General features: G+C 58.4%; 43 protein-coding genes (1 of these 43 running past the window's edge). 33 read left to right on the top strand and 10 right to left on the bottom strand.

Features of this window, described 5'->3' with window-relative positions; all coding sequences use genetic code 11:
- The 4 genes from EDC30_RS10605 to EDC30_RS10620 all read left to right on the top strand — a co-directional run.
- The coding region (locus EDC30_RS10605; protein ID WP_207907258.1) for an electron transfer flavoprotein subunit alpha/FixB family protein at positions 1-207 on the top strand (207 nt) is incomplete at its 5' end.
- Positions 208-285: 78 nt separating this feature from the next.
- Positions 286-2,076 (top strand): acyl-CoA dehydrogenase, encoded by a 1,791-nt coding sequence (locus tag EDC30_RS10610; protein WP_132258818.1) that lies wholly within the window; start codon positions 286-288, stop codon positions 2,074-2,076.
- Between the two features lie 216 nt (positions 2,077-2,292).
- On the top strand, positions 2,293-2,739 hold the full coding sequence (locus EDC30_RS10615) for a DUF4864 domain-containing protein (RefSeq protein ID WP_132258819.1): 447 nt from the start codon (positions 2,293-2,295) through the stop codon (positions 2,737-2,739).
- Positions 2,740-2,807: 68 nt separating this feature from the next.
- A complete protein-coding gene (locus EDC30_RS10620; RefSeq protein ID WP_132258820.1) occupies positions 2,808-3,062 on the top strand; it encodes a DUF1059 domain-containing protein in 255 nt (84 codons plus the stop codon).
- On the opposite strand, the gene EDC30_RS10625 is transcribed toward EDC30_RS10620, so the two are convergent.
- The 3 genes from EDC30_RS10625 to EDC30_RS10635 form a co-directional block, all read right to left on the bottom strand.
- Positions 3,041-3,496: a hypothetical protein gene (locus EDC30_RS10625; RefSeq protein WP_132258821.1), complete on the bottom strand. Its 456-nt coding sequence runs from the start codon at positions 3,494-3,496 to the stop codon at positions 3,041-3,043. The two genes, EDC30_RS10620 and EDC30_RS10625, sit on opposite strands and share 22 nt — an antisense overlap.
- Entirely contained in the window at positions 3,493-4,833 is a 1,341-nt protein-coding gene (locus EDC30_RS10630; protein WP_132258822.1) for an ammonium transporter, read from the bottom strand. The genes EDC30_RS10625 and EDC30_RS10630 overlap by 4 nt, the downstream gene beginning before the upstream one ends.
- A 167-nt stretch (positions 4,834-5,000) precedes the next feature.
- Complete coding sequence (locus EDC30_RS10635) at positions 5,001-5,417, bottom strand: TM2 domain-containing protein (protein WP_132258823.1); 417 nt, start codon at positions 5,415-5,417, stop codon at positions 5,001-5,003.
- A gap of 273 nt (positions 5,418-5,690) precedes the next feature.
- Here EDC30_RS10635 and rpsP point away from each other — a divergent pair, with 273 nt between their 5' ends.
- The 20 genes from rpsP (at position 5,691) to prsT (ending at position 30,347) form a co-directional block, all read left to right on the top strand.
- Positions 5,691-5,945, top strand: a complete 255-nt coding sequence (gene rpsP, locus EDC30_RS10640) for a 30S ribosomal protein S16 (RefSeq protein WP_132258824.1) — start codon at positions 5,691-5,693, stop codon at positions 5,943-5,945.
- Between the two features lie 39 nt (positions 5,946-5,984).
- Positions 5,985-6,512 carry a ribosome maturation factor RimM gene (rimM, locus tag EDC30_RS10645; protein WP_132258825.1) on the top strand — a complete coding sequence of 176 codons (528 nt, stop codon included), beginning with the start codon at positions 5,985-5,987 and terminating at the stop codon, positions 6,510-6,512.
- A gap of 36 nt (positions 6,513-6,548) precedes the next feature.
- Positions 6,549-7,310: a tRNA (guanosine(37)-N1)-methyltransferase TrmD gene (trmD, locus tag EDC30_RS10650; protein ID WP_132258826.1), complete on the top strand. Its 762-nt coding sequence runs from the start codon at positions 6,549-6,551 to the stop codon at positions 7,308-7,310.
- Between the two features lie 161 nt (positions 7,311-7,471).
- Entirely contained in the window at positions 7,472-7,858 is a 387-nt protein-coding gene (gene rplS, locus EDC30_RS10655) for a 50S ribosomal protein L19 (protein ID WP_132258827.1), read from the top strand.
- A gap of 261 nt (positions 7,859-8,119) precedes the next feature.
- Entirely contained in the window at positions 8,120-8,755 is a 636-nt protein-coding gene (locus tag EDC30_RS10660; RefSeq protein WP_132259016.1) for a CoA pyrophosphatase, read from the top strand.
- Positions 8,756-8,818: 63 nt separating this feature from the next.
- Entirely contained in the window at positions 8,819-9,775 is a 957-nt protein-coding gene (locus tag EDC30_RS10665) for a CobD/CbiB family protein (protein ID WP_132258828.1), read from the top strand.
- Positions 9,776-9,928: 153 nt separating this feature from the next.
- The gene (locus tag EDC30_RS10670; protein ID WP_132258829.1) at positions 9,929-10,267 is read left to right on the top strand and encodes a DUF3579 domain-containing protein; all 339 of its coding nucleotides are present in this window, start codon (positions 9,929-9,931) and stop codon (positions 10,265-10,267) included.
- Positions 10,268-10,437: 170 nt separating this feature from the next.
- Positions 10,438-13,314: a bifunctional diguanylate cyclase/phosphodiesterase gene (locus EDC30_RS10675; RefSeq protein WP_132258830.1), complete on the top strand. Its 2,877-nt coding sequence runs from the start codon at positions 10,438-10,440 to the stop codon at positions 13,312-13,314.
- A 156-nt stretch (positions 13,315-13,470) separates the two neighbouring features.
- Entirely contained in the window at positions 13,471-13,938 is a 468-nt protein-coding gene (locus EDC30_RS19910) for a type IV pilin protein (RefSeq protein ID WP_132258831.1), read from the top strand.
- 15 nt (positions 13,939-13,953) lie between these two features.
- A complete protein-coding gene (locus EDC30_RS10685) occupies positions 13,954-14,562 on the top strand; it encodes a GspH/FimT family pseudopilin (protein ID WP_132259017.1) in 609 nt (202 codons plus the stop codon).
- Position 14,563: 1 nt separating this feature from the next.
- Positions 14,564-14,989, top strand: a complete 426-nt coding sequence (locus EDC30_RS10690) for a type IV pilus modification PilV family protein (RefSeq protein WP_132258832.1) — start codon at positions 14,564-14,566, stop codon at positions 14,987-14,989.
- A 14-nt stretch (positions 14,990-15,003) separates the two neighbouring features.
- The gene (locus EDC30_RS10695; protein WP_132258833.1) at positions 15,004-16,125 is read left to right on the top strand and encodes a PilW family protein; all 1,122 of its coding nucleotides are present in this window, start codon (positions 15,004-15,006) and stop codon (positions 16,123-16,125) included.
- Positions 16,126-16,131: 6 nt separating this feature from the next.
- Positions 16,132-16,878, top strand: a complete 747-nt coding sequence (locus tag EDC30_RS19480) for a pilus assembly PilX family protein (protein ID WP_165973789.1) — start codon at positions 16,132-16,134, stop codon at positions 16,876-16,878.
- A 13-nt stretch (positions 16,879-16,891) separates the two neighbouring features.
- Positions 16,892-21,298 carry a pilus assembly protein gene (locus EDC30_RS10700; RefSeq protein WP_165973790.1) on the top strand — a complete coding sequence of 1,469 codons (4,407 nt, stop codon included), beginning with the start codon at positions 16,892-16,894 and terminating at the stop codon, positions 21,296-21,298.
- A 64-nt stretch (positions 21,299-21,362) separates the two neighbouring features.
- Entirely contained in the window at positions 21,363-22,073 is a 711-nt protein-coding gene (locus tag EDC30_RS10705) for an energy transducer TonB (protein WP_165973791.1), read from the top strand.
- A gap of 61 nt (positions 22,074-22,134) precedes the next feature.
- Entirely contained in the window at positions 22,135-23,526 is a 1,392-nt protein-coding gene (fumC, locus tag EDC30_RS10710) for a class II fumarate hydratase (RefSeq protein ID WP_132258836.1), read from the top strand.
- 198 nt (positions 23,527-23,724) lie between these two features.
- The gene (locus EDC30_RS10715; protein WP_132258837.1) at positions 23,725-25,155 is read left to right on the top strand and encodes a 3'-5' exonuclease family protein; all 1,431 of its coding nucleotides are present in this window, start codon (positions 23,725-23,727) and stop codon (positions 25,153-25,155) included.
- A gap of 156 nt (positions 25,156-25,311) precedes the next feature.
- Positions 25,312-26,277 (top strand): magnesium and cobalt transport protein CorA, encoded by a 966-nt coding sequence (locus tag EDC30_RS10720; RefSeq protein ID WP_132258838.1) that lies wholly within the window; start codon positions 25,312-25,314, stop codon positions 26,275-26,277.
- Between the two features lie 2 nt (positions 26,278-26,279).
- Positions 26,280-27,398: a GNAT family N-acetyltransferase gene (locus EDC30_RS10725; RefSeq protein WP_132258839.1), complete on the top strand. Its 1,119-nt coding sequence runs from the start codon at positions 26,280-26,282 to the stop codon at positions 27,396-27,398.
- A 186-nt stretch (positions 27,399-27,584) separates the two neighbouring features.
- Positions 27,585-30,347, top strand: a complete 2,763-nt coding sequence (gene prsT, locus EDC30_RS10730) for an XrtA/PEP-CTERM system TPR-repeat protein PrsT (RefSeq protein ID WP_207907259.1) — start codon at positions 27,585-27,587, stop codon at positions 30,345-30,347.
- A gap of 43 nt (positions 30,348-30,390) precedes the next feature.
- Here the strand turns inward: prsT and EDC30_RS10735 are convergent, their stop codons facing one another.
- From EDC30_RS10735 to EDC30_RS10745, 3 genes are all read right to left on the bottom strand, one after another.
- Complete coding sequence (locus EDC30_RS10735) at positions 30,391-30,609, bottom strand: hypothetical protein (RefSeq protein WP_132258841.1); 219 nt, start codon at positions 30,607-30,609, stop codon at positions 30,391-30,393.
- A gap of 283 nt (positions 30,610-30,892) precedes the next feature.
- Positions 30,893-32,515: an acyl-CoA synthetase gene (locus EDC30_RS10740; protein WP_132258842.1), complete on the bottom strand. Its 1,623-nt coding sequence runs from the start codon at positions 32,513-32,515 to the stop codon at positions 30,893-30,895.
- 44 nt (positions 32,516-32,559) lie between these two features.
- Positions 32,560-33,270: a TetR/AcrR family transcriptional regulator gene (locus tag EDC30_RS10745; RefSeq protein ID WP_132258843.1), complete on the bottom strand. Its 711-nt coding sequence runs from the start codon at positions 33,268-33,270 to the stop codon at positions 32,560-32,562.
- Between the two features lie 158 nt (positions 33,271-33,428).
- On the opposite strand from EDC30_RS10745, the gene EDC30_RS10750 reads away from it, so the two are divergent.
- From EDC30_RS10750 to EDC30_RS10765, 4 genes are read left to right on the top strand one after another with little or no spacing between them, the layout of a single operon-like run.
- Positions 33,429-35,036, top strand: coding sequence for a carboxyl transferase domain-containing protein (locus EDC30_RS10750; protein WP_132258844.1), 1,608 nt, complete (start codon positions 33,429-33,431; stop codon positions 35,034-35,036).
- 7 nt (positions 35,037-35,043) lie between these two features.
- Positions 35,044-35,847, top strand: coding sequence for an enoyl-CoA hydratase/isomerase family protein (locus EDC30_RS10755; protein ID WP_132258845.1), 804 nt, complete (start codon positions 35,044-35,046; stop codon positions 35,845-35,847).
- 11 nt (positions 35,848-35,858) lie between these two features.
- Positions 35,859-37,847 carry an acetyl/propionyl/methylcrotonyl-CoA carboxylase subunit alpha gene (locus tag EDC30_RS10760; protein WP_132258846.1) on the top strand — a complete coding sequence of 663 codons (1,989 nt, stop codon included), beginning with the start codon at positions 35,859-35,861 and terminating at the stop codon, positions 37,845-37,847.
- Positions 37,844-38,770 (top strand): hydroxymethylglutaryl-CoA lyase, encoded by a 927-nt coding sequence (locus tag EDC30_RS10765; RefSeq protein ID WP_132258847.1) that lies wholly within the window; start codon positions 37,844-37,846, stop codon positions 38,768-38,770. Before EDC30_RS10760 ends, EDC30_RS10765 begins: the two co-directional genes overlap by 4 nt.
- Before the next feature lie 26 nt (positions 38,771-38,796).
- Here EDC30_RS10765 and EDC30_RS10770 read toward each other — a convergent pair whose 3' ends face one another.
- From EDC30_RS10770 to putA, 3 genes are all read right to left on the bottom strand, one after another.
- A complete protein-coding gene (locus EDC30_RS10770; RefSeq protein WP_132258848.1) occupies positions 38,797-39,897 on the bottom strand; it encodes an NAD(P)-dependent alcohol dehydrogenase in 1,101 nt (366 codons plus the stop codon).
- A gap of 183 nt (positions 39,898-40,080) precedes the next feature.
- The gene (locus EDC30_RS10775; protein ID WP_132258849.1) at positions 40,081-41,109 is read right to left on the bottom strand and encodes an Ldh family oxidoreductase; all 1,029 of its coding nucleotides are present in this window, start codon (positions 41,107-41,109) and stop codon (positions 40,081-40,083) included.
- Between the two features lie 79 nt (positions 41,110-41,188).
- The gene (gene putA / locus EDC30_RS10780) at positions 41,189-45,172 is read right to left on the bottom strand and encodes a trifunctional transcriptional regulator/proline dehydrogenase/L-glutamate gamma-semialdehyde dehydrogenase (RefSeq protein WP_132258850.1); all 3,984 of its coding nucleotides are present in this window, start codon (positions 45,170-45,172) and stop codon (positions 41,189-41,191) included.
- A gap of 55 nt (positions 45,173-45,227) precedes the next feature.
- Here putA and EDC30_RS10785 point away from each other — a divergent pair, with 55 nt between their 5' ends.
- From EDC30_RS10785 to cynS, 4 genes are all read left to right on the top strand, one after another.
- Positions 45,228-45,524 carry a hypothetical protein gene (locus EDC30_RS10785; protein ID WP_132258851.1) on the top strand — a complete coding sequence of 99 codons (297 nt, stop codon included), beginning with the start codon at positions 45,228-45,230 and terminating at the stop codon, positions 45,522-45,524.
- A gap of 25 nt (positions 45,525-45,549) precedes the next feature.
- Entirely contained in the window at positions 45,550-46,194 is a 645-nt protein-coding gene (locus EDC30_RS10790) for a phosphatase PAP2 family protein (RefSeq protein WP_132258852.1), read from the top strand.
- A complete protein-coding gene (locus tag EDC30_RS10795; protein ID WP_132258853.1) occupies positions 46,191-46,547 on the top strand; it encodes a diacylglycerol kinase in 357 nt (118 codons plus the stop codon). Before EDC30_RS10790 ends, EDC30_RS10795 begins: the two co-directional genes overlap by 4 nt.
- 146 nt (positions 46,548-46,693) lie before the next feature.
- The gene (cynS, locus tag EDC30_RS10800; protein WP_132258854.1) at positions 46,694-47,137 is read left to right on the top strand and encodes a cyanase; all 444 of its coding nucleotides are present in this window, start codon (positions 46,694-46,696) and stop codon (positions 47,135-47,137) included.
- 58 nt (positions 47,138-47,195) lie between these two features.
- Here cynS and EDC30_RS10805 read toward each other — a convergent pair whose 3' ends face one another.
- Positions 47,196-48,530, bottom strand: coding sequence for a short-chain fatty acid transporter (locus EDC30_RS10805; protein ID WP_132258855.1), 1,335 nt, complete (start codon positions 48,528-48,530; stop codon positions 47,196-47,198).
- Positions 48,531-49,541: 1,011 nt separating this feature from the next.
- On the opposite strand from EDC30_RS10805, the gene EDC30_RS10815 reads away from it, so the two are divergent.
- Positions 49,542-57,671 carry the 5' portion of an SdrD B-like domain-containing protein gene (locus EDC30_RS10815; RefSeq protein ID WP_132258857.1) on the top strand. Its footprint extends 129 nt past the window's final position, so 8,130 of the gene's 8,259 nt are visible here — the first part of the coding sequence; it begins with the start codon at positions 49,542-49,544; its stop codon lies off the right edge, out of view.

Below are 57,671 nucleotides of genomic sequence, written 5' to 3' on the forward strand. Positions count from 1 at the left end.
GGGCAGACCGGCAAGATCGTGGCGCCGCAGTTGTATATCGCGGTGGGTATTTCCGGCGCCATCCAGCATCTGGCCGGCATGAAGGATTCGAAGACTATCGTGGCGATTAACAAGGATCCGGAAGCGCCGATCTTCTCGGTGGCCGATTACGGCATCGTCGGTGACCTGTTCGAGATCGTGCCGCAGCTGGTCAAGGAACTGGGCTAAGCCCGCATTCACCATAAAAAGAAAAGTGATCGGCCAGGGGAAGATGCCCCTGGCATACTCACCATCACGGAGGCAGGCATGAGCTATACCGCACCATTGAAGGACATGCAGTTTGTCCTGAACGAATTGGCAGGACTGGAAACGATCAGCTCCTTGCCGGGATGTGAGGACGCGACACCGGAGACGGTGGATGCGGTTCTCGAAGAAAACGCCAGGTTTTGCAGCGAAGTCATTGCGCCGCTGAACGTCGCCGGCGACCGCGAGCCGAGCAGCTGGCAGGATGGCAAGGTCACGACGACCAAGGGATTCAAGGAAGCCTTCCGTGCCTACGCCGAAGCCGGCTGGCAAGGCGTGCAGCATCCGGTCGAATTCGGCGGACAAGGCTTGCCGAAAGTCGTGGCGACACCCTGCATGGAAATGCTGAATGCGGCCAACCTGTCGTTTGCCCTGTGCCCGCTGCTGACCGATGGCGCTATCGAAGCGCTGATGACCGCCGGCTCCCGCGAGCAGCAGGAAACCTACCTGGCCAACTTCATCTCGGGCAAGTGGACCGGCACCATGAACCTGACCGAACCGCAAGCCGGTTCGGACCTGGCGCTGGTGCGCACCCGCGCCGAGCCTCAGGGAGATGGCACCTACAAGCTGTTCGGCACCAAGATCTTCATTACCTATGGCGAGCATGACATGGCCGAGAATATCGTCCATCTGGTGCTGGCCCGCACGCCCGATGCCCCGTCGGGCGTGAAGGGGATTTCCCTGTTCATCGTGCCGAAATTCCTGGTCAACGCCGACGGCTCCCTCGGTGCGCGCAACGACGTGCATTGCGTCTCGATCGAGCATAAGCTCGGCATCAAGGCCAGTCCGACCGCCGTGCTGCAGTTCGGCGACCATGGCGGCGCCCTCGGTTATCTGATCGGCGAGGAAAACCGTGGCCTGGAATACATGTTCATCATGATGAATGCCGCGCGATTTGCTGTCGGCATGCAGGGCATCTCGGTGGCTGAGCGCGCCTATCAGAAGGCGGTGCAATACGCCAAGGATCGTATCCAGTCGCGCGACCTGGCCGGCTCGCCGGAACCTGTCGCCATCATCCACCAGCCCGACGTCAAGCGCATGCTGATGTCGATGCGTGCCCAGACCGAAGCGGCGCGCGCGCTGGCTTATGTCGGCGCAGCGGCGCACGATATCGCGCTGGCGCATCCGGATGAGAAGGTACGTCAAGAACAGGAAGCCTTTTACGAATTCCTGGTGCCGATCATCAAGGGTTGGTCGACTGAATTGTCGGTCGATGTCGCCTCGACCGGCGTGCAAGTGCATGGCGGCATGGGCTTCATCGAGGAAACCGGCGCGGCACAGTATTACCGCGATGCTCGCATCCTGCCGATCTATGAAGGCACGACGGCGATCCAGGCCAACGACCTGATCGGCCGCAAGACCGTGCGCGATGGCGGCGCGACTGCCAAGGCCATCCTGGCGCAGGTGCGCGGTACGGCAGCACAATTGAGCGCAGCCGACAATGCCAGTCTGCAGGCAATCGGCCGGCAACTCGCGCAAGGAGCCGATGCGCTGGAAGATGTCGTCAACTATGTGACGGGCAACATCAAGGCTGATATCAAGGCGGTGTTTGCCGGCAGCGTGCCGTACCTGAAACAAGCCGGTATCGTGCTGGGCGGTTGGCAGATGGGCCGCGCGGCGCTGGCGGCAGCGCAAAGGCTGCAGCAAGGGCAGGGCGATGCGCGCTTCTATGAGGCCAAGATTGTGACCGCCCGATTCTTCGCCGAGCATATCTTGCCGCAGGCACTGGCTTACAGGACTGAGATCGTGGAAGGCGCCGGCAGCGTGCTGGGCTTGCAGGAAGATCAGTTCTGACCGGACATTCGAATTCAACCAGCGCTTAATAAGCACGTCATGCAAGAAAAGGTAGCCTCCGGGCTGCCTTTTGTTTTTCGCAGTAGGTGATAGCTGACAGCGGCATTTGGTTTGCATCGCATTTCTGCGCCATATCAATCATCGCATGGCTATCGCGCCCTGCCGTTCTGCCCCGCCTGATCTACACTGAATACGGTGCCTATTACGTGGGGGCGAATGATGAAACGTCTGACACTCATCGTGGCAATGCTGGCAGCGCTGATTGGCTGGTTGCCGGCGGCAAGCGCGGAGGAAATGCGGCAAGCGCTTGGTGAAAGCGAGATTGCCGAAATCCGCAGCGCAGTAGAGAAGCAAATCGATGCGCTGACCAACGATGATGCAGCAAGGGCGTTCGACCTCACCACCGAAGACACCCGCAACCGCCTGGGATCCCCCGATAACTTCCTTCGCATCATCAAGGAAAAGTATGAGCCCGTTTACCGGCACCGCATGGCTTTATATTCTTCCCCTCAAGTCGTATTGGGTAAGGTCTATCAGGCTGTCCGCCTGACTGACCTGGAAAGCCATGTCTGGGTAGCGATTTACCTCATGCACAAGGACGAACAAGGCACGTGGAAAATTGATGGATGCCAATTGGTCCAGACGCCAGCGGTAGCGATATAAGGCTTCCGCATCCACACTGGCAAGCCGGGCCAGGCATCTTCGCTGCGTTGGCAGCAAAGGAGATTGACATGACCCGCAAATACATAGACTGTCGCGAATATCCGAGCGAGATGCATTGCACCGTCTCTATCAGTGCGGACAATGACGATGAATTGCTGGAAGCCGCCGTGCAGCATGCCGTGTCGGTGCACCAGCATCAGGATACGCCGGAACTGCGCCAGCAGCTTCGCCAGCTCTTCAAGGAGGAGTCGACGTCGATGGAGATGCCCATGGGAGGGCGCTCCGCTGCCGACATGGAAGCTCAGCGCAACCGGCCGACGTAGTGCTGGTCGTCCCCGGGTGGCGCCGCGCTTTCCGGCATGGTGTTTTCCGGATTGGCCGACAACGCTCCATGAAATGACCGGCTGGCGGCATGCCCGGTCGAAGCTGAAGGCGCGACGGAAGCAGCCGGCGCGGTTGATGCGGTAACCGCATTGCCCAGGCGTTCCAGCAGCGGCGGCTTGGGCGGTTGGGCTACGAACAAGCCGTTTTCGCCGAAGTAGATATCATGCAGGCGCTCGGCAATCTTTATCAGATCGATATGCCCCGATTGCGCCGCCAGTTGAATCAGATGGCGGCAGTAGGCCGGGTCGATGCGCATGTATTCGACATCGGTGATGCGGCCGGTTTCCCGGCGCAGCACCACATGCAGGCGGCCCATGAGGGAGAATGCCTGGTTTTCCAGTTCCGCCAGTCTTGCCATCTGATTTGCGCTCATGCTATCTGCTCCCCATGCTCGGAAATGTCGAGGCCGGCGCGTTCCGCTTCCGGCGTGACGCGCAAGCCGATTGTGAGTTTGATGACCCACAGGATCAACGAAGTCGCCACGGCGGAATACAGGACAGTGACGAATACGCCGACCAGTTGCACATCCACGGCGCCGTCCACGCCGCCGATGGTCCTGTCGGCGAAGACGCCGGTCAGCAGGGCGCCGACAATGCCGCCTACGGCATGCACGCCGAATACGTCGAGCGAGTCGTCGTAGCGCAGGATGGATTTCAGGCTGGTGGCGCCCCAGTAGCAGGCCACTCCCGACACCAGGCCGATCACCAGCGCGCCGGTGACGCCGACGAAACCCGATGCCGGCGTGATGGCAACGAGGCCGGCAACCGCGCCCGACACCATGCCGAGCACGGAGGGCTTGCCGCGGGTAACCCATTCGGCCACCATCCAGGCGAGCGCGGCGACGGCGGCGGCCAAGTGCGTTACCAGCATGGCAAGACCGGCGCGGCCATCGGCGGCGACTGCGGAGCCGGCATTGAAGCCGAACCAGCCTACCCACAGGAGCGAGGCGCCGATGACGGTGAAGGTAAGGTTATGCGGCGGCATGGGCTCGCGGCCAAAACCCTGGCGCTGGCCGAGCATGACCGCAGCGACGAGACCGGAGACGCCGGCATTGATATGCACCACGGTGCCGCCGGCAAAGTCGAGCACGCCGCGTGCGGCCAGCCAGCCACCCGGTTCCCATACCCAGTGCGCCACCGGCGCATACACCAGCAGCGACCACAGGCCGGTGAAGATCAGCAGCGCGGAAAACTTCATGCGCTCGGCAAAGGCGCCGGTGATCAATGCTGGCGTAATGATGGCAAATGCCATCTGGAACATCAAAAATACGCTTTCCGGCACGGTCGGCGCGATCGGATGGATGGAGACCTTGCCTGCTTCCTTCAGGTAAGCCACACCATCCAGCATGACACGGTCAAACCCGCCGATGAAGAGCGAGCCCGGCGTGAAGGCAATGCTGTACCCGACCACGACCCACAGCACGCTGGCGATGCAGCAGGCGGCAAAACTGTGCGCCATGGTGCCCAAGACATTTTTCTTACGTACCATGCCGGCGTAAAACAATGCCAGTCCCGGTATCGTCATGAGGATGACCAGCGCCGTGGACATCAGCATCCAGGCGGTGTCGCCGGCACTGAGGCTGGCTTGGTCAACCAGGCCGGGCTTGGTCAGGACTTGGGAAGTTTGTTGCGCCGCCGCCGGCAAGCTTGCCGCAAGATTCGCAAGCGAGGCGAGCAGCATGAGAAAGGTGCAGGTGTAGCGTCGTGCCATGATTCCCCCATGAGCAGTTTCTGGTGCATGAAAATGTGTTATTTGCTAAAGAGCATTTTTTATGCCAAGCAACTACACCTGCCAGAAGACGGGGGAATCCTGAAAAAGAAGCGGTTTGCGGGTAGTCCGCACCAAGCCGGGGATTGTTAATGGGCAAAAGTGAGTGGTCAGCCGTAAGCCCCGCCGGTGAACAATAAATCGAGCGTGCGGGCAATCACGGCAATCAGCGCCACCGCGCCCATGCCGGTCGTGAGCACGAGAAGTAGGGCCAGTACGCCGCCCGAACGGGATTGTTTGCCGGATTGCGGATTATGGAGCTGATCCCATTTCTCATCTGGAGTCAGCCCCAGCACCAGGGCTTCGATCAATCCGGCCAGAACCGAAACAACCAGCGGAAAGGCAGTAAACAATAGCGGTTGATCGAACCATATTCCGATCAGTATCCCGGAAAGAGCCAGTGAAGACAGGTGCAGCCAGCCCCAGCGGTCGCCCTGGCCGCATAAATAAAAGCGATGCAATCCGATGCCGCCGAAGAGCATCGCCAGAAATGTCGTAAAGGTTTTGTTCTTGTGGCGTGTAGTCATGAAATTTGTCGGGAGCGGCCGCTTGAAAGGGGGTATTAACAGGCAAACATTTGCCAATCGGCATTGTAACGGGTGGAGGGAACTTCGTTGCGTTCGCAGATGTGTAGTGGGCCGCAGCGCTTGTATTTTTGCTCGCAATACCGTAACCGTGCACGCTCTGACTGGCTGTCCGGCAGCTGACAAATCATGTTGTCAGCCTGCTAGTTGTTAGTGCGGGCATAGTCCGCTATAATCTAGGGCTTTTTCCGTCTCCGTACAATTTTTGGAATTATTATGGTCGTTATTCGTTTAGCTCGCAGTGGCGCCAAGAAGCGCCCGTTCTTCAACATCGTTGCGACCGATTCGCGCAATCGTCGTGATGGCCGCTTTATCGAGCGTATCGGTTTCTACAATCCGACCGCTTCGGAAAAGGCTGAAGGCTTCCGCGTTGCCGAAGATCGCCTGACCTACTGGCAAGGCGTTGGCGCTCAACTGTCGCCGACCGTTGCTCGCCTGGTCAAGGAAGCCGGCAAGAAAGCCGCTGCTTAATAAGCCAGATAAGTCTTGTCTCGCAAGACTGCATCGGGGGTGACTATCCCCGAAGATCTGGTGCTGGTGGGGCATGTCACCGGCGCCTATGGCATCCATGGCTGGGTAAGGATACGCCCTTATTCGGCAGATGCGGATGCGCTGCTGCATGCCAAGACCTGGTGGCTCGACAAGCCGGAATTTCGCGATGTCGAAGTCATGCAGGCCAAGACGCATGGCGGCGATACGGTTGCCCGCCTGATGGGCGTGGCTGACCGCAATGCTGCAGAGGCATTGAAAGGTGCGACTGTCCAGATTTCGCGCCGGCACTTTCCGGTGCTGGATAACGACGAGTATTACTGGGTCGATCTGATCGGTCTGTCCGTCGATAACCTGCAGGGTGAAGCGCTCGGGCAGGTGATTGACCTGATGGATAATGGCGCGCATCCGATTCTGCGCGTGGCGCCGCCGACCGGACCGGAAGAAAAACCCGTGCCGGAAATGCTGATCCCGTTCGTCGACCAGTTCGTCAAGACGGTGGATTTGGCAGACAAGAAAATTACAGTGGACTGGGGCCGCGATTATTAAAGCTTCGGTAGTGATGGAAGGGTGAGGAGAAGCGGGATGCAATTCGATGTCGTCACGCTATTCCCTGAAATGTTCACCGCCATTACGCAGTCGGGCATTACGCGGCGCGCTTTCGAGCAGGGCAAATACGGCTTGTCGCTGTGGAATCCGCGCGATTTCACCAGCGATAATTACCGCACGGTGGATGACCGGCCTTATGGCGGCGGCCCCGGCATGGTAATGCTGGCCAAGCCGCTGGAAGCGGCAATCGACGCCGCCAGGGAGCGCCAGCAGCAACTAGGCTTGGCCAGACCGAGAGTGATTTACATGTCGCCGCAGGGACGCCAGTTGACGCATGAACGCGTCATGCAACTGACCGCGGAGCCGGGCCTGGTGGTTCTGTGCGGAAGATACGAAGCAGTGGATCAGCGCTTGCTGGACCGTTGCGTAGATGAAGAAATCAGCCTGGGCGACTTTGTGCTGTCGGGCGGCGAACTGCCGGCGATGGCGCTGATGGATGCGGTGATCCGCCAGTTGCCTGGTGTCTTGCACGACGATGCTTCGGCAGTGGAAGACAGTTTCGTCAACGGCTTGCTGGATTACCCGCATTACACGCGCCCGGAAGTGTACGAGGGCGTGGCAGTGCCGGCGGTGCTGATGGGCGGGCACCATGCCGAGATCGTCAAGTGGCGCCGCGAGCGGGCATTGGCGGCTACGGCTGCCAAGCGGCCGGATCTGATCGCCAGGGCACGTGCAGCGGGCCTGTTGACGAAAGCTGATGAAAAGTATTTGGCAAGTATCGAGAAACAGGTGAAGTAAGCCTGTTTTCAAGGAATCAAGCAGGAGCGGCTCGCCGTTCCCGATTGATGAAGCAGTAAAGCGCGGAAGCAGTCGATCCGCTTATTTAATCCCATCCTCTACCGGGTTTGGATGGTGGCCAAGGCCACCCGGCGCCGGCAAGATGGTTTCAGGAGCTAAAAATGGACTTGATCCAGCAACTCGAACAAGAAGAGATCCAGCGTCTCGGCAAGAACATCCCCGACTTCGCCCCTGGCGACACCGTCGTGGTCAGCGTCAACGTGGTTGAAGGCACCCGCAAGCGCGCCCAAGCTTACGAAGGCGTCGTGATTGCCCGTCGCAACCGTGGTCTGAACTCGAACTTCATCGTCCGTAAGATTTCTTCGGGCGAAGGCGTTGAGCGTACTTTCCAGCTGTACTCCCCGCTGATCGCTTCGATCGAAGTCAAGCGTCGCGGTGATGTGCGTCGCGCCAAGCTGTACTACCTCCGCGAGCGTTCCGGCAAGTCGGCACGTATCAAGGAAAAGCTGCCGAACCGCCGTACCGCTGCAGCGCAAGCCGCAGAATAATCCGGTTTTGCTTGAAGAAGGGCGCCTTGGGGCGTCCTTTTTTATTTGTGCTTCGCCTTCTCCAGTTGTACAACCTTGCAACTGGACTTTGACGGCTATCGGTTTAAGGCCGGCATGAATGTCCCGCTTCCTCTACAATCGAATCTGGACTGCATGCAATGATGCGCTGTGGGCATATTTCACGCCGCTTCTACTAAAACATGCAGAGATTTGACCGCACAGGGAACCGCTTTGCCAAAATTTGTTTTTGAGCCGCACGACATGGCGATCGAATCGGTTGCCGGCGAAGCTGCGCTCGCCGCTGAACGATTGCATCCCGAATGGCTGCGAGAACGATTCGCCACTCCGATCAAGTGGAATCCCGAGATTACCGACGAATACCGCATGCGTACCGCTGAGGCGCCGTTCATTCCCGCTGCCGTGCTGATGCCCATCATATTGCGCGAAAGCGGTCCGACGCTGCTCCTGACTCAGCGCACTGCCCACCTGCACGATCACGCCGGTCAGGTCAGCCTGCCGGGCGGCCGTGTCGAGACGATCGATGCCTCGCCCATCGACACAGCCTTGCGCGAAACCGAGGAAGAGGTCGGTTTGCATCGCCGCCATGTGGAAGTCGTGGGCACCTTGCCGGACTATCTGACCGGCACCGGCTATCGCGTGACGCCCGTGGTCTCGCTGGTGCAGTCACCGTTTGATTTGCGCGCCGACCCATTCGAAGTGGCGGAAATCTTCGAAGTGCCCATGAGCTTTCTGATGGATGGCCGCAATCACCAGATTCGCAGCGTGGAGATGCCCTCAGGTCGACGGAATTTCTATGCGATGCCATACGAGCGCTTCTTTATCTGGGGCGCCACGGCGGCCATGCTGCGCAACCTTTATCATTTCCTGCGTGCCTGAGTTTGATTAAGATGGCACGCTGCGTTATCGTATCGGCTTAATAAGTTACGAGAAAGCTGCCTGATGACTTTTTTTGCCATCCTACTTGTCCTGCTCATCGAACAAGTCCAGCCGCTGCGCGCGGATAATCCGGTGCATGCCGCCTTGCGCACATTGGCAAGCCGCATGGAGGCACGCTTCAACGCCGGCCTGGAGCAGCATGGCAGGGTGGCATGGTTAGCCACCATGGCGATCGTGGTGCTGCCTACCGCCCTGGTGTACTGGCTATGCACCTATCTTGGCTTTCTGGCGGTGTTTGCCTGGACTGCGCTGGTCGCCTATCTGACCCTGGGCTTTCGCCATTACAGCCATTACTTTACCTCTATCCAGATCGCCCTCAGTTCAGGCGATGAGGAAAGCGCCCGCCGCCTGCTGGCGGAATGGACCGGCGCGGATACCTCGATGCTGGACAGCAGCGAATTGTCGCGCATCGCCGTGGAAACGGCATTGGTCACCGCGCACCGCAATGTCTTTGGCGTGTTTTTCTGGCTGTTGCTGCCGGTCGGTCCCGCCTTTGCGGTCATGTATCGCGTCGCCGAATATCTCGCACGCGCATGGAATGAGCCGGATCATTTGAAAAATGAGGCATTCGGCCGCTTTGCTTCGCGCGCGTTTTACTGGATCGACTGGATTCCGGCGCGCCTGACGGCAATCGCGTTTGCCGTGGTCGGCAATTTTGAAGATGCCATTTATTCGTGGCGCAATTTCGCGCAGCGCTGGCCTGACGAGGCAATCGGCGTGCTCCTGTCCGCCGGTGGCGGCGCACTGGGCGTGCGCCTGGGTACTCCTAGCGTCGCGGCTGCCAGTGTTGTGACGGCCGATGCTTCGCTGGTCGATACGGCTAGCGTGGAAACCGAAACTTTGCCAGGCGATGCCCCTCAGCCCCGTACTTTGCAAAGTGCCGTCGGGCTGGTATGGCGCGCACTATTGCTGTGGATGCTGATGCTGTTGCTGATTTCGATCGCGCTGTGGGTGGGGTAGATTTGCCAATTTCATATTGTGGTATGTCATATCATTGAGCGCAAGCATACGGTATAATCATCAGTTGCGTATGGCTGGTGTTGGCTGGGTCTCGGAGCAGCCGCCAACAAAGGCCAGTCTCCATCTGAATCCGCTAACCGACGAGTCGCCCGCATGGCTGACAATGCCGACAAACCCACAGTAGCACAAGAGTTTATTATCCAGGGCGTGACCAGCGACGGCAGAACCTTTCGTCCCAGCGACTGGGCCGAGCGACTGTGCGGTGTGATGTCCTGCTTTGGCGGGGAAGGAAGGCGCGCTCAGGATGCTCATCTGCGTTATTCCCCTTATGTTCGGCCGACCCTTCTTGAGGGAATCAAATCCGTCGTGGTCAGCGAAGAATTACGCAAGATAGAGCCGTTGGCCTATCACTTTGTGCTCAATTTCGCGAAAGATAATGACTTGCGTTTGGTAAATGCCTGCCTGCTGCCAGATCCCGATACTCGCAAATAACGAATCCCTTTTGCTTTATCCCGTACCTGGCGTGCGAGCCGGTACTGTTGCTATCCGTCCCATCTTCTTTCATTAGCGCATTAATTGAGTTACCCTAGTGCAATACGCGCAACACCGCACTCTTGTGGTTATCATTTTGATAACGAGATTGCGGCAAGAGACTTCAGTCCATGGCTATTGCACAACGGGTCAATTTCCGACGCCTCCGAACCTCGATTCCTTATGCCGCCTTGTTGGCGCAGATAGCGGGATTGGTCGCGGCCGTGTTGCTCTTTGCTGCCTTGCGCGATCTGGAGCACAAGGCGCAAACAACGGAATTCCGCCAGCAGGCCAGCATGCGTGCCATGCGCCTGGAGCAGGGGCTGGATGATGCCGTCAATTCCCTGGCCATTCTCAACCAGCTGTTTGTCACTAACGATACTGTCAGCCGCGAGCAATTCCGCGTGTTCACCGCTCCTTTGCTGGCACGCCATCCGTCGATCCAGGCCTTCAACTTTCACCGTATCGTGCCGGGCGAAGCACGCGCCGCGTATGAAGCGGAAATGCAGCATCAATTCCCGGGCTTTCGCATAACCGAACTCTCCGAAGGCAAGCCAGTGCCTGCGCGTGTGCGTGCACGCCATATCGTCGTGGACTATCTGGAGCCGCACCGCGGCAATGAAGCGGCGTTTGGCCTGGATGTCGGCGGGTATTCACATCTGGTGCGCGTGATGCAGCAGGCGGCCGATACCGGTCGTTCCGCCGCATCCTCGCTGTTCCAGTTGGCGCAAGGGGAGGGAGAGGCCCGGCTCGGTTTCGAAGTCGTCATGCCGATATACCGCAAAGGCGCGCCGCTGAATGATGTCCATGCGCGGCGCGCGGCCTGGATTGGCGATACGGCCGTGATATTCAGCGCCAGGAACCTGATTGAAAAAACCTTCGCCGGCGATGGCTTGCTGAAGGAAGGCAGCCCGGACATCAGCGTCTATGCTGCCGCCACGGCGGACGAGACGCAACTGGCTTTCCGTAAGGGGAACATGCCTGCGGCCGCAAGCAGGCAGGTTGGATGGCGGCGATGGTTCGTGCCCGTGCCGGAGGAACCCTTTACGCATAGTTTTACGGTTGCCGACAAGCCGTGGCTGTTAATTGTCTCGCCAGCGCAGGAGTCGCCTGTTATCGGCCAATACGGCTCGATTTATGTGCTAATCGGCGGCATTCTTTTCAGCCTGTTGGCCGCAGCCTATATTCAGGCCCTGGTGACGCGCGAACAGCGGGTGCGCAAGCTCGTGGAGGAGCGCACGCAGGATGCCAACCACGCCAACCAGCTGCTGCGTGAAGATATCGCCGCGCGCGAACGCCTGGAGCATGCTCTTGAATTGCGCAACCGTGCCATTGAGGCCAGTCCGAACGCGATCATCATCACCAGCGCCGAACCGCCAAATTATCCGATCGAGTATGTCAATCCGGCCTTCGTGCAGATGACCGGCTACTCCCACGGCGAAATTCTCGGAAAGAGCATGCGTATCCTGATGGGGACGGATAACAAGCAGCCAGGCATCGCCGAATTCAAGGCGGCCACGATCGAGCAGCGTCCCGCCCACGCGGTCATTCGCAGCTACCGCAAGGATGGCACGATGTTCTGGAACGACCTTTACACGTCTCCGGTCCGCGATGCCAGCGGCAAGGTCACGCATTTCGTGGCTGCCCAGTACGACATCACGGACATGAAGCGTTATGAAGCCGAGCTGGAAATCCGTGCCAACCGGGATACCGTTACCGGCCTCGCCAACCGCAACCTGTTGCGCGACCGGCTATCGCAGGCGCTGGCTTATGCTGCGCGCTACATGCATCCGGTCTGGGTTGTTCACCTCGACCTGGACCGCTTCAAGTTCATCAACGATACGTTGGGGCTGTCGGCTGGCGATGAATTGCTCAAGCAGGTCGCGCGGCGTCTCGAAGTCAGTGTCCGCGAAACCGATACGGTGGCGCGGCTTGCAGCCGACGAATTCATCCTGGTGCTGCCGGAGCGCAGCAACGAGAGCACGGCGATCCACACCATGCAGCGCATCATGGATGCGGTGGCCAAGCCCTACATCATCGAAGGCCATGAATTTTTCATGACGACCAGTGCCGGCATGGCGGTGTACCCGAGCGACGGCGAGGATGCCGAAACGCTGATGAAGCATGCCGACATCGCCATGTATCGCGCCAAGGAAACCGGGCGCAACAATTATCAGTTCTATACGCCGGCCATGAATGAACGCGCGCTGGAGCGGTTGCGCCTCGAAGGCGACTTGCGCCTGGCGTTGGAGCATGACCAGTTCGAGTTGCATTACCAGCCGCAGGTCGATCTGCGCACCGGCCGCGTCACGGGCATGGAAGCGCTGGTGCGCTGGCAGCATCCGACTTTCGGCATGGTGGCGCCGGCGCGCTTCATCGGTCTGGCCGAGGAAACCGGGCTGATCGTGCCGATCGGCGCCTGGGTGATTTGCGCCGCCTGCATCCAGGCCAAGGCGTGGCAGGATGCAGGTCTAGGTGAACTGCGAGTTGCCGTGAACCTGTCGGCACGCCAGTTCGTGCAAAAGGATCTGGCGGCATCAATTGCCAGCGCGCTGCAGCAGTGCGGGCTGGCGCCGCATTGTCTGGAAATTGAGCTCACCGAAAGCCTGATCATGGACGATGTCGAACATGCCATCGGCGCCATGCGCGAGCTTGCCGCTCTTGGCGTGCACCTGTCGGTGGACGATTTCGGCACCGGTTATTCCAGCCTGTCCTATTTGAAGAGACTGCCTATCCATGCACTGAAGATCGACCAATCCTTCGTGCGCGATATCGGCAGCGATCCCGACGACGCGGCGATCGTTGCCACCATCATTTCACTGGCCCACAGCTTGCGATTACAGGTCATTGCCGAAGGGGTGGAGACTGCGGAGCAGTTGGAGTTCCTGCGGAGTCATGGATGCGATGCGATGCAGGGGTATTACTTTAGTAAGCCGGTGCCGGCGGGGGAGTTTGAGACGGTGGTGGGAAATAATATCCAAATAGCTGACTTGCCTAGCTTTAAATAAAAGTAAAAATAGCTAATAGGTTAAAAAATGCATTAATGCATTGCGTATTTTATCCAACACTTTTGCCGTTTATCGTCAAATTCTTACCGTCAATATCCTACGGGCATGACATTGACGCTACGATTTACTACATTGTAAATTGCACGGAGGAACAAAATGATAAAACATAAGCCTATTCAATCCGGTTTTACATTAATCGAATTGATGGTTGTGGTTGCGATCATCGGCATATTGGCTGCCATCGGTTACCCGAATTACACGGAACACGTACGCCGTAGTGCGTTGCAGGAAGCCTTTTCACAAATGGGCGACCTCAAAGTGAAACTAACACAATTTTATGACAGCAACCGGAATTATGGCGTTGCAACACAATCCATTCCATGTGGACACGATGGCACTGCTAATCGAATTCAATTCAGTTCTTCTGGAGGGTTTGATTTTTCTTGTGAATTGACTGGTGATCCAGTACTAAATCAAGCCTTCATCATAAGAGCAACAGGGACGTCCGGTCGAGCCAACGGCCATACATATACCTTGGACAGTAATAATGTAAAAAGCACGACGAAGTTTAAAGGTATTGCTGTGACTGCAAATTGCTGGCTTGATAAGAAAAATACCTGCTAACCGGGAGAGTGAAAAATGAAACGTGCTGCCGGTTTTACGCTAATCGAGTTGATGATTACAGTTGCTGTGCTTGCAGTACTGGCTGGTATTGGTTTTCCTTCATTTCGGACATTCATTGAAAATGCGCAGATTCGTACGGCTTCAAACAGTATTCAGGCAGGAATAGAGCTGGCACGCATGGAAGCATTACGTCGTAATGCTCGTATTTCATTTTGGCTAGTGAATAACTTGGAAAGTAGTTGTGCGCGTAGCTCCGCTGGCCCTGCGTGGGTAGTAAGCGAACTCGATCCCGAGGGGCTATGCCATAAACCCGCGTCTGAGACGGCAGATGCGCGCCTAGTGCAATCCCGTGCAGGTAACGATGGGAGTAGCAATGTCACTGTGGCTGCATGGAACGCCGTGTCTGGTGGTACCGGTAGCAATTGCATTACTTTTAATGGATTCGGCCGTATGGAATCGACTTGCATTGATGGCACTAATCCTATTGCACGCATTGAACTAACTTCAACTGCGAACTCTTCTGGCAGTAAAGCACTGCAAATTCGGACAAATCGAGGAGGATCTGTTCGAACCTGTGATCCTCATATTAGTACAACTACCGACCCAAGGTACTGCGGAGCTTGAGATGCTAAAACCATTTTCTTTGCAGCAGCGCTTGCAACAGGGTATTGCATTAGTTGAAGTGCTTATCGCGATATTAATATTCTCGATCGGTATCTTGGCTTTAGTCGGGATGCAATCGACGATGGCAAAAAATGTCACCGTTTCGAAATTGCGCGGCGAAGCGTCTTTCCTTGCGAATCAGCTGATTGGGCAGATGTGGGTAGATCAAGGAAACCTCAATGCTTATACGGTGGATGGTAATACTTGTACTGAGGCCTCAAATACGCGTTGTACTACCTGGACTGCAGCAGTTAGGAATCTTTTGCCAAATGGCGCCGCAGACGTCACCGTCAGCGGAAGCGAAGTAAAAATTGCATTGAGCTGGCAGCTGCCGGGCGAAATGCCCGCTCGCTTTGAAATTGATGCCAATGTAACCAGCGCCGAATAATATTGGGGAAAATCGTGAATATTAGAAATCTAAAATTTTCTAACGGCTTTTCTCTAGTCGAATTAATGGTTGCAGTGACCATTGGCCTGATCACGATGCTGGTGATCGTTCAAGTTTTGCAAGTTTCTGAATACCGGCGCAAGACAATTAATGCTGGTGCGGACTCGACGGTGAATGCGGCATTGGCCCTATATACGATTGAGCGTGATGGCAAGAACGCCGGATTCGGGCTGTCAACTGTGAAATCCTCGCTAGGCTGCCAAGTACGTGGCAAATACGGTACGACTGATGTCAACTTTAGTCTCGTTCCTGTAACGATTGTTGATGGGACTGCAGGTGCGCCGGACAAAATTCGTTTCATCGCGAGTAATAAGGTCGGGGCGGCGTTACCGACAATGATTAGTTCATCCTTTAATAAGATTGATCCTTATTTCGGCGTGGAGTCGGATCTTGGAGTAGCTGTGGGCGACATGTTGATTGTAGTGCCCGCAACCTGGACCCCCACAACTAACTGGTGTTCTTTGTTCCAGGCTACCCCTGCTAATGCCGGAGAAAAAAACACCGTACGAATGGATACGGCAGCAAGCAACTGGAATCATGTCGGAAGCAGTGTCGGCAATATTTTTCCTGCTATCGGGTATGACGTTGGATCTTATCTGCTTAATGTAGGCACGTTGACCGACCGTACTTACAAAATCAGTGCAAGCAAGTCGCTGGTGATGGATGAGTATGACATAAGTACCAACATACCAAATACAACCGAGCTATTCCCTAATATCGTACAGCTACAGGCTGTATATGGCCGTGACACGACGACGCCGCCGGATAATATCGTCGACCTGTGGAGTGCTACTGCGCCTGCTAGTGCAGCGGAATGGCAGCAAGTTCGCGCAATCCGAGTGGCTCTGGTGGCAAGAGGGGATGTACAGGAAGTAGCTGTTACATTGGACGGTGATGTGGCTGCATCGACTTGCAATAGTTTGACTCCACATCCTGCCGCGGTGTGCTGGAAACCTGATCCAGCCGGTAATGGTGTCAAGATCGATGTTAGTGCCGGGGAGCCGAACTGGAGAAATTACCGTTATCGCGTAATGGAAACAACCATACCAGTTCGTAATATGATCTGGGGGGAGTAAACGGCCATGAATCGTTTTCACATAGATCAAAAGAAGCCATTCACATCCAGCATTATTACGTCACGATTTGATCGCGTGAGCGGCATCGCTCTGCCAATTGTATTGATCGCGCTTTTGCTGATGTCGATTGCCGCTGTGGGCATGCTACGCATGGTGGATACCAGTACTTTAGTTATTGGTAATCTCGCTTTCAAGCAGGGTACGACTTCTGTCGCAGACAGGGCGACGGAAACAGCAATTACTTTCCTTAATCAGAAGGAAGTGGCAGCACAAACTGGCGATGTTTATTTATATACATCCAATGTCAATGCCGGCTATTTCGCAGCCAATGTTCCGGAATTAGACATTACCGGCAAATCCACGGACTCCTCTCGTAAGCTGGTTGACTGGAATAATGACAATTGCGCATACGCTGAATCGGGCTCCTACAGTTCCTGCCAAAAATCCTTTGCGGTCACAGATCCTGCCAGCGGCTACAAGGCAAGTTACATCATCATGCGCTTATGTAAGGGCGAGGCAAAGCCAGGGGGCACTTTGGCCGATGGTACGGCCAATACCTGTGTCACGCCGGTTCAAGGCGGGAGCACGGACATGGTGAAGAGAAGTGAATGTGACTATGCCGATCCGACGCGCTGCCTTCCACCGGGTGCTGGCAAGGCGGCTGTCGCTAAGCGGCCTTTTTACCGCATTCTGGTGCGCTCGACCGGACCGCGTAATACCGTCAGCTACACCGAATCCTATGTCCATTTCTAGAATGGAGAATGTCATGAAAACTATTATAAGCCGCGTTGACGCGGGAAAAGCTCTGATTACCCTGCTGCTCTTGTCCGGATTTGGCCAGTTGGCATTTGCCGGTATCACTGACATCGCTGACAGCCCGCTTGCAAGCGGCGTCGGTAGCGAGATAGCGCTCAAGCCTAATATTGCGTTTGTTTTTGACGATTCCGGCTCGATGGACGAAGAGAACATGCCGGATGGCGAGAGTACCAACCGTAGTAGGCGTTGCTGGGGCTGGCACAAATACAATACGCTTTTCTACAATCCCAACTATACATACAAGCCGCCCTTTAAACTGGATGGAGCGGTATACAGCGATGGTTACAAGCGCTTTCCCGACGCTAGTTTCACAGCGGCCCGTCAGGATGGATTTTTTCCAAACGGTGGATATACTTTTGGAGGCAGCTCGAGTTCGAATACCGCCACGAATCTGTCCACTTTAAGTAACCTGACCCCAAATGCAGTTTCCTGCGCCGCGGGCAACGCGGGTTCGCCGGCAACCGCTACCATTACATCCGATGGCAACCTCAATAGCCGTTGCTACAGGGTGACCAGCATTACCGTCAACACTGGCAGCGGGAACGTTCAGTTGCTGAATGCTGCTTCGGTGCCATCAAGCTGTACAACCAATGCCGATACGCTTGGACAGCGTATCGCCGATAGCATTAACGACAGGTCTGATGTAACAGGTTTCAGTGCGAGCTACAGCAATTCGAGCGATCGAGTCACGATTACTGCGCCCGTCTCCCTGGGTAATTTCAGGGCAACGCCATCTGTTAACTTCGTCAAGGACAGCGGTAGCGGTAATGAATCGTTTACGGTGACAGCATTCAGCGGCTACACGGCGACTGTATTGGGTGAATGTGATAGTTCGCCAAGTAAATATTATTACTCTACTCATAAAACAGATCTGGAATCTTCGTCTTGCGAAGACAATTCGAATTACAGCATTGTTACCCGGGCCAGCGATATCGCAGCGCCTGGCGTTGCCAACGGCAGTACAGCCGCACTTACCAACTACGCCAACTGGTACACCTACTACCGTAACCGTGCAAAGCTGATGAAAGCAGCGACTGCCGAGGCATTCAAGGATCTGCAGCAGAACAAATATCGTGTTGGCTTGTTTTTCTTGAATAGTGTCGAGTCGGGTTCTGCACAATATGACCCCAAAAACAATGACTTGAAGATTGACGATTTTTCTGGCGAAGGCAGCTCGACGCATCGGTATACCTGGTTTGATCGCCTGTATAAATCTCGTGCGAATGGCAATACACCTACGCGCGGCGCCTTATCTCGCATGGGCCGGATGTACGCAGGCCAAATATCGGGATGGGATCCTGTGCAATATTCGTGTCAGCAAAACTTCACTATTCTATCGACTGACGGATACTGGAATACCGGGAACGAAACGACGAGTTATGGTCCCAAGAAAATTAATGGCACTACTTCGGTCGGACACCAGGACGGTGCAGGTACCTCGCCGGTCAGTGCTACTGCCAGGATTACTATCGATACCGGCAGTAGCGGTCAGTTTAGTAATAGTAAATGCTATGAAACCGTAAGTTTGACCGTCGATACAGGCACGGGTCCTCTCGAACTGCTCAATACTTCGCCAGTCACGGCAAGCTGCTCTGGCGCTGACACGTCGACTGGACGCACTACTCGTGCCAATGCCTGGGCCAATTCAGTCGTTAGCAGCATTAACGCCAAAAGTTCGGCTACCGGCTTTACAGCAAGTTATGACAGTGGCAACAGAAGGATCACCATTACAGCTCCGACGGCGCTGGGCGATCTGACCGCGACTCCGCAGTTAATCTGGCAAAAAACCGCTGGTACAGGTAATGCCGGCAGTCCTGTGATCACTGCATTCAGTGGTGGCTCAGGTGGCACTTCAGGAGCACCACGACCGCAACTTGATGCTCTTGGCGCCAGCAACACCCTGGCTGACATCGCCTACTACTACTACAACACGGACTTGCGCACTGAAGCCTTAGGAAACTGTAGCAATACGATAAGCGGAACAACTTACAATAACTTGTGTAAGAACAACGTGTTGGGTGGAGGCGAAGATAATACCGCTTGGCAGCATATGACCACGTTTACTCTTGGGCTGGGGGTCAGCGGTCGTATCAAGTATGAAACTAACTATAAAACTGCAGCTAATACGGCAGATACGCAATACTTCGACATCCGCCAAGGAACGGCTGACTGGCCAGACCCGATTACAGATACTGAAGAGGCGCGAATCGATGACTTGTGGCATGCCGCTGTCAATGGACATGGCACTTATTATGCTGCAAGTAATGCTGAAACCTTGAAGGGCGGAATCCTGGACGCGCTGAACAGTGTGCAAGCCCGAGTTGGATCTTCTTCCGCGGCAGCAACGTCCAGTCTGGAGCCGGTGGCAGGCGATAATTTTGCATACCGGGCCCTGTACAAGACTCAGGCATGGGATGGCGACCTTACTGCCCATACAATCGATCCACAAACAGGGGCGGTAAATACCAATACAGTCAATTGGTCTGCACAGACAAAGCTGGATGCCAAGGTTGCGACTGCTCAGGCCGGCGATCAAAACACTGATGGCCGGACCATTAAGTACTTCAGCAGTAGCGGAGCCAATAAATTGAAAGAGTTTAGCTTGGCAAACGTGACTGATGATGGTTTGCTGGCAAACTTCCAGAATATTTGCAGTAAAACGCCTTTGCTCAGTCAGTGCGGCTCTGACCCAACCGACTTGAGTACTGCACAGCGAACCATCGCCAATAATGCAGAGAATTTCATCAAATATTTGCGCGGGATCGGTACTTATGAAGACAAGGCTACCAACCCAGTGTCTGGGAACCGAATTTATCGCGGCCGTGACCATATTCTCGGCGATATCGTCAATTCAGTCCCGGCCTACGTGAAGAAACCGCCGTTCAACTACGATAACTATGACACTACCTATGCTGAATTTAAGAGTGCAAATGCGACGCGTGCCGGGACAGTCTTCGTAGGGGCTAATGACGGCATGCTGCACGCGTTTAACTCCACTAACGGTGAAGAGCGCTGGGCTTATGTACCGCGGATGGTGATGCGCAATATGTGGCAGCTGGCTGATAGCGACTACGCAAATAATCATCGCTACATGGTTGACGGATCGCCGACCATTTCGGATTTTTGCACCACGCCAAAATCTGACGACCCTTTAAAATGCTCGGCTGCCAATAAATGGCGGACAGTTATTATCGGCGGGTTGAACAAGGGCGGCTGCGGTTATTATGCGATCGACATAACCGACCCAACCACCCCTAAAGGACTGTGGGAGTTCACTAATGCCAACATGGGTTATACCTATGGTAATCCAGTGACAGTCAAGCGCAGTGACGGCAAATGGGTGACCATTGTTACATCCGGTTATAACAATGTCCCAGGCAATGGCTGTGGCAGTACGGGCGATGGTAATGGTCACATCTATGTACTGGATACCGCAACCGGCGAATTGCTCGACGAGATCACTACCCAGCTTAACGCTACTACTCCGGCTGGCACAGTTTCCACGCCGAATGGTCTCGGCAGATTGCGTGCCTGGATAGAAGATCCTGCCCTGCAAGTCGCTGAGCGCTTGTATGCCGGTGATCTGCTAGGTAATTTGTGGCGTATTGATTATGACAATCGCTACCCGCCATCAGGCAAGGAAGCGGTGTTGCTGGCTCAACTCAAGGATAGAAACGACAATCCACAGCCAATCACCATCCGCGCAGAGCTCGGCAAGCTGAAGGAAGGAGGGGTAGGATATGACGTCGTGTTTATTGCTACCGGACGTTACCTTGGCGTGAATGACTTGAACGATACTAGCCAACAAACTGTTTACGCCATCAAGGATACTTTGCAAAGTACTGGCATCGGCGATGCACGTGACAACCATATGAAGTCCCGTACCTTGTCGCAGACAACTGCTTCGACCGGAGAGTTGGCTGGACGGATTATCCGTACCATTACAGGCGACAGTGTGAGTTGGGCTGCCGATAATGGCTGGTATTTCGATTTAAATCCTTCAGATCGTTCGCCCGGTGAGCGAGTAAATATCAATATGCAGTTACAAGGCAGAACTTTGTACCCAGTTGGAAACGTGCCTAGCAATAACGCTTGCGACGTTGGGGGCAGTGCCTACTTGTATATGATTGACGTGTTGACGGGTAAAAACCTTCAGTCAGCGTCAAATGGGATGGCCGGGTTGTTTTTGTCTAATAATGCGCTGGCTGCTGGTATCACCGTATTTATGACTGAAAATGGCTCACGCAAAGTCTTGATTACCGATACTGCCGGTGGCCTGGGGGTGGAAGATGGCGGCAGCGACACAGTAGTCGAGCCAAAGTTGAAACGTACATCCTGGCGCGAAATAGAAGATTGATGCAGTATCTGCTTAACCGCATCCCCTGCTTATGGCAGGGGATTTCCCATTGTATGCATCAGTGATGAACAAGCGTTATCTTGTAAAGATCTTAGCAGCGCTTGTGTCAGTCATTCTTCATGCAGCTATAACTATCTCCCTATCTCACGATTTCACTATTAAGATCCTTTCGCCGCAAACGGAAGAACAAGTAATGCAGGTGACGCTAAATAGTGAATCGTCTTTACTATCAAAGGACACTTCGGGTGTAGACCAAATAAAGGCCATCCAAAAGGATGCTAGTGAACATGCTGTGAGGAATGAGACTAATGTCGGCGTAGGAGCCGATATCGCTGTGCAGACTTACCAATACACTGGCGCTGATGCATTCCATGCTTCATCAAGCATAGAGCGAGAAAATTTCAGCTGGGAAGAGTGGTTGCCGCAATTGAGTAATAGTCCTTTGCGCAGTTTTTTTAATGAACAAGAGGTTTTAAAAGAAAATACCTATCTGCCAGGGCGCGAACTTGACGAACGTCCTGAACCAGAAGCGCCAGTTATTATCCCCTTTCCAGATGCTCCCGAACCTAAAGGTAAAATTTCTGCGATTCTTGTTCTTTTCGTTAATTCAAGTGGCGGCGTTGATCATATCGAAATTGAAGCGTCAGAGTTGTCAGGAGCCTACGAAAAGACAGCAATTGAAACATTTATGAGTGCAAAGATGCGTCCAGGCATCAAGAACGGTAAGCCAGTACCCAGCAAAATAAAAATCGAAGTTACATTCGAGGCAAAATAAGTCTGTCGTTAGGATTTGTTCTAAGATGACAATTTTTAAGTCTTTGCATTGGCACATTCCTATGACTTCTCCCCGTCTCGAACGCGACACCTTCGGCCCCATCAACGTCCCCGCCGACAAACTCTGGGGTGCGCAAACCCAGCGATCGCTCGAACACTTCCACATCTCCACCGAACGCATGCCGCCGGAGTTGATCCGGGCTCTCGTGGAAGTCAAGCGCGCCTGCGCCATGATCAACGTCGGCTTGCAAAAGCTTGATGAAGACAAGGCCGATGCCATCGTGCGGGCCGCCGATGAAATCATTGCCGGGCAACATGCGGATGAGTTTCCCTTATCGGTCTGGCAAACCGGCTCCGGCACGCAGACCAACATGAACGTCAATGAAGTGCTGGCTAACCGCGCATCCGAACTGCTCGGGGGGCAGCGCGGGCAGGATCGGCTGGTGCATCCGAACGATCATGTGAACCTGGGCCAGTCATCCAACGATATTTTTCCGACTGCCATGCATGTGGCGGCGGTTGTCGCGATCAACCATTCCCTGCTGCCTGCCTTGCGGATATTGCGTGCCTCGCTCGAGCAAAAGGCGGCGAGCTTCGCCGGTATCGTCAAGATCGGGCGCACACATTTGCAGGATGCCACGCCGTTGACGCTTGAACAGGAGTTTTCCGGCTATATCGCGCAATTGAGCCATGCCGATGCAGCGATCACTGCGACGCTGCCTTTGCTGCAACAACTGGCGGTGGGCGGCACGGCAGTCGGCACGGGCTTGAATACCGTGGCTGATTTCGGCGACCGCGTGGCGGCCGAGTTGTCGTCGCGCCTGCAGTTGCAGTTTTCCAGTGCGCCCAACAAGTTCGCCGCGTTGGCCGGGCACGAGGCATTGCTATTTGCTCATGGCGCTTTGAAAACCCTGGCGGGCGCTTTGATGAAAATTGCCAACGATGTGCGCTGGCTGTCGTCGGGGCCGCGTTCCGGGCTGGGCGAAATCCGCATCCCGGAAAACGAGCCGGGCAGTTCCATCATGCCGGGCAAGGTGAATCCAACCCAGGCCGAGGCGATGACGATGCTGTGCTGCCAAGTTTTTGGCAATGATGTCGCGCTCAATATTGGTGGGGCTTCCGGCAATTTCGAACTGAACGTTTTCAAGCCGATGATCGCGCATAATTTTTTGCAAAGCGTCCGCCTGCTGGCGGATGGCATGAAGAGCTTTGAGGAGCATTGCGTGCGCGGTATCGAAGCCAACCGCGAACGCATTGCAGAGCTGATGGAGCGCTCGCTGATGCTGGTGACGGCGCTGGCGCCGCATATCGGTTATGACCGTGCGGCGCAAATCGCCAAGCAGGCGCATCACGATGGCACCACCTTGAAGGAGGCAGCGCTGGCGCTGGGTTTCGTCACCGAAGAGGAATTCCAGCGCTGGGTGCAACCTGAACAGATGACGCGGCCGGATTGACATTGATCGATTGACATTGATCGATTGGCTCGTGCGATGCGGTGACATCGACATGCTGCCTGAATGGCAAGGCTGGATGACATGCTACTTCGGCAGGTGGTTAAGTTTCGTTATCTGCGTATCGCCATGAGGAACCAAGTGCCTGCAGGATAGGTCTGTGTGTGGTTATACTCGCGCACACGATTGGCAGGCGGCCCTATGGCGAAGCATGAAAAACTGATATTTATCGATCTTGAAACGACCGGGGCCAACCCGATAGTCGACCGCATCACCGAGATCGGCATCGTCGAAGTACAGGGGGATCAGGTCACGCGCTGGTCCACTCTGGTCAATCCCGAAGTCCCGATTCCTCCTTTTATCCAGAACCTGACCGGCATCAGCAATGCCATGGTGGCATCCGCCCCGGTGTTTGCCGAGTTGGCCGAGGACTTGCTGGAGCGCCTGCGCGGCGGTCTGTTCATCGCCCATAATGCCCGCTTCGATTATGGCTTTCTGCGCAATGCCTTCAAGGCTATGGGTGTAAGCCTGCGAGCCGACGTGCTTTGCACGGTCAAGCTCTCGCGCAAGCTCTTCCCCGAAGAGGCCAAGCATAATCTGGATATCCTGGTCCAGCGCCATGCACTGAAGGTGGAAGGCGACCGGCATCGGGCCCTGGCCGATGCCGACTTGCTATGGCAACTCTGGAGCAAATTCAGGCGCGACATCGCACCCGAAACCTTCGAGCAGGCGCTTGCCCAGTTGCTGCAGCGGCCCAGCACGCCCAGTCATCTCGATGCTGATGTGCTGGATGAAATTCCTGACACGCCGGGCGTGTATCTGTTTTATGGTGAAAACAATGCGCTGCTCTATGTGGGCAAAAGCGTGCATCTGCGCCAGCGCGTGCTCTCGCATTTCAATGGCGACCATCGCCTGTTCCAGGACATGCGCATGTCGCAGCAAATCCATCGCCTGGAGTGGCGCGAAACCGCCGGGGAACTGGGCGCGCTGCTGCTGGAAGCGCAACTGATCAAGGATCGGCAGCCGATTCACAATCGCGCGCTGCGCCGCCAGCGCGACTTGTGCGCCTGGCAGTTGCGTGCGCAGGAGGATGGCACGTCGCAGCCGGTGCTGGTGAATGCCGCTGAAGTGGATTTCGGCTCGGCGGAAGGATTGTACGGCTTGTTCAGTTCGCGCAAGAAGGCGGAAAACAGCTTGCGCGAGATCGCCGATACGCATGAGCTTTGCCATGCCTTGCTGGGGTTGGAGAAGGGCCAGCCGGGAAAGCCTTGTTTCGGCCATCAGTTGCGACGATGCCGTGGCGCCTGTTGCGGCAAGGAGTCGAAGCTATTGCACCAGGCGCGGCTGGAAGCGGCACTGGCAGGACTGAAGCTGGCGACCTGGCCTTATCCGGGTGCCGTAGCGCTGATCGAGAAGGGCGCCGGCGGCAAGACGGAGGAGGCGCACGTGGTGCACAACTGGTGTTATCTGGGCAGTGCCTGCGCCGAGTCGGATGTCTGGTCGCTCCTGGAGCGCTCGCCCGCGCGCCCAGCCTTTGATGTCGATACCTACAAGATCCTGGTGCGCGCCCTAGCCAAGAAACAGGTGAAGGTGCGCCCCTTGCCGAGCCGGCCTGAGCAGGCTGCCGCCTGACTTCGTCATGCTGTCAGCCATCGTTTGAGCGGCGCATTGCGTCTTCCTTTCTACATCCCGTTAAGCATTCCGTAGCGCTGCCATCACGCTCTTCCGTGAACGCATTGCGCCGTGCCGGTTTGCCCCTATAATCGCGAATAAAACGAAAGGGGATCTATGCTGATCAATTGCGCGGCCTACAAGGAAGGCCGGAAACTGGATGAGATTCCGGTCGAAAAAATCAGCGACTATATCGCGCGCGATGATTGCTTCGTCTGGGTGGCGCTCAAGGATCCCGAGCCGGCAGAGCTCGATGTCATGCAGCGCGAGTTCGGCTTGCATGAGCTGGCCATCGAGGATGCGCGCCATGGACATCAAAATCCCAAGGTCGAGGAATACGGCGATTCGCTGTTCGTCGTGGTCAAGACGGTTGATCTTGTCGAAGGCGAGTTGAAGGTCGGCGAGGTCGATATTTTCGTCGGCAAGAACTACGTTCTCTCCGTACGTAGCGAGAGCCAGCAAAGCTTCCTCGGCGTGCGGGCCCGCAGCGAGCGCGAACCGCATCTGCTCAAGCATGGCCCGTCCTTCGTCGTCTATGCCTTGATGGATGCCGTGGTGGACCATTATTTTCCGATCGTAGAGGCGCTGGAAGACGAGCTGGACAAGATTGAACTCAACATGTTCGAGAATGCGGCAGAACGCTCCAATATCAAGCGCTTGTACCAACTCAAGCGCAAGGTCATGGTACTCAAGCATGTAGTCTCGCCGTTAATGGAATCGGCCGGCAAGTTGTATGGCGGACGGGTGCCTGCCATGTTTGCCAATTCGCAGGATTACTTCCGCGACGTCTACGATCATCTGAATCGCATCAATGCCTCGATTGACGCCATCCGCGACACCATCAACACGGCGATCCAGGTCAACCTGTCGATGGTGGCTATCGACGACAGCGAAGTCAACAAGCGTCTGGCGGCATGGGCGGCGATCTTTGCGGTGGCCACGGCATTCGCCGGCATCTGGGGAATGAACTTCAAGTGGATGCCTGAGCTGGACTGGCGATACGGTTATCCGGCCGCGCTGGGCTTGATGGCCTCGGTGTGCAGCTACCTGTACGTCCGCTTCCGCAAAGCGCGCTGGCTCTAGGCATGAGCGGCAGAGTCGCGGTTCATGACGGTTTCGATGCCTTGCCGGCATCCTGCCTGTCATTGTTTGAAGAGGCCGCGCGCGAGGCAGGCATGTTTTCCAGCTTGCCGTGGTTCGCCAATCTTTTGCAAACCGGCTTGGGCAACAGCCGCCTGCGTATCTACGGTTTGCATGCTTCGGATAACGAAGGCGATAGCGCCGTGCGCATGCTTCTGCCGATGACGCATCAGCTGGAGGCACCTGGTATTGCCGCGCCGCGTGAATTGTCATCCTGCGCGAATTTCTATTCTTCGCTGTTCGGGCCGATCACGGCATGCGGCCGTGACGCCGGCGCGCTTGAACGTGACCTGGCCGACCTGGCAAAGACGATTGCCGCCGAGTCGCCAGCCTGGCATGTGGTGCGCCTGCATCCCATGGCCGTCGATCATCCTGTTTTCGACAGGTGCGTGGCCGCGTTCCGGCAGGCCGGCATGGCGGTCCAGACTTATTTTTGCTTCGGTAACTGGTATCTCCAGGTCGATGGACGTCGTTACCAGGAATATGCAAAGAGCCTGCCTTCGCGCCTGAAAAATACGCTGGCACGCAAATCGCGCCAGCTCGCTTCTTCGCACGATGCGCGTTTCGTCATCATTCGCGACGAGACTGAAGTCGAAGAAGGGATTGCCGCATTCGAACAAGTCTACCGATCGAGCTGGAAGCCCGCGGAAGCGCATCCGGATTTCATCGCGGGCCTCATCCGCATGTGCGCGCGCCAGGGTTGGCTGCGACTGGGCGTGGCATACATCGATGGCGTGCCCGCAGCGGCGCAACTGTGGATCGTCACCGATGGCGTGGCATCGATCTACAAGCTGGCGTATGACGAGCGCTTTGGCGCCTTATCGATCGGCTCGCTCCTGACGGCACGGCTGATGGAGCACGTGCTCGACGTGGACCGCGTGCGGGAAGTCGATTACCTGACCGGCGACGATGCCTACAAGCGCGACTGGATGTCGCATCGGCGCGAGCGCTGGGGCATCGTGGCATTCAATCTGCGCACGGTGCATGGTTTGCTGGCCGCCATCCGCAACATAGGCGGACGTCACCTGAAAACGCTGTGGCGCCGGATTCGCCCAGAAAAATAAGCCGCGCCCCCCTTCCTTCATCTCGCATAGTGTCGTCATGCCGGCGCCGATTTGTTAATTGGTGTTTCTTTCGGCTAAAAAATTTCCGTATGCAAAATTTGCTATGGGAAAGCCTTTCAAAATGGTGTAATCTCGCGAATCAGTGTTGTATTTATGAAAACAATTCGGGATTGAAAGATTATGCCAATGTCTACAGTCAAGCAAACCTTATCCCTCTCCGCGATTGCGGTGGCCGTCGCGATGCTGGCCGGATGCGGCCAGGGCAGTGCGGAAAAGCTGGTGTCGGAAGCCCGTCTGTATGAACAGAAGGGTGAGCACAAGGCGGCGGTTATCCAGCTGAAGAATGCCTTGCAAAAGAATCCCGATGACCGCGAGGCGCGCTACCTGCTTGGCAGTATTTATGTCCGTACCGGTGACGGTCCGTCTGCGGAGAAGGAAATCCGCAAGGCTGTCGATCTTGGCATGGATGCCGGCAAGGCATTGCCCGATCTCGCCAAGGCCTTGATGATGCAGGGCCAGTTTCAAAAAGTCCTGGATGAGACGCAGTCTGCCGATTTCAAGAATGACGCCACGCTCGCCAGCCTGCGCGGTACTGCCTATCTCGCGCTGGGCAAGGTCGATGAGGCGCGCGAATCGCTGGAACTCTCCCTGAAAGCCAAGCCTGATAACGCGGAAGCCCTGATCGGCCTGGCCCGGCTGGCGCTGTCGAAGAAAGATGTCGACGCCGCGAACCGTCTGATGGAACAGGCTACGGTGAAGAATCCCGATGATGTCGAAGCGTGGCTGTTCAAGGGTGACCTGGAGCGCGCGCAAAACCGCGTCGAAGCTGCGATTGCCGCGTACGGCCAGGCCTTGAAGGCCAAGCCTGATAATGCGGCCGCGCATCTCGCGCGGGCTTACGTGGAAATCAGCAGCGGTAAGCTGAACGAGGCGCAAGCTGATATCGATAGCGCCAAGAAGGTCAATCCGAATGGCTTGCTGGTGTTTTATACCCAGGCCTTGCTCGACTTCACCCAGAAAAAACATGCGGCTGCGCTGGAGTCGCTGCAGCAAGTCTTGCGCGCCGCGCCCGAGCATATGCCCAGCGTGCTGCTGGCCGGCGCCGTGCAACTGGCGCTGGGTTCGACAGAGCAAGCCGAGCAGCATCTGAAGAAATACCTGGAACAGTTCCCGAACAACCTGTACGCGCGCAAGCTGCTGGCGTCGGCTTTGCTCAAGGGTGGCCAGGCGCAAAAGGCGATCGATGCGCTGGCGTCGGCCCTGAAGGACGAAACGAAGGATCCGCATCTCTTCATGCTGGCGGGCGAAGCGAGCATGCAGGTCAAGGATTTCAGCAAGGCCACCGAGTACTTTGAAAAGGCCAATGCGCTGACGCCGAATTCGGCGCAGGTGCTCACTGCCCTGGGCATGAGCAAGCTGGGACAGGGTGAAAACGAGCGCGCCATCGCCGAGCTCGAAAAGGCCGCGAGCCTGGATGGCAAGACTTCACAGGCAGGCATCCTGCTGGTGATGACGCATATGCGCCAGAAAGAGTACGACAAGGCCCTGACGGCAGTGCTCAAGCTGGAAAAGGAACAACCGGAAAACCCACTCTTGCATAACCTGAAAGGTGGCATCTACCTGGCGCGCAAGGAATCAGCCAATGCGCGCGCAAGTTTCGAGAAGGCGGTGGCGCTGCAACCGACCTTCTTCGCCGCCGTGCAAAACCTGGCGCAGATGGATGTGCAGAACAAGCAGCCGGACGCCGCCAGGAAGCGTTACCAGGCGCTGCTGGAAAAGGACAAGAAAAACCTGCAAGCCATGCTGGCGCTAGCCGGACTCGGACTGCAGCAGGGTAGCAACGACGAAGCCAGGGCGTGGCTTGAACGCGCCGCCGGCGAGAATCCCGACAATACGCAGGCGGCAGGCCTCCTGGTGGCGCATTATCTGCGCACTGGCGACAAGCAAAAGGCGCTGACGACCGCAGCCAAGCTGCAAAGCACGCATCCCGATAACGCGCAATTCCTCGGCATCCTGGCCGAGACGCGGCTGGCAGCAGGCGAGCAGCGGGCTGCACTGGATAGCTACGAGAAGCTGGCGGTATTGCAGCCGGACTCGGCGCAGATCCAGTACCGCATCGCCAGTATTCACCTGGCGCTGAAAGATGAGGTGGCAGCCTTGTCTGCATTGAAGAAGTCGCAGCAGTTGGACCCGAACTTCCTGCCGGCTCAATTGGGCCAGGCCAGCATCGCGGTCAAAAACGGGCGCTTCGATGATGCGTTGACGATTGCGCGCCTGGTGCAAAAGCAGCAGCCCAGGAATGCGACGGGATATGTGCTGGAAGGCGATGTGCTGATGGCGCAAAAGAAAGCGGCGCAGGCTGTAGCCGCTTATGAGCGCGGCGCGGCGATCGAGTCGAGCGGCATGCTATCGGTGAAATTGCACAGCGCGCTGGCGCAGGCCGGCAAGTCTGCGGAAGCCGATGCTCGCGTGGCGCGCTGGCTGAAGGATAATCCGTCGGATACGCGCGTGCGCCTGTACCTGGCGAATCACCAACTGGTGTCGCATAAGAACAAGGCAGCGATTGAACAATTGCTGGCGGTGGTGAAGCTGGAGCCGCAAAATGCCCTGGCCTTGAATAACCTCGCCTGGGCGCTTGGGGAAGAAAAGGATCCGCGCGCCATGCAGTATGCCGAGCAAGCCTACAAGCTGGCGCCGCAAAACCCGGCTGTGCTCGACACCCTTGGCTGGATGCTGGTGCAGAAGGGTGAGGCGGCGCGCGGCGTGACCATGCTGCAGAAAGCCAGCGAAGTGGCCAAGGATTCCGCCGACATTCGCTATCACTATGCGCAAGCCCTGATGAAGACAGGCGACAAGGCCAGGGCACGACAGGAGCTTGAACAATTGCTGGCGAATGCAAAAGGCTTCAACAAGGCTGACGAGGCCCGTGCATTACTGAAGCAATTGTAATTGCGCGACCAGCAGGGCGCTGCGAGGGCAGCGTCCACGGTCGTCAATGAATCTCGCCAAGGAGGCGATGCGCCAATGCCTTGGCTTCTTCCAGTGCTTCCTGCGCCGTGTCGGACATGACGTCGACCGTGCGCGGATCGGCATCGCTGTCGACTTCTCCCATAGGCTTGAGCAGCACGACACCCTGGTATTTACCGTTCGGTAAACGCTGGATGTCTGCCTCCGCTTTCCACGTTGCTTTGGTATATGTGATGGCCGCCATGATTCATCTTCCACTCTAAACGAGCCAATCCGCCACGAAGCAAATGTCTCGCTTCAGGCTTGGCCCTGGAGCTTAGAGAGGCAAACCGGCAGGGGGTTTCAGGTTTGATATTCGTCAAACTTACCCACAGGAACTGTTGCCAAGTTTGTGGATAAGTATGTGGATGAATCGATAAGCCTTTGATTGGCAAGGAAATTTCTTGCCTGGTACGGAAAGGTGCAATGCGCCTCAAGTCGGCGATGCACGTAACCGAAGTTCAGACAAATATCATCGTTCGCTTGAGTCAGGTTTCGCGCAAGCTGCGGCGCATGATCTTGCCGGTTACGGTGGTCGGCAAGGCATCCAGGAAGGCGATTTCGCGCGGGTATTCATGTGCGGCGAGGCGGTCGCGCACATGGGCCTGGATCTGCGCTACGAGTTCATCGGTAGGCCGATAGCCTTCGGCGAGCACGATGAAGGCCTTGACGATTTCCGTGCGCTGCGCATCCTTCTTGCCGACGACCGCCGCCATTCGCACCGCCGGATGTTTCAGCAGGCATTCTTCAATCGGTCCCGGTCCGATACGGTAACCGGCGCTGGTAATGACATCGTCGTCGCGCCCGACATAGCGGATATTGCCTTCTTCGTCGATGGCGCCAAGGTCGCCGGTAAGAAGATAGTCGCCGGCGAATTTCTCATGGGTCGCGACGGGATTGTTCCAGTAGCCGAGGAACATGACCGGGTCGGGTGACTTGATGGCGATATTGCCCGTCTGACCAGGTGGCAGCGGGACGCCCTGCGCATCGACGATTTTTACTTCGTGGCCAGGGACGGCGCGGCCGATCGTGCCGGACTTGTGCGGAAACAGCACGGCGCAACTCGAGACGACGATGTTGCATTCGGTCTGGCCGTAGAATTCGTTGATGGTCACGCCCAGCGCCTTCTGTCCCCAACTGATCAGTTCATCGCCGAGCGATTCGCCGCCGCTGGCGACCGAGCGCAAATCGAATTGCCACTGCTGTCTCGGATCGACGACCGCGCGCAGCATTTTGAGGGCGGTCGGCGGAAAAAAGACATTGCGAACTTTGTGACGCGCCAGCAGTTCGAACACGGCGGCAGGCTCGAACTTGTCGAAGCGCCGCGCCAGCACCGGCACGCCATGGTAAAGAGAAGGCAGCAGCACATCGAGCAGGCCGCCGATCCAGGCCCAGTCCGCCGGCGTCCACATCAGGTCGCCTTGCTGCGGAAAGAAGTCGTGCGAGATCTCGACGCCGGGAAGGTGACCGAGCAGCACACGTTGCGCATGCAGCGCGCCCTTGGGCTTGCCGGTCGTGCCGGAGGTATAGATGATCAGCGCCGGGTCTTCGGCCAGCGTGTCGGCCGGCGTGAAGTCTGTATTTCCTTCTGCCAGGCAGTCCCAAAAAGACAGGCATCCAGGGGGGAGGTGTTCCGCCTGTTTTTCGATGCAATAGACTGATTGCAGTGCCGGCAGGCCTGCCCTGATGTCCTCGATTTTGCGGGCGCCTTCGGCATCGGTCACGAGCGCTACGGCGCCACTGTCGATTAGGCGATATTGCAAAGCGTCGGGGCCGAAGAGGTAAAAGAGCGGCAGGGCGATGGCGCCGAGCTTGTAGGCTGCCATATGGGCGATCACGGTTTCGACGCATTGCGGCAGGAAGATGCCGATGCGGTCGCCGTACTTGATGCCGCGGCGGGACCAGTGACTGGCCAGCTGATTGGACAGCGACTTTAATTGATCAAAGCTGTAGGTGGTGACCTGTCCATTGCGGTCTTCCACGATGATGGCGCGCCGCCCCGAACCATCGGCCCAGCGGTCGCAAGCGGCTATGCCGATATTGAATTTTTCCGGGATATCCCAGCTAAATTTGGCCTGCAGTTCGGCATAGGTATTTTCTCGCTTGAGCATAGTCTCCTCCTGCATAAAAACGGCAACGGCATGCGCGATGCCGTTCAGGATGTTGTAGTTTTCTCGTATTGGCGAAGCGCATCCGCCACTTCAACTTGAAAGCGGCGTAGCGCCGTCACTTCCGGGTTGGGGGGCGCAAAGGCATTCCATAACAACTCAGTCACTTGCTGCGCGGTCGCTTCCAGATCGGGCGTGCGTCCGCTGACGATGCAATTCCACAGGATATGCTCCATGGAGCCGTACACCATGTCGCGCATCAGGCGCAGCGGCATATCCCGGCGAATCTCTCCCGAGGCTTGTGCGCTGGACAGCACGGTCATCAGCGAGGCGGTGTAGCGGCGCTGTAGGTCGGCCAGCAAGGTGGCGAATCCGGTATCCGGGCTGCGTCCTTCGCTCAATACCAGCGCGCACAAGCCTTTGCCGTCGCGTATCAAGGTATTCAGGTGTTTGTAAACAATGTACCCGAGCTTGGCATGTGTGCCCTGAATCAACGGGACTTCCTTCTCCAGCTCGCCACTGATTTCGTCATACCAGTCGCTGATCACCTGCATGCATAGCTCGCGTTTGCTGCCGAAGTAGGTGAAGACCGTCGCTTCGGAGATGCCGAGGCGTTGCGCGATTTCCAGCGTGGTCGATTTTTCATAGCCGAATTCGGCAAACACTTGCCTTGCGGTTGCCAGCACCGCTTCCACGCGCTTCTGCGATTTCGGTGTCAGGGTGGCGCGCCGCTCCTGGAACGACAATAATTTCGACATGGCAGCTTTTTTGAGTTTTACTTAAAAACGGCTTGATTAATTTGTTGCTGCTGATATTATCATTTCCTGAAATGGCTGCAAGCTTCATCATGAATTAAATTTTGAGTGTTGCTTAGAAAAATGAACTGGCGCACTCGCTCTTGCAGAAGGAAGGCTACATGCAGGTACTCAAATCGCAGCTGAATCCGCGCTCGGAAGAATTTCGAGCCAATGCCGCGCGCATGCGCGAACTGGTGGACGACTTGCGCACGAAAGTGACGCTCATCTCGCAGGGAGGCGGCGAGGCGGCGCGGCAAAAACATCTCGCGCGCGGCAAGCTCCTGCCGCGCGACCGCATCAGCCAGTTGATCGATCCGGGCACGGCATTTCTGGAAATCGGCCAGATGGCGGCCTACGACCTGTACGACAATCAGGCGCCATCCGCCGGCGCGATTGCCGGCATCGGCCGCGTGCAGGGGCAGGAATGCCTGATCATCGCCAACGATGCCACCGTCAAGGGCGGCACCTACTATCCGATGACGGTGAAGAAGCACCTGCGCGGACAAGAGATCGCCGAGCAAAACAATTTGCCATGCATTTACCTGGTGGATTCGGGCGGCGGATTTTTGCCGATGCAGGATGAGATTTTCCCGGACCGCGACCATTTCGGCCGCATCTTTTACAACCAGGCCAATATGTCGGCCAAGGGCATTCCGCAGATTGCCGTGGTGATGGGGTCTTGTACTGCCGGCGGCGCCTATGTGCCGGCGATGAGCGACGAGACCGTGATCGTGAAAAACCAGGGCACCATCTTTCTCGGTGGCCCACCGCTGGTGAAGGCAGCCACCGGTGAAGTGGTCAGCGTCGAAGATTTGGGCGGGGGTGATGTGCATACCCGGATTTCCGGTGTGGCCGACCACCTGGCGGAGAACGACAGCCATGCACTCTTTCTGACGCGCCGCATCGTCGCCAGCCTGAACCGCACGAAAACTCCCGGCGTAAGACTCGAGATTCCGGAGGAACCGCTCTTCGATCCCGAGGAAATCTACGGCATCATCCCCACCGATGCGCGCAAACCCTTCGATGTGCGCGAAGTGATTGCGCGGGTGGTCGACGGCTCGCGCTTCGATGAATTCAAGGCGCGCTACGGCACGACGCTGGTGACCGGCTTTGCTCATTTATATGGCATGCCGGTCGGGATCATCGCCAACAACGGCATCCTGTTCAGCGAATCCGCATTGAAGGGCGCCCATTTCATTGAACTCTGCGCGCAGCGCGGCGTGCCGCTGCTGTTCCTGCAGAACATTACCGGCTTCATGGTCGGCCGCAAGTACGAGAATGAAGGCATTGCCAAGCATGGCGCCAAGATGGTGGCGGCGGTGGCAACGGCACAGGTGCCCAAGCTGACGATGGTGATCGGCGGCTCTTTCGGCGCAGGGAATTACGGCATGTGCGGTCGCGGCTACAGCCCGCGCTTTTTGTTCACCTGGCCCAATTCGCGCATCAGCATCATGGGCGGAGAGCAGGCCGCCAGCGTACTGGCCACCGTGCGGCGCGAAGGCATCGAAGGCAAGGGCGGCGTCTGGACGCCGGAAGAAGAGGAAGCGTTCAAGTCGCCGATCCGCGAGCAGTTCGAGCAGCAGAGCCATCCTTACTATGCCACGGCCAGGCTGTGGGACGATGGCATCATCGACCCGGCGCAGGCTCGCCGCACGCTCGGCCTGTCCTTGTCGGCAACGCTGAACGCGCCGATCCCGCAAACCCGCTTCGGCGTTTTCCGCATGTGAGGCCGGCATGAACTATTCCACCATAGAGATCGAACGCCGCCGCACCACAATTGGGACAAGCGTGGCCTGGCTATGGATGAACCGGGCCGAAGTGCATAACGCTTTCGACGAGACATTGATTGCCGAGTTGACGAGCGCGCTGCAAGAGCTGGAAGCCGACGTCGGCGTGCGTGTCATCGTATTGGCCGGACGGGGAAAAAGCTTTTCCGCCGGCGCCGACCTGAACTGGATGAAGCGCCAGGGCAGCGCGTCGATGGAAGACAATCTTGCCGATGCGCGGCGGCTGGGAGAATTGTTCCGCGTATTGGCGGAATGCGCCAAGCCGACCATCGCCCGCGTGCACGGCGCTGCCATGGGAGGCGGCATGGGCCTGGCGGCGGCATGCGATATTTGCGTGGCGTCCAGTAATGCCCGGTTTGCCACTTCCGAAGTCGGGATTGGCATTATTCCTGCGGTGATCAGCCCGTATGTGGTGCGCGCCATCGGCGAGCGCCAGGCGTACCGCTACTTCCAGACAGCGGAGCGGATCAGTGCGGAACGTGCGCGCGAAATCGGCCTGGCGCACGAAGTCGCGGAGCTGGAGCAGCTCGATGCGCAGGTCGAAGCGATCATTACTTCCTTGCTGTCGGGCGGACCGCAGGCACAGACTGCGTCCACCGCGCTGATTCGTGCCGTGGCAAACCAGCCAGTCACGGCGGAACTCATCGACGATACCGCGCAGCGCATCGCGCAATTGCGGGCAACACCCGAAGCCCAGGAAGGCTTGGCGGCTTTCCTGGAAAAGCGTGCGCCGGCATGGGCAGTAAAGTAGAGGGAACAGGCATGTTTAGCAAAATACTGATTGCCAATCGCGGAGAAATTGCCTGCCGCGTCATCAAGACGGCGCGCCGGCTCGGCATTGCCACCGTCGCCGTATATTCCGAAGCGGATGCCAATGCCCGCCATGTGCGGCTGGCCGATGAAGCCGTGCTGATCGGCGGCGCCGAAGCGCGCGACTCGTATCTGAAAGGCGAGCGGATTCTGGAAGCGGCCCGCCAGACCGGTGCGCAAGCGATTCATCCGGGTTACGGTTTTTTGTCGGAGAACGAAGACTTCGCTGAAAGCTGTGAGCGTGCCGGCGTCGTATTCATCGGCCCGCCGGCGTCCGCCATCCGCGCCATGGGTTCCAAGTCGGCCGCCAAGGCTTTGATGGATCAGGCGGGCGTGCCGCTGACTCCCGGTTACCATGGCGACCGCCAGGAACCGGACTTTCTTGCGCAAGAAGCGGCGCGCATCGGCTATCCGGTCCTGATCAAGGCTTCCGCCGGCGGTGGCGGCAAGGGCATGCGCCGCGTCGATGCGCCGGAAGACTTCGCCGCCGCGCTGGCTTCGTGCAAGCGCGAAGCGATCAATGCCTTCGGCGACGATCATGTGCTGGTCGAAAAATACGTCCTGAAGCCGCGGCATATCGAGATCCAGGTATTCGGCGACAGTCACGGTAATTGCGTCTATCTGTTCGAGCGCGATTGTTCGGTGCAACGGCGTCATCAGAAAGTGCTGGAAGAAGCGCCCGCGCCGGGCATGACGCCCGAGCGCCGCGCCGCCATGGGCAAGGCCGCGGTGGACGCCGCCAAGGCGGTCGGCTATGTCGGCGCCGGCACGGTGGAATTCATCGCCAACCAGGATGGCAGTTTCTATTTCATGGAAATGAACACGCGCCTGCAGGTGGAACATCCGGTGACGGAAATGATCACCGGCCTGGACCTGGTTGAGTGGCAATTGCGCGTGGCGTCGGGTGAGCCGCTGCCCCTGGCGCAGGAACAACTGACGATTCATGGCCATGCCATCGAGGCGCGCATCTATGCCGAGGAACCGGAAAAGGGCTTCCTGCCCTCGACGGGGCGCCTGTTGCACCTGGCGCCGCCAGCCGAGTCCGATCATGTGCGCGTCGATACCGGCGTGGAGCAGGGCGACGAGATCACGCCGTTCTACGATCCGATGATCGCCAAGCTGATCGTGTGGGATCTCGACCGTGAGCGGGCACTGGCGCGCTTGCGCAAGGCATTGACGCAATACCGCGTGGTGGGCGTTGCCAACAATATCGAGTTCCTGGCGCGTCTCGCTACCTGCCCATCGTTTGCCCATGCCGACCTGGACACTGGCTTGATCGAGCGTGAACAGGCGACATTGTTCCCGCCGGAGGCTGCCGTGCCGGAGACGGCTTGGCTATTGGCGGCGCTGACCGAATTGCTGCACGAGGCGAATGCTGCTGCCAGCTCAGTTGAGCACGGCTCGCCCTGGCTGATACTGGATGGCTGGCGCCTGAATGGACAAGGCGTGCGTTCCATCGCGCTGCGTCACGGCGATGTGCGCCAGGATGTCACGGTGGCCAATGCCAAAGGTGGCTGGGAACTCTCGCTCGGGGAAAGCAAGGTGTTCGCGCGCGGCGCGATCGAGCCGAATGGCTTGCTGCATGTGCAGTTGGGCGAGCGCCGCCTGCATGCGGCAGTCGTCATCGCCGCCGAACGCCGCCACGTTTTCGTCGATGGCCGGGCCTGGCCGCTGACTCGCGTCGACAATCTGTATACTGGCGGCGCCGGCAGTGAAGCCGAAGGCGGCTTGCGCGCCCCCATGCCGGGCAAGATCGTGACCTTGCTGGCCAAAGCCGGAGACACCGTGGAAAAGGGAACACCGCTGCTCGTCATGGAAGCGATGAAAATGGAACACACGATTACAGCCCCGGCCAAGGGAACGCTCAAGGCATTCTGCTTTGCGCCGGGAGACCAGGTGGCCGACGGGGTTGAGCTGGTGGAATTCGAGGTGGAAGTATGAGCCGGCAGGTACGCATCGTCGAAGTCGGGCCGCGCGATGGCTTGCAGAATGAAAAGCAAACCATCGACACCGGCATCAAGCTGGAATTGATCGAGCGCCTGGCCAAGGCGGGCTTGCGCGATATCGAGGCGGCATCCTTCGTCTCTCCGAAGTGGGTGCCGCAAATGGCCGATCATGCGGCAATCATGGCCGGCTTGCCATCGAGAGAGACCTATCCCGACGTGAATTATCCGGTGCTCACGCCCAACATGAAGGGCTTCGAGGCCGCGGCGGCCGCGGGGGCGAAAGAAGTGGCGGTGTTTGCCGCGGCGTCCGAAAGCTTTTCGCAAAAGAATATCAATTGCTCGATAGCCGAATCGATCGAGCGATTCGTGCCGGTGTTCGAAGCGGCCAGGCAGCAAGGCATTCGGGTGCGCGGCTATATTTCCTGCGTGGTGGCTTGCCCGTATGAAGGGGCGGTCTCGCCCGAGAAAGTGGCGGAGGTGGCGGCGCGTCTGCTCGAACTGGGCAGTTATGAAATTTCCCTCGGCGATACCATCGGCGCCGGCACGCCGGCGTCTGTCTTGCGCATGCTGGAGGCAGTCGCCCGCAAGGTGCCTGTGCAGCAACTGGCGGGGCACTATCACGATACCTACGGCATGGCGGTGGCCAATGCTTACGCTTCCTACCAATTCGGCTTGCGCTCATTTGATAGCTCGGTAGCCGGCCTGGGTGGCTGCCCCTATGCCAAAGGCGCGACCGGCAACGTCGCCACCGAAGATCTGGTTTATCTATTCAATGGACTGGGCGTCGAGACAGGTATCGATCTCGACGCCCTGGTCGAGTGCTCCGCATGGATCAGCGGCGTGCTTCAACGCGCGCCAGGCTCCCGCGTATCACGCGCGCTATTGGCAAAAAGCGGCCAGGGTGGCGTTTGCGCGTAAATAGCGTTGTTTGAGCGCCGGCACAATCATGCCGGCTTGATCGCCACTTTCAGCACGCCATCCCGTTGATGGGAGAATTGGTCATAAGCCGCGACGATATCGTCGAGCTTGTAGTGATGCGTCACCAGGGCGCCGAAATCGGCGCGGCCTGATGCCACCACATTCATCAGTCGGCGCATGCGTTCCTTCCCGCCGGGGCATAGCGCAGTGTTGATGCGGTGGTCGCCAAGGCCGGCAGCGAAGGCCGACAGCGGGATGGTCAGGTCGCTTGAGTACACCCCAAGGCTGGAGAGCGTGCCGCCAGGTTTTAGCACCCGCAGCGCCGATTCGAAGGTCTGTTGCGTGCCCAGCGCTTCGATGGCGGAATCGGCGCCGCGTCCGCCAGTGATTTTCATGACCTCGTCGACCACATCACAATTCTTGAAATTGAGCGTGATATCGGCGCCCATGGATTTCGAAACGCCGAGGCGCTGCTCATTGCCGTCAACCGTGATGATAGTCGTAGCGCCGAGCAAGCGCGCACCGGCGGTGGCACATAGGCCGATCGGACCTTGCGCGAACACGACGACGGTATCGCCTATGTTGATGTTTGCGTTTTCCGCACCCTTGAAGCCGGTGGACATGATGTCCGGGCACATCAGCACCTGCTCGTCGGTCAGTCCATCTGGAACCGGGGCCAGGTTGCCTTCGGCATCAGGAACGAGAATGTATTCGGCTTGCGCGCCGTCGATGATGTTGCCAAATCTCCAGCCGGCCGTGGCCTTGTAGCCATGGCAGCCGCAGCGGCCACTGGAGATAAGATAGCTGCCATCCTGCGAGGGCGCGCCGTCCTGGGCAGCATACGAATTGAAGTTCGGGCAGATCGCGCCGGCAATGACGCGCTGGCCTTCTTGATAGCCATTCACTGCGCTGCCAAGCTTTTCGATGATGCCGACAGGCTCATGGCCAATGGTCAAACCTTTTGCCACCGGATATTCACCCTTGAGGATATGGATATCCGTGCCGCATATCGTCGTCGTGGTAATCCTGAGCAACGCATCGTTTGGGCCGACGTCCGGGATAGGCTTGTCAGTCAGTTCGATGCGGCCGGGCTCTAGGAATACCGTCGCTTTCATCATGGCTGCCATGTCATCCTCCTTGTTCAGATGAAAAACATCGCCGTGCGGCGGTAGTCGTCCATGCTAACGGAATACTTTGGTATCCAGCCTCATCATAGTAGGTTGAAATACGGGCGTGTCAACATAAGCCTTGGGATGGTTTGCGGATAGGCAGGTGCAATTTATGTCGATTGACTGACTATGTCGTTTGTCTCAGCTGTATCCGGCGAGGTCTTGTAGCCGCTCCAATTCCTGCTTGGAAATGGCAATGCCATCGCGCTCCGACTGCGCGCGCTGATGATAGCGGCGGTCGCCCGGTTGCCGTTCCTGGCCGGCAGCCTGCATCTGCCGCACCAGGACTTCCGTGCGCTGGGCGAAATTGTGGCCCGCGCCTTTCGATGGATCGATGACGATCAGCAGCTGGCCAGTCCAGGGTGTTTGCGCGCCGGGATGGCTCTTCCAATCGAAGTCGAAAGAGAAATTGCCGCCGGTGAGGGCGGCTGCCAGCAGCTCCACCATCATCGAGAGCGCCGAACCCTTATAACCGCCAAAGGTCAGCAGAGCGCCGCCGTCGAGAATCGCCTTTGGGTCGCAGGTCGGCTGGCCATCGCGGTCCACGCCATAACCCGGCGGGAGTTGTTTTCCTTCCCGCGCGGCGATTTGCACGTCGCCATTGGCGATGGCGCTGGTGGCAAGATCGAATACCAATGGGTCATGCCCTTCGCGCGGCGCGGCGAACGCGATCGGGTTGGTGCCGAACAAGGCATGCTTGCCGCCGTACGGCACCACGCATGCCATGCTGTTGACGAAAGCGAGCGCCACCAGGCCTTCGCGCGCGAAAGGCTCGACATCCGGCCACAATGCGGCAAAGTGATGCGAGTTGTGGATCGCCAGCATTGCAATGCCATTGGCCCGCGCCTTTTTTGCCAACAAATCTTTTGCTGCAGCCAATGCCGGCTGGGCAAAGCCATTTTTTGCATCGGCCGAGATGAATCCGGGTGCGGCATCCGTGACTTCCGGCACAGCTTTGCCATCGACCCAGCCGCTGGCCAGGGTGGAAACATAGCCGGGAATGCGGAAGATGCCATGGCTGTCGGAGCCATCGCGCTGGGCACTGGCGCAGTTATCGGCGAGGATGGCGGCGACTTCCTTCGACGTACCGTGACGTTCGAAGATGCGCGCCAACAGCGCGCTCAGGTCGGTAAATAAAATACGGGTCTGTTGATGTTGATCGGACTGCATGTTGTGGCTTTCTATTCTTCACTGATGAGGCTTATCTAGCTTACCAAGTTTACTGAGGCATGAGCGTGGCGCAATGTGATCAGCCTATCGTCATCAGGCTGGCATTGCCGCCCGCGGCCGCGGTGTTGATGCTGATGGCGCGTTCAATGAGTAGCCGCTCCAGCGGGATGACGGTTTCGCCTTTTGCCAGGCCTGTCACGTTGACGATTGGCCCAGGCCGGCGCGCCACCTGCTGGCATATTGCGCGCAACTGGTCGCTGTCGCCATGATGCAGTATCGCATCGAAGCGTTCTTCTTCGGCATTCCAATCCGAGGTCAGGCGGATGCGCGAGCGCACTGTCGGCGGCAGCTTGGCATGCAGCGAGCGAGTCGTCTCATTATCCAACCACAGCACTGCGCTGCCTACCGCGAGCGTGGCAGCAAGCTGGCACAGCAAATCCGCTTCACCATCAGCCATGCCCAACACGGTTTCGCGCGGCAGCAGGCGATAGGTATTGCGCTCGCCGGTCGGGCCGGGCAGCGTGCGCGACAGGCCGCTTTGCGTCAGCGTGGCAAACGTGTCGCACTGGCGCACCAGTTCATTTCGCTTGTGCTGAGTCGCCCATTCCTTCAGTGCCGCCAGCGCACCGCTCTGCGTTGTCTGCATAGCGGTGCGCATCTGCATGTCTGCGGGCGTGACTGCGTCCATGCGTGCAAAGGTGCGGGCAACGCCATCTGCCGGCTTGGTGGACAGTAAACGATATAGATATAACGGGCCGCCCGCCTTGGGGCCGGTACCGGACAAGCCTTCGCCGCCAAACGGTTGCACGCCGACGACCGCGCCAACCATGTTGCGGTTGACATAGATATTGCCGGCATGCGCTTTCTCCACCACGCGCGCAATCGTTTCATCGATGCGGGTATGAATGCCGAGCGTCAAACCATAACCGGTGGCATTGATCTGGCCGATCAGTGCATCGAGATCATCGCGGCGATAGCGCAGCACATGCAGCACCGGGCCGAACACTTCGCGTTTCAGTTCATCCAGGCTGTCCAGTTCAATCAGGGTCGGCAAGACAAAGGTGCCTTGCTTGAACACAGCGCCCTCGGCACGGGCGATCTGGTGCACGCGGCGGCCCTTGTTGCGCATTGCCTCGATATGCCGGTCGATGCCTGTCTTGGCGTCGAGGTCGATCACCGGGCCGATGTCGATATTGAGGTTGTCGGGATTGCCAACCCGGTATTCGGCCATCGCTCCTTTGAGCATGCCGATGACGCGGTCGGCGACATCTTCCTGCACGCATAGCACGCGCAGGGCGGAGCAGCGCTGTCCCGCGCTGTCGAAGGCGGAAGTCACGACGTCGGCAACCACCTGTTCCGTCAATGCCGATGAATCGACGATCATGGCGTTCTGGCCGCCGGTTTCGGCAATCAGGGGCACCGGGCGGCCATGCGCATCCAGGCGGCCGGCGAGATTGCGGGCGAGGATGCCAGCCACTTCGGTGGAGCCGGTGAACATCACCCCCTTGACGCGCTCATCGCGCACCAGCGCGTCGCCAATCGTCGCGCCAACGCCGGGCAGCAATTGCACCACGCCTTCGGGAATGCCGGCCTGCAGCAGGAGGCGGACAGCCTGTGCCGCAATCAGCGGTGTTTGTTCTGCCGGCTTGGCCAAGACGGTATTGCCGGCGGCAAGCGCGGCGGCGACCTGGCCGGTGAAGATCGCCAGCGGGAAGTTCCACGGGCTGATACACACCACGGGGCCGAGCGGGCGGTGCGTGTCGTTGGCAAAATCCTCGCGCACCTGGATGGCGTAGTAGCGCAGGAAGTCTACCGCTTCGCGTACTTCGGCGATGGCATTGGAAAAGGTCTTGCCGGCTTCGCGCGACAGCAGGCCGATCAGGGTCTGGATTTCCGCCTGCATCAGTTCAGCTGCGCGTTCCAGCGCGGCGGCGCGTTCCGCCGGCGGCGTGGCTTGCCAGATGGGCGCGGCGGCAAGCGACGCTTGCACCGCGCGTGCGACATCATCGGGCGTGGCGTTTTGCACCTGGCCGACGATGTCGCGATGGTCTGCGGGATTCCTGACCGGCTCGCCCGGACCTTCATTGACCGCGCAGCCGAGCATCGGCGAAGCGCGCCAGTCGGCATGTCCCGTTGCCAGCAACGCGCTCGACAATGAACCGAGGCGATGTTCGTTGGCAAGATCGATGCCGCTCGAATTGACACGGTCGCTGCCATACAGCACCTGCGGCAGGGGAATGCGCGGATGCGGCAAGCCGATGCCGCCTTCCTGTGTGGCGAGCGCCTCGATGCGCGTGACCGGATTTTCAATCAGTTCCTTGATCGATACGTCCGTGTCGGCAATGCGGTTGACGAAGGAAGTGTTGGCGCCATTTTCCAGCAGGCGGCGCACCAGGTAAGCCAGCAAGGTTTCGTGCGTGCCCACCGGCGCATAAATCCGGCAAGGGCGGTTCAGCTTGCCGTCGGCGACCTTGCCCACGACTTGTTCATAAAGCGGCTCCCCCATGCCGTGCAGGCATTGGAACTCGTACTGGCCCGGATAGTAATTCTCGCCGGCGATCTGGTGCACCGCTGCCAGCGTATGCGCATTGTGCGTGGCGAATTGCGGATACACCGCTTCCGGCGCGCCCAGCAGCTTGCGCGCGCAGGCGATGTAAGACACATCTGTGTACACCTTGCGCGTATAGACCGGATAGCCTTCCAGCCCATCGATCTGGGCGCGCTTGATTTCGCTATCCCAGTAAGCCCCCTTGACGAGGCGGATCATCAGGCGGTGGCGGCTGCGGCGGGCCAGGTCGATCACATAGTCGATCACGTAAGGGCAGCGCTTCTGGTATGCCTGAATGACGAAGCCGATGCCGTTCCAGCCTTTCAGTGAAGGTTCAAAGCAGAGGCGTTCCAGCAGGTCCAGTGACAGTTCCAGCCGATCGGCTTCCTCGGCATCGATATTGATGCCGATATCGTATCGGCGCGCCAGTTCTACCAGCAACAACAGGCGCGGGTAGAGCTCGTCCATCACGCGGTCATACTGGGCACGGCTGTAACGCGGATGCAGCGCCGACAGCTTGATCGAGATGCCCGGACCTTCATAAATGCCTCGCCCGTGCGAAGCCTTGCCGATGGCGTGAATGGCCTGCTCATAGGCAGCCAGGTAGCGTGCCGCATCCTCCCCGGTCATGGCGGCTTCGCCGAGCATGTCGTAAGAGTAGCGGAAGCCTTTCGCTTCCAGCGCGCTGGCGTTGGCGAGCGCTTCGCCGATCGTCTCGCCGGTGACGAATTGCTCGCCCATCATGCGCATCGCCATGTCCACGCCCTTGCGGATCAGCGGTTCGCCGCTCTTGCCGATGATGCGGTTGAGCGCGCTGGACAGGCCGCTTTCGTTATGGGTCGAGACGAGCTTGCCGGTCAGGAGCAATCCCCACGACGCGGCATTGACGAACATGGACGGGCTCTGGCCGAGATGCTGCTGCCAGTTGCCGGTGCTGATCTTGTCGCGGATGAGGGCATCGCGCGTGCCCTTGTCGGGAATGCGCAGGAGCGCTTCGGCCAGGCACATCAAGGCCACGCCTTCCTGCGAAGAGAGCGAAAATTCCTGGAGCAAGCCCTGCACCACGCCGGCACGGCCGCTGGCGGTTTTCTGGTTGCGCAAATTCTCGGCCAGGCGGTAGGCCAGCTTGTCGGCAGCCGCGGCCTGCTCGGCTGGCAAGCGAGCCTGCTCCACCAGCATCGGCACGACTTCCTGCTCCGGGCGGCGGTAGGCGCTGGTAATCGCCGCGCGCAAAACCGACTGCGGCAGGATGCTTTCGGCGAATTCCAGAAAGGGTTGATGGGTCGATTCCGGCAAGGCTTCCAGGGCTTCGGTATCGCCGCCGGCCAAGCGATCCGCGACGCCGCTCAGTTCCGGCAGCGACAATCCGCTTTCCAGTGACTCGAGGTAGGCAAAAATCGATTGCTTGATCACCCAGTGCGGCGTGCGGTCGATCTTGCGTGCCACTTCCTTGAGACGCGTGCGCGTCGCTTCGTCCAGTTTGACGCCTAGCGTGGTGGTCGTGGAAGAGGTCATATGAATAAGATAGGCAAGTTGAACTGACAATGACTGTATCGCAATTGCATTAGTGGTGCAACAAGGTGCAACCTTGGTTTGCTATCTTGGTGCAACCTGGCTGGTGTTTTATGAGTTAGTGCTTTATTTTTCAGGGGCTTTTCTGGCTTATCCTCAATGTTTGGCATTCTGGCCGTTTCTGTCTTTGCTAATGCTGCCCAAGCACTGTTCCATTAAAGATGGTGCCATGCAGCCAAAAATCGCAATATCCAAAATGAAGTTTTTGGTCAAACTGGCATGTCCTGCCCGTGGGCGGGGCAGTCCGAATCGAAGCGGCGGAACTGTTTTAAGGGAAAGAATTGAGCTTTTTTAGCAAAAAACTGGTGCCCCGGATTCTTATGGTTGCCGCCTTGGCCGCGTTTGGGCTCTGGTTTTTCATTGCCATGGCAGACGAGGTATTGGAGGGGGAAACCGGCGATTTCGATCACGCGGTCATGCTGGCATTGCGCATGCCGGGCGATCCTTCCCGTCCGCTGGGGCCCGCATGGCTGGAGGAGGTGGCGCGCAACATCACGGCGCTAGGCAGCATTCCCGTGCTAAGCCTGCTGGTGATCGTCACCGTGCTTTTCCTGGTGCTGGCCAGGCGGCGCTGGACAGCCTTGTTCATCCTGTTGTCGACTTCGGCCGGCATGGCAACGACCTTCTTGCTGAAATATGCGTTCGGGCGGCCGCGGCCGGATCTTTTCCCGCATGGCGACATGGTCAGCACGGCCAGTTTTCCAAGCGGGCATGCCATGATTTCCGCCTTGGTCTATCTGACGCTTGCCGCCCTGGTGGCAGGGCTGACGTCTTCCCGCACGCTCAAGGTCTATGTGATGGGCGTCGCCTTGATCCTTACTGTCATCATCGGCATAAGCCGCGTTTATCTCGGCGTTCATTGGCCGACGGATGTGCTCGCCGGCTGGGCGGCGGGCGCGGTATGGGCGCTGATCTGGTGGGCGCTGGCCGAGCTGGTCAAGTTCAGGCGCGGAGGCCGGGCGTGAAAGGACAGTCATTTCGCCGGCGTGCCATCTTTGCCTGGAATGGCCTGAAACTGGCATTCGGGCGCGAAAAGAGTTTTCGTGCGCATGTGGCGGCAACCGTCGCGGTGATCGTGGTGCTTGTACTTCTTCGGCCGCCAATGTTCTGGTGGGTGATGCTGGCCCTGACCGTGGGACTGGTGCTGGTGGCCGAGCTCATCAATAGCGCACTGGAAGCGCTGATCGATCACCTGCATCCCGATGAGCATCCGGAAGTCGGCGCCGCCAAGGATATCGCTGCCGCCGCGGTGCTGGCGGCCAGCGGCATCGCCGTGGCGGTGGGGATTATTTTTCTTGTCGACGTGCTGCTGCTCTGAATCGCGGCGCGCCTCTCTTCTTGTCCAGAGCGCAGCGGGTCCTGGCACTCTTTGTGCTTTTCCTGGTTATGGCGTGCACGCCTGCACCAACTTGAGGCGTCATTGAATCGGCGCCGATTTGCACCGTCTTAACCAAGGGAGAACGCATGAACCGTAACGACGTCACCGAAATGATCGTGGCTACCAAGATCCGCAAGGGATTGAAATGGGGGGACGTGGCAAAGACAGTCGGCCTGTCCAAGGAATGGGTCACCGCCGGTTGCCTCGGTCAGATGACTTTCGACGCCAGTCAGGCCGCCACGATCGGCGATATCTTCGAATTGCCGCAAGAGGCCGTCGCCTTGCTGCAGGTCGTGCCGTACAAGGGCTCGCTGCCGACGTCCGTGCCCACCGATCCGCTGATCTATCGCTTCTACGAACTGATCAACGTATATGGCACCACCTTCAAGGAACTGATCCACGAAGAATTCGGCGACGGCATCATGTCCGCCATCGATTTCAAGATGGATTTGCAGCGTGAGCCCAATCCCGCCGGTGACCGCGTCAGCATCACCATGTCGGGCAAGTTCCTGCCCTATAAGACCTATTGAGCGACTTCGCTTGTCATGACAACGCCAGCCAGCGAGAGCTGACTGGCGCTTGTTGGCATTACAGGTGGGATGCCGCGAGGATGGCGACCATATAGACGATGCCAATCCAGATCGCCATGATCACCGTATAGCCCATCACATCCTTGAGCTTCAGCTTGGACAGTGCCAGCGCCGGCAGGATCCAGAAGGGTTGCACCAGGTCGTTCCAGGCGTTACCCAGCATCACCGACATCGAGGTATTGGCGATCGAACTGCCGAGCGCCTTGGCCGCATCGATCATGAACGGTCCTTGCAAGACCCAGTGGCCGCCGCCCGACGGCGCAAAGAAATTGATCACGAACGAGCTCACCAGTCCCCAGAACGGCAGCGTGCCCGCCGTCGAGAAATCGACGAACACTTTGGCGATGGTCGTCACCAGGCCGGAAGCATGCATGATGGCCATGATGCCGGCATAGAAGGGGAATTGCAGGATGATGCCGCCGATCGTCTTGACGCCTTCGTTCAATTTTTCAACGTATGCGATTGGCGTTCCCAGCAATAGCACGCCCAGGAACAGGATGAAGAAGTTGATGATATTGAGGTCGAGCGTGCCGCCCCGGATGAAGTGACTGGCGACATACGCCATGCCGCAGATGCCGATCAGGCCGCTGATGATGCGGCTATTGTTCAGCTTGTGCGCGAGGGTGCCGGTTTCGAGCAGGATGCCGCCGGCCGCTTTTTTCTGTTCGCCCTGGTCGATCGCCGGGTCGACTTCGGTCACCGGATCACCCTGTTTCGGATGCAGCCAGGTATTCAACAGCGGCAGGGTAATCAGCACCACCAGCGACGTCACCAGCATCGGCGCCGAAAAAATGGTTTCGCTCAGCGGGATCACGCCCATCTGCGCTTCCATCGGATGGCCCTTGGTTGAGATCAGCACCGGAATGCTGGCCGACAGGCCCAGGCCATACATCGTGAAGCCGCTATAGGCAGCCGCGATGATGAGAGGGTAATGCACCCCCTTGACGCGCAGCGCCAGTTTCTTGGCGATGATGCCGCCGATCACCAGGCCGAAGCCCCAGTTCAGGTAGCTACCGACGCAGCCCACCAGGGTGGCGACGATGATCGCCGTCCTGGGGCGATGCACCTTGCTGACAATCTTATTCAGCAGGCGATCCGTGACCGGAGCCGCGGCGAGCACATAGCCCATGGCAAGAATCACCGCCATCTGCGTCGTAAACGCGAGCAGGCTCCAGAAGCCCTTGCCCCATGCATGCACGATGTCGGTCGGACCTTGTCCTTCCACTACCAGGGCCAGCACCATCGTCAGCAAAGTCAGGACGATTGCGAACACAAACGGATCCGGCAGATAGCGCCGCATCAGCTCAGTAAAAAAATTGGCAAGCTTGGTCATGCCTTCACTCCTTCAAACGGCGACGTGTAACGAGTTATCAATCAGCAAAGCGGGGAAAACCATTTGGTAATCCGGAGGCTAGTGCGCAATAGGTAAATGGAGCAGGTGGGAATCACTGTGGCAGGGCTTATTCCTGTGGAGCGATTGACAAGGATTGGCGCCGCCGCGCAGACATCCGCCGCTGGCATGCTGAAGTGGTTATCCTTCGGTGAAGTTCAAAGAGTGGATGCTCTTTTGGTAACCGCCATTGCCAGCCCGGAGGCTGCTGGTAATTCGTCAATCCAATGCCGTATCCGATGAGAAGGCGCAATGAGGGCTGCGGGGACGCAGACATTGCACATTTCCGGCACCGTGCGATTGTTCGTATATAGAACATACGTTCGCTAATCGAACATGGCGGATGGTAGCGCCTGAAATCAAGCGCTGTCAAGCGCGGCAATATCAGATATTAGCGCTGCGAAAATCGGTATGAAAAATACATGCGGATAAATGAAAAAGCCGAATTGCCGCAAACGATTGTTGATCCCATAAAAAAATGAATGAAGAACATCATCCGATGGCAATTGAGCAGCAGTAATCTGCAGCCAGACACGTGACACGCTCTTACCTGTAGCGAATTAGCCGCGTTGCCTTAGGGAATTTCACAATTTCTTGCTTTCCCTCAATTCAAACTCCCTATAATTTCGTCTTAGAAATTCTTGCCTCACATCTATCTGGCCGTGCAGTGCCACGTATGCGAATTGCAGCCCGAGTGAATGCAGCAAACTTTGCAGGGCGGGCAGTTATTGCCCGAGCAGCAGCGCAAACGTAGTAGAGCCTTATGTGCACCATCGGAAGTGGTTGTGAAAATTTGAATCAATACGGCGTGCCTGTCCTGGACACGTTTGCTCCACCTTCGTATTCTTCTGCCCCTGTTTTTTCCGCGCTTCATCGCGCCCGAAGCCTTACCTGGCGCAAAAGTAGCGGCATGTCGCTTTACGTTAATTAAAAACAATCAGCGCAATCCAGTCCATGAAAATTTCCCTTTCCCGTTTGTCCGGCAAATCGTTTGGACGTTTGGTGCTGAGCGTGCTGTTCGCCGTATCCATGCCGGTCCATGCAGTCGACATGCTGGTATCGAACTTCACGGACACGCCCGACCCTGCCGTGCGCGGGGGGAATATCGTATACACCGCGACCATCACCAATAACGCCACCGACGTCGCGCATGGCGTCAAGCTGGTATATGCCCTCGACCCCGACACCGCCTATGTGTCGAACTCGGGTGGATGTGTTTATGCCTCCGGTCCGCATACGGTGACCTGCTCGTACGCGACGGTCAATGGCGATACCTCTGGCCCCAACTCCGCCGATTTCTTGACGGTCAATGTGACGGTGGCAAGTAAGGCAAGTGCCGGCGCGACGGTGGGGATTTCCGCGACCGTATCGACCACCGATGTCGACACTGCCCCGGGCAACAATACCTTGAATCAGCTGACGACCCTGGGCAACGGCGCCGACATGTCGTTGAGTTTGTCGGCCAACCCGACCACGGTTGCGGCAAGCGGTACACTGACCTATACCGCTGCCGTGACGAACCTCGGCCCCAACTCCGCCAGCAATGTGGCCGTCGCTGTTACCTTGTCTCCTAACGTGACTTACCAATCTGCGGGCGGCAGCGGCTGGACCTGCGGTGCATCGGGGCAGGTGGTGACATGTACGCGCGCCAGCGGAGCAGTCGGCACGTTGCCGGATATCTCGATTGGCGTCAAACAGACGGGCGCCGTCACGGGCACCATCACCACGACCGGTGTGGTGACAATCAGCGGCAGCGCCACCGACTATAACAATAGCAACGATTCTTCGACTGCCAACGTTACCGTCACCACCGGCACGGACCTGGCGATCACCAAGACCGCGTCCACCGCTACGCCGGCATCGGGACAGGCGATGAGCTTCACTCTGCTGCCGCGCAACCTGGGGCCTTTCGCTGCCACTTCTGTGGCCGTAACCGATACGCTGCCGGCGGGCTTTAGCGGCATCGGCGCCAGCGGCACCGGCTGGTCCTGCGGCGTGGCAGGGCAGACGGTGACTTGTACTGCGGCGAGCTATGCAGTCGGCGCGAGCAATAACATCACCGTAACGGCGACGGCACCGACAGTGCTGAGCACGACCCCATTCACCAATACCGCGCAAATCACCAGCGCGACACCCGACCCCCACAGCGGCAATGATTCGGGCAGCGCATCAGTGACGGTATTGCCGGATGGCGTTGATCTCTCCATCACCAAGTCGCGCTCGCCCAATCCGGTGGCGCAAGGCTCCAACATCACCAATACGCTACGGGTTGCCAATGCCGGTCCGCGCAACGCGGTGACGGGCGAGGTGACGGTGACGGATACGCTGCCCGCCGGCGAAAGCTACGTTAGCTACAGCGGCAGCAACTGGACCTGCGGCGCGGTGGGCCAGATAGTCACATGTACCTACAATGCTTCCCTGGCGGTCGGCGGTTCGAGCTCCAACCTGGTGCTGACCACCACCGCCGTCAACGCCGGCACCTTGACCAACTCGGCTTGCGTGAGCTACACCAATGTGGGTGGTCAGGGATACACCGATCCGGTCTCCGGCAACAATTGCGTCGGCGCCGGCGTGTCGTCGACCGTATCGTCGAACGCGATCGACCTGCAAGTGGCGAAGACCGTCAGCGTCGACCCTCTGGCATGGAACGCATCCTCGCTCGACTATACGCTGACGATTACCAATGCCGGCCCCGGCGATGCCACCGGCGTGGTGCTGACCGACGTCATCCCCGGTTATAAATCCGGCGCCACCGGCATTGTCGCCAGCAGGACAGGCGGCACGTCGACCGCCACCTTCAACTGCACCAATGGTTCGACCGTCACCTGCACCCAGACCGGCGGCACCATCGCCGCCGGCACGACCGCGGTCTTCACCATCACGGTAGCGCGGCCGATGTATGACAGTTCGGCGCAGCCTGGCGGCAAGTGGACCAATACCGCCTCCGTCACATCGACCGACCAGGGCGACACGGATCTTTCCAACAATAGCGCCTCGGTGCAGGTCAAGGTCGACCCGGTGGCCGACGTCCGTATCCAGAACACCGCCACGCCCGCTTCCGCCCAGGCCGGCACCAATGCCACCTATGTTTTGACCGTCAACAACGCCGGTCCGTCCACCGCCAAATCGGTCACCGTCACCGACGTCTTTACGATCCCGGTCGGTACTATGACCTTCATCTCGGCGACGCCGAGCGCCGGCTCCTGCGCAGCCTTTAACGCCGGCACCAATACGCTGACGTGCTCGCTCGGCGATATCGCCGAAGGCGGCACCGCAACCGTCACCATCGTAGTCCGGCCGGATTACATGTCGCTGCCGCCCAGCCCGCGCACCATCACCAACGATGCGACGGTATCGATGACGACGCCGGACAGCAACACCGCTAATAACACTGCGCAATCGGTATTGACCGTGACGCAGGCTTCGCTGGATCTGCTGGTCAATCTCAGCGATAGCCCGGACCCGCTCGGCTTCGTGCCCGCCAGCGCCGGCCCGGTCTTCCCTGACAACGTCGTCACCTATCGCAACGCGATCACCAACCGCGGCCCATCGGTGGCCTCGGGGTTTGTGCTGACCTATGCGATGACGCCGCCCGCAGGCAAGAAGATGACCTTCCTCGGCGACAAACTGGCGTCCACCGGCCAAGCGTATTCGAACTACTGTAACAACCTGAATAGCCAGGTGACCGGACCGGCCACGCTGACCATCACCTGTACCTTCCCGGGTAACTTCATCTTGTTGGGCAATAACGCGACTACCGACCTGTATCTCGATTTCCGCGTCGATACGCAGCCGGCGCCGACAGGCGACGCGTTTGCATCGACCGTGTCGATCACGTCGAGCGAACCGGATTCGGTGGCAGGCAACAATTCCGCATCGCAGACCACCACGGTGCGCATGCGTTCGGACTTGCAGTTGGCGAAGTCGGCGCGCGCCTTCATCAGCGGCAGCGATGCGGCCACCAGCACGGTGCAAGTGCGCCAGCCTTTCTACTGGGTGCTGACGCTGACCAATGCCGGCCCAGGCGACAGCCAGATCACGCAAATCACGGACACGCTGCCGGCAGGCGTCACGCTGTATACCGGTGGCACTGTCGCGCCTTACAATGCCGCGCCCTATAACTCAGGCATCACCTGGAGCACTAATAACGGTACGCCGACGTCCGGCACGTGTTCCGGCACGACCACGCTGACCTGTAACATCGGTTTGCTGGAAAGCGGCAAGGTGGCGGTCGTGAGAGTGCCTGTAGTCTCCACCACCACTGGCGCTCGCAACAACTGCGCCTCGGCCACTACCAGCGAGGTCGATCCCAATAGCGCCAACAACACCACCATCTGCAGCAGCGTCACGGTACAGGCATCAAGCATCGCCGGCACCGTGTATTCCGACCTGGACAATAGCGGCACGAAAGGCGGGGCGGAACCGGGGATCAACAGCGTATCGCTTACGCTCACCGGCACTGACGATTACGGCAATGCGGTCAGCCGTACGGCCACCACCAATGCCAGCGGCAACTTCTCATTCGCCACGCTCTCGCCCGGCAGCTATGCGTTGACCGAGACGCAGCCCGCCGCTTACCAGGATGGCAAGGACACGGCAGGCAGCGCCGGCGGCACCATCACCGGCAATGGCACCGGCACCGACTCGATTAGCGGTATCAGCCTGGCCGCCAATACCGCGGCAACCGGCTACCTGTTTGGCGAGCTGGCCAATGCCACGATTTCCGGCTATGTCTTCGTCGACCTCAATTCCAACGCCATGCGCAACATTACCGGCGTGCCGGCGACGGACGAATCCGCCGGCATCACCGGCATCACCATTTCCCTGACCGGCACCGACGACCTCGGCGCGGTCAGCGCGACGGCGACAACGGGAGCGAATGGCTCCTATTCCTTCAGCACGCTGCGTCCCGGCACGTACCAGGTCCAGGAAGCGACCATCGTCGGCGTGACGCACACCGGCATGACCGTCGGCAGCAAGGGAGGGCAGGATGGCGCCACCGTCATCGGCGCCAATACCGCCGTGCCCGGCGCTACCAAGCGCACCGTGAGCAATATCACGGTCGCCGCCGGCGACGCCGCGCAAAACTATAATTTCGGCGAAAGCGGCCAGGGCTTGTCCGGCTATGTCTACGTCGACCTCAACAACAACGGCATCAAGGATGCGGGCGAGCCGGGCATTGCCGGTGTGAGCGTAACGCTGTCGGGCACGACCAGCGGCGGAGGGAACGTGTGCGCGGCGATCAGCCCCAATCCCTGTACCGTGACCACGGGCACTGATGGCGCCTACAGCTTCGCCGGTCTGCCAGCCAGTAACGGCAGCGGTTACACCCTGACCGAACAATCGCAAGCCAGCGCGCCGCTGTCGAATTACACCGACGGTGCTGAATCGATGGGCAGCCTTGGCGGCAGCGCGGCGGTCAACGATGCTTTCTCCGGCATCGTGATCAGCCTTGGACAATTCGGCCAGAACTACAACTTCGGCGAACGCGCCGGCACGATCAGCGGCGCGGTTTATTACGACAAGAACGATAACGGTGTCCGGGATGCCGGCGAGACCGGTATCGGCAGCGTCATGCTGACGCTTTCCGGCACTACCGCATCCGGCGCCAATGTGTGCACGATTCTGACAAGCTGCACCACCACCACGGCAGCCGACGGCACCTTCTCCTTCACCGGGCTGCCGGCTTCCAATGGTTCAGGCTATTCGCTGACCGAGACCCAGCCGGTGTACTATGCCGACCGCACCAATACCGCCGGCACCGGCGGCGGCACGGCAAGCGTAGTCGGCGGCAATAGCGTTTTCTCCGGCATCGCGCTCGCGGCGGGTTCGTCGGTGAGCGGCTATTTGTTCGGCGAAAAGACCGGCACCCTGAGCGGCTTTGTGTATAACGACGCCAATAACAATGGCGCGAAGAACGTCGGTGAAAACGGCATCGCCGGCGTGACGGTGACGCTGTCCGGCACCACCGCGTCCGGCGTCAATGTCTGTTCCGTCATATCCGGTTGCACCGCGACGACCGCGGCCGACGGCAGTTATTCCTTCACCAATGTGCCGAATGCTAATGTCGCCGGTTACACGCTGACCGAGCAGGCGCAGAACGTAGCGCCGCTGTCGACCTATGTCGATGGCATGGTGACCGCGGGCAGCAATTGCGGTGGCTGTACCACCGTCACTACCTCGCCCAACAGGATCCAGGCGATTCCCTTCAGCGCGGCCAACAGCTTCAGCGGATATAACTTTGCCGAACTGTCGCCGGCCAGCATTTCCGGCCGGGTCTATGTCGACCTGAACGGCAATGGCACATATGATGCCGGCGAAGAGCTGGGCAGCGTGACGCTGACCTTGACCGGCATCGACGACTTGGGCACGGCGGTCAATCGGACTGTCACGACCGCCAGCAACGGCGGCTACAGCATCACCATGTTGCGCCCGTCGAATGGCGCCGGCTATGTGATTACCGAAACCCAGCCTGCCAGTTATGGCGACTATCCTGCCGCGACAGGCACCGAACGCGGCACGATCGGCGGCCTGCCAACCGGCACCGCCGCGCAGAATGTCATTTCCGCCATCGTGCTGCCGCTGGGCGGCTCGGCGATCAACTATAACTTCCGCGAGATGCCGCCGACCGGATCGATCTCCGGCTTCGTGTACGTCGACGCCAACGAAAACGGCGTCAAGGATGGCGGCGAAGTCGGCATTGCCGGCGTTACCGTCAAGCTGACCGGCATCGATGTCAACGGCAATGCCGCGTCGGCGACCACCACCACGGCAGCCGACGGCAGATACAGCTTCAACAATCTGCCGGCCAGCAATGGCACCGGCTACACCATCACCGAGATCCAGCCGCTCGCCAATACCGATCGCCAGACCACTATCGCCCTCGGCAATCCCGGCACGCTCGGCGGCGGCAAGCCGATCGCGGCCGGCGGCAACGACATCATCAGCGGGATCGTGTTCGTCGCGGGCGCAAGCTTGACCAACTATAACTTTGGCGAGAGTCCGCCAGGCGGCACCATTTCCGGCTTCGTCTATGGCGACACCAACGACAATGGCGTCAAGGACGCGGGCGAAACCGGCATTGCCGGCGTCACCGTCAAGCTGACCGGCACCGATTACACCGGCGCCGCCGTGAACCGTTCCATCACGACTGCGGCGGACGGCAGTTTCACTTTCGCCATCGTGCCGGCCAGCGGCGGCAGCGGCTATGTGCTTACCGAGACGCAGCCATCGGCCTACCGCGACGGCAAGACCAGCGTGGCCAGCGGCAACCCGGGCAACGCCGATAGCGGCAAGCCGGTTGGCGTCGGCAACCATGACAGGATCACCAATATCGTCCTGACCAATGGCGCCGATTTCGCCAACTATCTGTTCGGTGAAGTGCCGTTGCCGACCCTGAAGCCGCCCATCGTCAATGGCTACGTGTGGATGGACCGAGCGCATAACCGCATGCGTCCGCTGGACGGGTCGCTCCAGGGCATGCCCAACTGGACAGTGCGCCTGGAAAAGAGCGGTGCGCTGATCTGCACCGTCTCGACGGATAGCAACGGCTTCTATCAGTTCGACAACCTGCATTGCCCTGGCCATGAAGCCAGCGGCTTGCCGACTGGTAGCGGCTATACGATTGTCTTCAACAAGGATGGCAATAACCTGCCGGCAGTGCCGATATCGGGCAATAACCGCGGCGATGTGCCGGCGGGCGGCGGATCACGCATCACCAACATCACACTGAATGCGAACGATCATGTGAGCGAGCAGAATTTGCCGCTGGACCCTGCCGGCATCATCTACGACTCCATGACGCGACAACCGGTCGCGGGCGCGGCGATCTCGATTTCCGGGCCGCCTGGTTTCGATCCTGCGACGCATCTGGTCGGCGGGACGTTCGCCATGAGCCAGACAGTCGGCAGTGACGGCATGTATCAGTTCCTGCTGCAGAACGGCTTCCCGAGCGGCGTCTATACGCTGACCGTCAATTCGCCTGCCGGTTATTTGCCGGCGCCTTCCAGCCGCCTGCCTGCCTGCGTGGGTCCGCTGACGGTCGGCCTGGTGCCGACACCGGCGCTGGTGCAAGCCAGCGATCCGGCGCCGGCCGCAAACGTGCCGATGCCGGCCAGTCCGAGCGCGTGCGCAGGCATCGTGCCCGGCGGCGCGGCGACGTCGCAGTATTACTTCAGCTTCGTGATCACCAATGGCGGGTCGGCGCCGATTCTGAATAACCATATTCCCATCGATCCGCTGCTGCCGGGCATGCTGCTGGTGACCAAGACCACGCCGAAGGTCAACGTGGCACGCGGCGACCTGGTGCCGTACACGATTACCGTCACCAATACCCAATCGGTAGCCTTGCCGGGCATGGCAGTACGCGACCAGATGCCGCCGGGATTCAAGTACCGCACGGGCAGCGGGCGCCTCAATGGCGCGGCGGCAGAGCCTGCCGTGTCGGGCCGCCTGCTGTCGTGGAATGGGCAGAACTTCGCGCCGCAGGAAAAGAAGACCTACACCCTGGTGCTGACGGTCGGCAGCGGCGTGGGCGACGGAGATTATGTCAACCAGGCATTCGCCGCGTATGGCGCGACCGGCGCGGTCGTCTCCAACATGGCTTCGGCCATCGTGCGCGTCATTCCCGACGCCACCTTCGACTGCCCTGACGTCATTGGCAAGGTATTCGACGACCGCAACGCCAATGGTTACCAGGATGACGGCGAGCCGGGCATTCCGAACGTGCGGCTCGCCACGCCGCGCGGCTTGCTGGTGACGACGGATGCGGAAGGGCGCTTCCATGTGCCTTGCGCCGATATTCCCAATCAGGATCGCGGATCGAATTTCGTCATGAAGCTTGATGACCGCACGCTGCCGTCGGGTTATCGCCTGACCACGGAAAATCCGGCCGACGTGCGCATCACGCGCGGCAAGATGGTCAAGATGAACTTCGGCGCCACCGTCCACCGCGTCGTGCGCATCGAGATGGAAGACGCCGCCTTCGAAGCCGGCAAGACCGACTTAAAAGCGGAATGGCGCACGCAGATCGATGCGCTCATGGAGCAGCTGAAGGCCAAGCCTTCGGTGGTGCGCATCGCCTAT

The sequence above is a fragment of the Paucimonas lemoignei genome (assembly GCF_004342585.1).
In the GTDB taxonomy this organism is placed as follows: domain Bacteria; phylum Pseudomonadota; class Gammaproteobacteria; order Burkholderiales; family Burkholderiaceae_D; genus Paucimonas; species Paucimonas lemoignei.

Bases quoted from the DNA above. Each gene is read 5' to 3' on its own strand.
- EDC30_RS10740 (WP_132258842.1), bottom strand. From the start codon at position 32,515: ATGCTCAAGCGAGAAAATACCTATGCCGAACTGCAGGCCAAATTTAGC.
- fumC (WP_132258836.1), top strand. From the start codon at position 22,135: ATGACTTCTCCCCGTCTCGAACGCGACACCTTCGGCCCCATCAACGTC.
- EDC30_RS19480 (WP_165973789.1), top strand. From the start codon at position 16,132: ATGAATCGTTTTCACATAGATCAAAAGAAGCCATTCACATCCAGCATT.
- EDC30_RS10675 (WP_132258830.1), top strand. From the start codon at position 10,438: ATGGCTATTGCACAACGGGTCAATTTCCGACGCCTCCGAACCTCGATT.
- EDC30_RS10685 (WP_132259017.1), top strand. From the start codon at position 13,954: ATGAAACGTGCTGCCGGTTTTACGCTAATCGAGTTGATGATTACAGTT.
- EDC30_RS10700 (WP_165973790.1), top strand. From the start codon at position 16,892: ATGAAAACTATTATAAGCCGCGTTGACGCGGGAAAAGCTCTGATTACC.
- EDC30_RS10760 (WP_132258846.1), top strand. From the start codon at position 35,859: ATGTTTAGCAAAATACTGATTGCCAATCGCGGAGAAATTGCCTGCCGC.
- rplS (WP_132258827.1), top strand. From the start codon at position 7,472: ATGGACTTGATCCAGCAACTCGAACAAGAAGAGATCCAGCGTCTCGGC.
- EDC30_RS10625 (WP_132258821.1), bottom strand. From the start codon at position 3,496: ATGAGCGCAAATCAGATGGCAAGACTGGCGGAACTGGAAAACCAGGCA.
- EDC30_RS10630 (WP_132258822.1), bottom strand. From the start codon at position 4,833: ATGGCACGACGCTACACCTGCACCTTTCTCATGCTGCTCGCCTCGCTT.
- EDC30_RS10660 (WP_132259016.1), top strand. From the start codon at position 8,120: ATGGCGATCGAATCGGTTGCCGGCGAAGCTGCGCTCGCCGCTGAACGA.
- EDC30_RS10705 (WP_165973791.1), top strand. From the start codon at position 21,363: ATGAACAAGCGTTATCTTGTAAAGATCTTAGCAGCGCTTGTGTCAGTC.
- EDC30_RS19910 (WP_132258831.1), top strand. From the start codon at position 13,471: ATGATAAAACATAAGCCTATTCAATCCGGTTTTACATTAATCGAATTG.
- EDC30_RS10690 (WP_132258832.1), top strand. From the start codon at position 14,564: ATGCTAAAACCATTTTCTTTGCAGCAGCGCTTGCAACAGGGTATTGCA.
- EDC30_RS10610 (WP_132258818.1), top strand. From the start codon at position 286: ATGAGCTATACCGCACCATTGAAGGACATGCAGTTTGTCCTGAACGAA.
- EDC30_RS10770 (WP_132258848.1), bottom strand. From the start codon at position 39,897: ATGGCAGCCATGATGAAAGCGACGGTATTCCTAGAGCCCGGCCGCATC.
- EDC30_RS10725 (WP_132258839.1), top strand. From the start codon at position 26,280: ATGAGCGGCAGAGTCGCGGTTCATGACGGTTTCGATGCCTTGCCGGCA.
- EDC30_RS10775 (WP_132258849.1), bottom strand. From the start codon at position 41,109: ATGCAGTCCGATCAACATCAACAGACCCGTATTTTATTTACCGACCTG.
- EDC30_RS10805 (WP_132258855.1), bottom strand. From the start codon at position 48,530: ATGACCAAGCTTGCCAATTTTTTTACTGAGCTGATGCGGCGCTATCTG.
- EDC30_RS10750 (WP_132258844.1), top strand. From the start codon at position 33,429: ATGCAGGTACTCAAATCGCAGCTGAATCCGCGCTCGGAAGAATTTCGA.
- EDC30_RS10670 (WP_132258829.1), top strand. From the start codon at position 9,929: ATGGCTGACAATGCCGACAAACCCACAGTAGCACAAGAGTTTATTATC.
- rpsP (WP_132258824.1), top strand. From the start codon at position 5,691: ATGGTCGTTATTCGTTTAGCTCGCAGTGGCGCCAAGAAGCGCCCGTTC.
- trmD (WP_132258826.1), top strand. From the start codon at position 6,549: ATGCAATTCGATGTCGTCACGCTATTCCCTGAAATGTTCACCGCCATT.
- EDC30_RS10765 (WP_132258847.1), top strand. From the start codon at position 37,844: ATGAGCCGGCAGGTACGCATCGTCGAAGTCGGGCCGCGCGATGGCTTG.
- EDC30_RS10665 (WP_132258828.1), top strand. From the start codon at position 8,819: ATGACTTTTTTTGCCATCCTACTTGTCCTGCTCATCGAACAAGTCCAG.
- EDC30_RS10715 (WP_132258837.1), top strand. From the start codon at position 23,725: ATGGCGAAGCATGAAAAACTGATATTTATCGATCTTGAAACGACCGGG.
- prsT (WP_207907259.1), top strand. From the start codon at position 27,585: ATGTCTACAGTCAAGCAAACCTTATCCCTCTCCGCGATTGCGGTGGCC.
- EDC30_RS10720 (WP_132258838.1), top strand. From the start codon at position 25,312: ATGCTGATCAATTGCGCGGCCTACAAGGAAGGCCGGAAACTGGATGAG.
- EDC30_RS10735 (WP_132258841.1), bottom strand. From the start codon at position 30,609: ATGGCGGCCATCACATATACCAAAGCAACGTGGAAAGCGGAGGCAGAC.
- EDC30_RS10615 (WP_132258819.1), top strand. From the start codon at position 2,293: ATGATGAAACGTCTGACACTCATCGTGGCAATGCTGGCAGCGCTGATT.
- putA (WP_132258850.1), bottom strand. From the start codon at position 45,172: ATGACCTCTTCCACGACCACCACGCTAGGCGTCAAACTGGACGAAGCG.
- EDC30_RS10790 (WP_132258852.1), top strand. From the start codon at position 45,550: ATGGTTGCCGCCTTGGCCGCGTTTGGGCTCTGGTTTTTCATTGCCATG.
- EDC30_RS10745 (WP_132258843.1), bottom strand. From the start codon at position 33,270: ATGTCGAAATTATTGTCGTTCCAGGAGCGGCGCGCCACCCTGACACCG.
- cynS (WP_132258854.1), top strand. From the start codon at position 46,694: ATGAACCGTAACGACGTCACCGAAATGATCGTGGCTACCAAGATCCGC.
- EDC30_RS10620 (WP_132258820.1), top strand. From the start codon at position 2,808: ATGACCCGCAAATACATAGACTGTCGCGAATATCCGAGCGAGATGCAT.
- EDC30_RS10635 (WP_132258823.1), bottom strand. From the start codon at position 5,417: ATGACTACACGCCACAAGAACAAAACCTTTACGACATTTCTGGCGATG.
- EDC30_RS10755 (WP_132258845.1), top strand. From the start codon at position 35,044: ATGAACTATTCCACCATAGAGATCGAACGCCGCCGCACCACAATTGGG.